The organism is Streptomyces poonensis (assembly GCF_014650915.1).
Lineage (GTDB): Bacteria > Actinomycetota > Actinomycetes > Streptomycetales > Streptomycetaceae > Streptomyces > Streptomyces poonensis.
Genome location: NZ_BMVW01000022.1, coordinates 1 through 57,048, shown reverse-complemented (window position 1 = coordinate 57,048; position 57,048 = coordinate 1). Strand labels below are relative to the sequence as shown.

The 57,048-nt window shown below is 67.7% G+C and carries 55 protein-coding genes; 33 read left to right on the top strand and 22 right to left on the bottom strand.

The features are described from left to right. Positions 1-111: 111 nt before the first annotated feature. Positions 112-399, bottom strand: a complete 288-nt coding sequence (locus IE242_RS34240) for a GntR family transcriptional regulator (protein WP_189866453.1) — start codon at positions 397-399, stop codon at positions 112-114. A gap of 298 nt (positions 400-697) precedes the next feature. Here IE242_RS34240 and IE242_RS38250 point away from each other — a divergent pair, with 298 nt between their 5' ends. From IE242_RS38250 to IE242_RS34225, 3 genes are all read left to right on the top strand, one after another. Next, positions 698-901, top strand: a complete 204-nt coding sequence (locus IE242_RS38250; RefSeq protein ID WP_229859807.1) for a hypothetical protein — start codon at positions 698-700, stop codon at positions 899-901. A 745-nt stretch (positions 902-1,646) separates the two neighbouring features. Then, positions 1,647-1,910 carry a hypothetical protein gene (locus IE242_RS34230; protein WP_189866449.1) on the top strand — a complete coding sequence of 88 codons (264 nt, stop codon included), beginning with the start codon at positions 1,647-1,649 and terminating at the stop codon, positions 1,908-1,910. Beyond that, positions 1,907-2,278, top strand: coding sequence for a PIN domain-containing protein (locus IE242_RS34225; RefSeq protein WP_189866447.1), 372 nt, complete (start codon positions 1,907-1,909; stop codon positions 2,276-2,278). The genes IE242_RS34230 and IE242_RS34225 overlap by 4 nt, the downstream gene beginning before the upstream one ends. A 97-nt stretch (positions 2,279-2,375) precedes the next feature. Here IE242_RS34225 and IE242_RS34220 read toward each other — a convergent pair whose 3' ends face one another. From IE242_RS34220 to IE242_RS34200, 5 genes are all read right to left on the bottom strand, one after another. Further along, positions 2,376-3,524, bottom strand: coding sequence for a hypothetical protein (locus IE242_RS34220; protein ID WP_229859804.1), 1,149 nt, complete (start codon positions 3,522-3,524; stop codon positions 2,376-2,378). Positions 3,525-3,635: 111 nt separating this feature from the next. Next, entirely contained in the window at positions 3,636-4,112 is a 477-nt protein-coding gene (locus IE242_RS34215; protein WP_189866443.1) for a hypothetical protein, read from the bottom strand. Between the two features lie 271 nt (positions 4,113-4,383). Further along, complete coding sequence (locus tag IE242_RS34210) at positions 4,384-4,725, bottom strand: hypothetical protein (RefSeq protein WP_189866441.1); 342 nt, start codon at positions 4,723-4,725, stop codon at positions 4,384-4,386. 339 nt (positions 4,726-5,064) lie between these two features. Then, positions 5,065-7,326, bottom strand: a complete 2,262-nt coding sequence (locus tag IE242_RS34205) for a DUF6571 family protein (RefSeq protein ID WP_189866439.1) — start codon at positions 7,324-7,326, stop codon at positions 5,065-5,067. Between the two features lie 102 nt (positions 7,327-7,428). After that, positions 7,429-7,767 (bottom strand): type VII secretion target, encoded by a 339-nt coding sequence (locus tag IE242_RS34200; RefSeq protein ID WP_189866437.1) that lies wholly within the window; start codon positions 7,765-7,767, stop codon positions 7,429-7,431. A 652-nt stretch (positions 7,768-8,419) separates the two neighbouring features. Here IE242_RS34200 and IE242_RS34195 point away from each other — a divergent pair. The 3 genes from IE242_RS34195 to IE242_RS34185 all read left to right on the top strand — a co-directional run bounded on the left by IE242_RS34195 (position 8,420) and on the right by IE242_RS34185 (position 11,321). Then, entirely contained in the window at positions 8,420-8,743 is a 324-nt protein-coding gene (locus IE242_RS34195; protein ID WP_189866435.1) for a type VII secretion target, read from the top strand. Further along, positions 8,740-9,870, top strand: a complete 1,131-nt coding sequence (locus IE242_RS34190; protein ID WP_189866433.1) for a WXG100 family type VII secretion target — start codon at positions 8,740-8,742, stop codon at positions 9,868-9,870. Before IE242_RS34195 ends, IE242_RS34190 begins: the two co-directional genes overlap by 4 nt. A 317-nt stretch (positions 9,871-10,187) precedes the next feature. After that, positions 10,188-11,321 (top strand): hypothetical protein, encoded by a 1,134-nt coding sequence (locus tag IE242_RS34185; protein ID WP_229859820.1) that lies wholly within the window; start codon positions 10,188-10,190, stop codon positions 11,319-11,321. Positions 11,322-11,456: 135 nt separating this feature from the next. Here the strand turns inward: IE242_RS34185 and IE242_RS34180 are convergent, their stop codons facing one another. The 5 genes from IE242_RS34180 to IE242_RS34160 all read right to left on the bottom strand — a co-directional run bounded on the left by IE242_RS34180 (position 11,457) and on the right by IE242_RS34160 (position 17,199). After that, a complete protein-coding gene (locus IE242_RS34180) occupies positions 11,457-13,292 on the bottom strand; it encodes a hypothetical protein (protein WP_189866432.1) in 1,836 nt (611 codons plus the stop codon). A gap of 48 nt (positions 13,293-13,340) precedes the next feature. Beyond that, complete coding sequence (locus tag IE242_RS34175) at positions 13,341-14,171, bottom strand: nucleic acid/nucleotide deaminase domain-containing protein (protein WP_189866429.1); 831 nt, start codon at positions 14,169-14,171, stop codon at positions 13,341-13,343. A 47-nt stretch (positions 14,172-14,218) separates the two neighbouring features. After that, positions 14,219-14,797: an SUKH-4 family immunity protein gene (locus IE242_RS34170; RefSeq protein WP_189866427.1), complete on the bottom strand. Its 579-nt coding sequence runs from the start codon at positions 14,795-14,797 to the stop codon at positions 14,219-14,221. A 9-nt stretch (positions 14,798-14,806) separates the two neighbouring features. Then, the gene (locus IE242_RS34165; RefSeq protein WP_189866425.1) at positions 14,807-15,439 is read right to left on the bottom strand and encodes an SUKH-4 family immunity protein; all 633 of its coding nucleotides are present in this window, start codon (positions 15,437-15,439) and stop codon (positions 14,807-14,809) included. Positions 15,440-15,537: 98 nt separating this feature from the next. Then, positions 15,538-17,199, bottom strand: coding sequence for a nucleic acid/nucleotide deaminase domain-containing protein (locus IE242_RS34160; protein ID WP_189866423.1), 1,662 nt, complete (start codon positions 17,197-17,199; stop codon positions 15,538-15,540). A 431-nt stretch (positions 17,200-17,630) separates the two neighbouring features. Between IE242_RS34160 and IE242_RS34155 the strand changes: the two genes are divergently transcribed. The 4 genes from IE242_RS34155 to IE242_RS34140 are packed head-to-tail and all read left to right on the top strand — an operon-like array spanning position 17,631 to position 19,950. Continuing rightward, a complete protein-coding gene (locus IE242_RS34155) occupies positions 17,631-17,954 on the top strand; it encodes a type VII secretion target (protein WP_189866421.1) in 324 nt (107 codons plus the stop codon). 2 nt (positions 17,955-17,956) lie between these two features. Continuing rightward, positions 17,957-19,219, top strand: coding sequence for an amidase domain-containing protein (locus IE242_RS34150; RefSeq protein WP_189866419.1), 1,263 nt, complete (start codon positions 17,957-17,959; stop codon positions 19,217-19,219). Continuing rightward, positions 19,219-19,683 carry a hypothetical protein gene (locus IE242_RS34145; protein WP_189866417.1) on the top strand — a complete coding sequence of 155 codons (465 nt, stop codon included), beginning with the start codon at positions 19,219-19,221 and terminating at the stop codon, positions 19,681-19,683. Before IE242_RS34150 ends, IE242_RS34145 begins: the two co-directional genes overlap by 1 nt. A 27-nt stretch (positions 19,684-19,710) precedes the next feature. After that, positions 19,711-19,950, top strand: a complete 240-nt coding sequence (locus IE242_RS34140) for a hypothetical protein (RefSeq protein ID WP_189866415.1) — start codon at positions 19,711-19,713, stop codon at positions 19,948-19,950. A 373-nt stretch (positions 19,951-20,323) separates the two neighbouring features. Here IE242_RS34140 and IE242_RS34135 read toward each other — a convergent pair whose 3' ends face one another. Both IE242_RS34135 and IE242_RS34130 read right to left on the bottom strand, forming a co-directional pair. Further along, on the bottom strand, positions 20,324-22,051 hold the full coding sequence (locus IE242_RS34135) for an outer membrane protein assembly factor BamB family protein (RefSeq protein WP_189866413.1): 1,728 nt from the start codon (positions 22,049-22,051) through the stop codon (positions 20,324-20,326). After that, a complete protein-coding gene (locus tag IE242_RS34130) occupies positions 22,051-23,472 on the bottom strand; it encodes a hypothetical protein (protein WP_189866411.1) in 1,422 nt (473 codons plus the stop codon). Before IE242_RS34130 ends, IE242_RS34135 begins: the two co-directional genes overlap by 1 nt. Positions 23,473-24,219: 747 nt before the next feature. Here IE242_RS34130 and IE242_RS34125 point away from each other — a divergent pair. The 6 genes from IE242_RS34125 (at position 24,220) to IE242_RS34105 (ending at position 28,289) form a co-directional block, all read left to right on the top strand. Then, positions 24,220-24,546 (top strand): DUF6317 family protein, encoded by a 327-nt coding sequence (locus IE242_RS34125; RefSeq protein ID WP_189866409.1) that lies wholly within the window; start codon positions 24,220-24,222, stop codon positions 24,544-24,546. Further along, entirely contained in the window at positions 24,546-25,832 is a 1,287-nt protein-coding gene (locus IE242_RS34120) for a WXG100 family type VII secretion target (protein WP_189866407.1), read from the top strand. The genes IE242_RS34125 and IE242_RS34120 overlap by 1 nt, the downstream gene beginning before the upstream one ends. Beyond that, entirely contained in the window at positions 25,829-26,536 is a 708-nt protein-coding gene (locus IE242_RS34115) for a hypothetical protein (protein ID WP_189866405.1), read from the top strand. The genes IE242_RS34120 and IE242_RS34115 overlap by 4 nt, the downstream gene beginning before the upstream one ends. After that, the gene (locus IE242_RS34110) at positions 26,533-27,159 is read left to right on the top strand and encodes a hypothetical protein (protein WP_189866403.1); all 627 of its coding nucleotides are present in this window, start codon (positions 26,533-26,535) and stop codon (positions 27,157-27,159) included. The genes IE242_RS34115 and IE242_RS34110 overlap by 4 nt, the downstream gene beginning before the upstream one ends. 162 nt (positions 27,160-27,321) lie before the next feature. Continuing rightward, complete coding sequence (locus IE242_RS38735) at positions 27,322-27,450, top strand: hypothetical protein (RefSeq protein ID WP_268249527.1); 129 nt, start codon at positions 27,322-27,324, stop codon at positions 27,448-27,450. A 203-nt stretch (positions 27,451-27,653) separates the two neighbouring features. Next, the gene (locus IE242_RS34105; RefSeq protein ID WP_189866401.1) at positions 27,654-28,289 is read left to right on the top strand and encodes a hypothetical protein; all 636 of its coding nucleotides are present in this window, start codon (positions 27,654-27,656) and stop codon (positions 28,287-28,289) included. 152 nt (positions 28,290-28,441) lie between these two features. Here the strand turns inward: IE242_RS34105 and IE242_RS34100 are convergent, their stop codons facing one another. Beyond that, entirely contained in the window at positions 28,442-29,023 is a 582-nt protein-coding gene (locus tag IE242_RS34100) for a hypothetical protein (protein WP_189866399.1), read from the bottom strand. A gap of 349 nt (positions 29,024-29,372) precedes the next feature. Here IE242_RS34100 and IE242_RS34095 point away from each other — a divergent pair, with 349 nt between their 5' ends. The 8 genes from IE242_RS34095 (at position 29,373) to IE242_RS38245 (ending at position 36,412) form a co-directional block, all read left to right on the top strand. Next, complete coding sequence (locus IE242_RS34095) at positions 29,373-31,085, top strand: nucleic acid/nucleotide deaminase domain-containing protein (protein ID WP_189866397.1); 1,713 nt, start codon at positions 29,373-29,375, stop codon at positions 31,083-31,085. Between the two features lie 159 nt (positions 31,086-31,244). Next, positions 31,245-31,817, top strand: a complete 573-nt coding sequence (locus IE242_RS34090; RefSeq protein WP_189866395.1) for an SUKH-4 family immunity protein — start codon at positions 31,245-31,247, stop codon at positions 31,815-31,817. Between the two features lie 27 nt (positions 31,818-31,844). Then, positions 31,845-32,723 (top strand): hypothetical protein, encoded by an 879-nt coding sequence (locus IE242_RS34085; protein ID WP_229859802.1) that lies wholly within the window; start codon positions 31,845-31,847, stop codon positions 32,721-32,723. A 158-nt stretch (positions 32,724-32,881) separates the two neighbouring features. Beyond that, a complete protein-coding gene (locus tag IE242_RS34080; protein WP_189866393.1) occupies positions 32,882-33,169 on the top strand; it encodes a DUF6317 family protein in 288 nt (95 codons plus the stop codon). Positions 33,170-33,227: 58 nt separating this feature from the next. Beyond that, the gene (locus tag IE242_RS34075) at positions 33,228-34,451 is read left to right on the top strand and encodes a putative T7SS-secreted protein (RefSeq protein WP_189866391.1); all 1,224 of its coding nucleotides are present in this window, start codon (positions 33,228-33,230) and stop codon (positions 34,449-34,451) included. A 4-nt stretch (positions 34,452-34,455) separates the two neighbouring features. After that, positions 34,456-35,247, top strand: a complete 792-nt coding sequence (locus IE242_RS34070; protein ID WP_189866389.1) for a hypothetical protein — start codon at positions 34,456-34,458, stop codon at positions 35,245-35,247. After that, positions 35,244-35,744, top strand: a complete 501-nt coding sequence (locus tag IE242_RS34065) for a hypothetical protein (protein WP_189866387.1) — start codon at positions 35,244-35,246, stop codon at positions 35,742-35,744. Before IE242_RS34070 ends, IE242_RS34065 begins: the two co-directional genes overlap by 4 nt. A gap of 371 nt (positions 35,745-36,115) precedes the next feature. After that, entirely contained in the window at positions 36,116-36,412 is a 297-nt protein-coding gene (locus tag IE242_RS38245) for a hypothetical protein (RefSeq protein WP_229859800.1), read from the top strand. Positions 36,413-36,520: 108 nt separating this feature from the next. On the opposite strand, the gene IE242_RS34055 is transcribed toward IE242_RS38245, so the two are convergent. The 5 genes from IE242_RS34055 to eccCa form a co-directional block, all read right to left on the bottom strand. Beyond that, positions 36,521-37,123 carry a hypothetical protein gene (locus IE242_RS34055; protein WP_189866384.1) on the bottom strand — a complete coding sequence of 201 codons (603 nt, stop codon included), beginning with the start codon at positions 37,121-37,123 and terminating at the stop codon, positions 36,521-36,523. Positions 37,124-37,143: 20 nt separating this feature from the next. Continuing rightward, positions 37,144-37,881, bottom strand: a complete 738-nt coding sequence (locus IE242_RS34050) for a hypothetical protein (protein ID WP_189866382.1) — start codon at positions 37,879-37,881, stop codon at positions 37,144-37,146. Between the two features lie 13 nt (positions 37,882-37,894). Continuing rightward, positions 37,895-39,199, bottom strand: coding sequence for a putative T7SS-secreted protein (locus IE242_RS34045; RefSeq protein WP_189866380.1), 1,305 nt, complete (start codon positions 39,197-39,199; stop codon positions 37,895-37,897). Further along, positions 39,196-39,507: a DUF6317 family protein gene (locus tag IE242_RS34040; RefSeq protein WP_189866378.1), complete on the bottom strand. Its 312-nt coding sequence runs from the start codon at positions 39,505-39,507 to the stop codon at positions 39,196-39,198. The genes IE242_RS34045 and IE242_RS34040 overlap by 4 nt, the downstream gene beginning before the upstream one ends. A 73-nt stretch (positions 39,508-39,580) precedes the next feature. Next, positions 39,581-43,519 carry a type VII secretion protein EccCa gene (gene eccCa, locus IE242_RS34035; protein ID WP_189866376.1) on the bottom strand — a complete coding sequence of 1,313 codons (3,939 nt, stop codon included), beginning with the start codon at positions 43,517-43,519 and terminating at the stop codon, positions 39,581-39,583. A 284-nt stretch (positions 43,520-43,803) separates the two neighbouring features. Between eccCa and eccD the strand changes: the two genes are divergently transcribed. Continuing rightward, positions 43,804-45,270: a type VII secretion integral membrane protein EccD gene (gene eccD / locus IE242_RS34030; protein WP_268249525.1), complete on the top strand. Its 1,467-nt coding sequence runs from the start codon at positions 43,804-43,806 to the stop codon at positions 45,268-45,270. 90 nt (positions 45,271-45,360) lie between these two features. Here the strand turns inward: eccD and IE242_RS34025 are convergent, their stop codons facing one another. Continuing rightward, positions 45,361-45,954: a hypothetical protein gene (locus IE242_RS34025; protein ID WP_189866372.1), complete on the bottom strand. Its 594-nt coding sequence runs from the start codon at positions 45,952-45,954 to the stop codon at positions 45,361-45,363. Positions 45,955-46,189: 235 nt separating this feature from the next. Here IE242_RS34025 and rpsO point away from each other — a divergent pair, with 235 nt between their 5' ends. The 5 genes from rpsO to IE242_RS34000 all read left to right on the top strand — a co-directional run bounded on the left by rpsO (position 46,190) and on the right by IE242_RS34000 (position 51,771). Further along, a complete protein-coding gene (gene rpsO, locus IE242_RS34020) occupies positions 46,190-46,477 on the top strand; it encodes a 30S ribosomal protein S15 (RefSeq protein ID WP_059415298.1) in 288 nt (95 codons plus the stop codon). Positions 46,478-46,909: 432 nt separating this feature from the next. Continuing rightward, positions 46,910-49,132 (top strand): polyribonucleotide nucleotidyltransferase, encoded by a 2,223-nt coding sequence (locus tag IE242_RS34015; protein WP_189866370.1) that lies wholly within the window; start codon positions 46,910-46,912, stop codon positions 49,130-49,132. Continuing rightward, positions 49,129-50,508, top strand: coding sequence for a M16 family metallopeptidase (locus tag IE242_RS34010; protein WP_189866369.1), 1,380 nt, complete (start codon positions 49,129-49,131; stop codon positions 50,506-50,508). The genes IE242_RS34015 and IE242_RS34010 overlap by 4 nt, the downstream gene beginning before the upstream one ends. Positions 50,509-50,541: 33 nt before the next feature. Continuing rightward, on the top strand, positions 50,542-51,294 hold the full coding sequence (gene dapB / locus IE242_RS34005; RefSeq protein WP_189866367.1) for a 4-hydroxy-tetrahydrodipicolinate reductase: 753 nt from the start codon (positions 50,542-50,544) through the stop codon (positions 51,292-51,294). A 21-nt stretch (positions 51,295-51,315) separates the two neighbouring features. Continuing rightward, complete coding sequence (locus IE242_RS34000) at positions 51,316-51,771, top strand: tetratricopeptide repeat protein (RefSeq protein WP_189866365.1); 456 nt, start codon at positions 51,316-51,318, stop codon at positions 51,769-51,771. A gap of 70 nt (positions 51,772-51,841) precedes the next feature. On the opposite strand, the gene IE242_RS33995 is transcribed toward IE242_RS34000, so the two are convergent. Together IE242_RS33995 and IE242_RS33990 are read right to left on the bottom strand one after the other, a co-directional pair. Next, positions 51,842-52,399, bottom strand: a complete 558-nt coding sequence (locus IE242_RS33995; RefSeq protein ID WP_189866363.1) for an SCO5741 family PH domain-containing membrane protein — start codon at positions 52,397-52,399, stop codon at positions 51,842-51,844. Positions 52,400-52,546: 147 nt separating this feature from the next. Beyond that, positions 52,547-52,789, bottom strand: a complete 243-nt coding sequence (locus tag IE242_RS33990; protein ID WP_189866361.1) for a hypothetical protein — start codon at positions 52,787-52,789, stop codon at positions 52,547-52,549. A 279-nt stretch (positions 52,790-53,068) separates the two neighbouring features. Between IE242_RS33990 and thyX the strand changes: the two genes are divergently transcribed. From thyX to IE242_RS33975, 3 genes are all read left to right on the top strand, one after another. Continuing rightward, on the top strand, positions 53,069-53,809 hold the full coding sequence (gene thyX / locus IE242_RS33985) for an FAD-dependent thymidylate synthase (protein WP_189866359.1): 741 nt from the start codon (positions 53,069-53,071) through the stop codon (positions 53,807-53,809). Positions 53,810-54,083: 274 nt separating this feature from the next. After that, a complete protein-coding gene (dapA, locus tag IE242_RS33980; protein WP_189866356.1) occupies positions 54,084-54,983 on the top strand; it encodes a 4-hydroxy-tetrahydrodipicolinate synthase in 900 nt (299 codons plus the stop codon). Between the two features lie 126 nt (positions 54,984-55,109). Further along, positions 55,110-56,795 (top strand): ribonuclease J, encoded by a 1,686-nt coding sequence (locus tag IE242_RS33975; protein WP_189866354.1) that lies wholly within the window; start codon positions 55,110-55,112, stop codon positions 56,793-56,795. Positions 56,796-57,048 lie beyond the last annotated feature (253 nt).

Sequence of the window (57,048 nt, the reverse complement as noted above, 5' to 3'; positions counted from 1 at the left end):
CATCGAACCTCGCGAAACTGTCGGGTCGTCACCCGTGTTGAAGGGGCACGAGTGACGGCGCCTATCCGTTACACGTCAGGCATGCGTGGTCGTCACCATACGGCGGACCGATCATGTGTGGTCCGGCCCGCCCTCACCGATCTGGTCCCTGCTGGAGCCCGTTGACTGCTGCTCCTTAACGAATGTGCCCTTGCCGCGGACGGTGACGACGAGTCCGCGCTCGTTCAGCAGCCGGATAGCGGATCGAGCCGTCGGCCGTGAAACGTTGAATTCCGTGCATATCGCCGCTTCTGATGGGACGCGGCGCCGCGGCGGGTACGTGCCATCGGCGATCCGAGCGGCGAGCACGGTGGCGATCTGCTCGTACAGCGGCTCGGGCCCCTCGAGATCAACAGTCATATATCGACCCTAGTTGACCTGCGATAATGCATTCCGTCATGTGACGTCACATGACAGGACCTTACAAGTGGCGGTACGGTGTGAGGACAGAAGACCCCGGCGACGGCTGGCACCGTCCCGGGGCGCGGCCACCGCTTACAGGAGCGATGACATGACTGACCTTATCCGTGCTCTCGCTGAGCTATGGAAAGAGATGCTCGGCCTACGTCCGCGTGGTCGTCACCGCGCGGTCCGGACGGCCGTCGCACCCCCGTTGCTTGCTCCGTCAGTCCCTCGAATGCCTTGGGGCTGGTCTGAGGTGCCGAGTCCGCAGAGCCCCTACGGGCTCGATGAGTCGCTGAACGGCGACGAGACAGTCATGGTCCGCCCCTATCTCGCCGCCCACGAGGAGCGGGAACGGCAGTGGGAGCGGCGGGTGGCTCTGCTGCTGGCACTCGACGGCGTCGACGTCAAACCGGACGTGATCCACGGCCTGCGCATCGGTGCGGGAGCCGCCTGGTGAACGCCGCCGACACACCCGCCGCCCCGCTGTGCGGCGCCCGGCAGCCTGGAAGGCATGGGCGCGGTCCGGGAGCAGACGGGGAGCGGCTCGGCGCGCCATGCTGTTACGGCCCGCCCTGTGTCCTCGCCGAAGCCCACGAGGGCGACCATCGCGACGCCTCCGGCCACACTTGGGCCCAACCACCCAGCACAGCGCCCCACGCGGGGGAGTGCGGGACCTTGCCGCCGGGGCCGTCAAGGCTGGGCTGCCTGCGACTCGCCGGGCACGATGGTCCGCACCGCAATGTCTCCGGCCGCGCATGGGTAAGCCTGGACGGCACAGGCGATACGGGCGACCCGGGCGGCGCGTACGGCAGACGCGGGCGCGGCTCGTGCGAGATGTGCGGTTCGCCTTGCCGTCCTCACGCCACCGTCACCGACGCCGCCACTGGCCGGCGTCGACTGCTCTGCCGGCAGTGCACCCTCATCGGTCGACCGGCCCCACGTCGGCCCATGCGGATGTGCGTGCGCTGTGGCGTGCTCGCGGACGCTCCGGTGCTCGTCTCCGAAGTGCATCAGGCGAGCGGTCCGGGATGGAGCGTGTACGCCTGCCCGGACTGTGCTCCTCACTTCCCACCCCTGCCGGATGTGCTCGATCTCTTCCCGCGGCGCGGAGAGGAGGGTGGGTCGTGAAGGGCACACGCGACAGTGCGCCGCGCCTCTCGGGAGTGGAGCCGAAGCTCGGTATTCACTTGTATTCTGCCGCTATGGCTGACACCACCATCAAGATCAGTGAGTCGACAAGGGACCGGCTGCGCACCCTCGCGGAGGAGCGCGGCCTGAGTACGCGTGCCTATGTCGAACGCGTCGTCGCCGCAGCCCCTACGGAGGCGGAGCGCGCGGAACGTACAGCGCGAGGAATTGCCTACGTCCAGGCCAACCTGCGCGCGGACTTCACCGAGGCTGATGTGCGAGAGGCGCAGGAGTGGCGTGCCGCGATCGCCTCCAGGCAGCTGGGGGAGCGCCGTTGATCATCCTGGACCATACGGCGGTGCTCGCCCTGTGTCGTGGCCACCGGTTGCTGTCCGGACTGGCCGTCGCCGAGGTCGACGATCCGGCCCAGCGCGCGCACATCCCGGCGCTGTGTCTGGTGGCTGCGAGTCTTCAACTCCCCGGGGCCGCAGCACATGTCGGAGCGCTGCCCGGCCTTGAGTTCCTGACGCTCGACTTCGCCGGCAGCGCGACCGTCGAGCAGACGGTGGCGGCAGGCCTGGAGTGGCCCCAGGGCCATGCTGTCCACGCCGCGGTGACCGGTGCCGTCGAGGGGCAGGTACTGACCGCCACGCCCGAGGCCTACGACGGTACGGGCGTGTGGGTCGTCGACATCGGCAAACCCTGACTCGGCTGGGGGCTCGCCCGCGACGACGCCGTACGCAGTTGGGTCAGCGCCTTCGGAGTGCTGCATGAAGGTCTTCTCGACCTTCCGCGCGAACTGTTCAGTCGGTGCGGAAGGTCGAGGAGGCGGGCAGCTCGATGTCCGTGCAGCCGCGGCGGGCGACGACGTCACTGACGTACGTGTGGAACACCTCCTCAAGGGCGGGGACAGTCAGCTTGTTGTAGTCGTAGGCGGTGGTCATCGTGTGGATCTGCGGTTTCCCGTCGCAGACGGAGGAGGCCCACCAGATCGAGCGGTCGCTGCGGCCTGCCTGGTTCGGTCTCGCAGCGACCGGGAAGTCGTCGTCGTCCGACTTGAGGTAGACGTTCTTCGCCGCCTCTCCGGAGTAGGTGTGGAGCGAGACGAACCAATCGCCCGGGCGTGACGGGCGGTCGATGTTGTCGTGTTCCGCCGCGTCGGACTGCCAGAGGGCGTTCGCGCGTGGCTCGCTGAGCACCAGGCCGCAACGTTCGTCCCACAGCGTGTCGTCCGTGCGGCTTTCGAGGACCTGGTCCGGCAGCTGCTCGTCGTGTTCGAAGTCGGCCTTGCGGTACCAGGCGCAGGTGCCGTCCGCACGAGCGGCGGGAACGGGGCCTTCGGCCAGGGCGGGGATGTCCTCCGGAGGATCGGGCAGCCGGTCGGCGCAGCCCAGGCGCTCGGCGAAGTTGTTGGCTGTGCCGACGGCGGTTTGGGCCAGAGCGTTCCGGTCGTGTGAGGTGAGCTGTCCGTTCTCGGAGAACGCCGGACCGGGGTCCATCAGGGAGGCACGCGCCCACAGCTCTGTGATCGACTTCCCCTGCCACGTGCCGTCCGCGCACGGGAGCCTGACGGTGACGCCCGTAGCCGTGACCGTGCCGGCGATACCACCACCGAGCGGTTCGGTGGGGTAGGTGGGGTCTTCGCTGTACGGGGCGATGAGGTTGTTCAGCGAGTCCTCGGGCATCCAGGGTTCGTCATCGGGCAGGACTCCGACCGTGCCGGTGAAGAACCACCGTTCGCCACTGGAGGTGCCGTGCTTCTCCCCTGCCTCGGCGCTGAAGATCTCGCAGTCCTGCGGCAGGCCGACGTCGAGTTCGATAGTGCCCTCGTCGGCCACCCGATGCGAGATGGCGCCGCCCGCCGGGCAGAGCGTGAGCACCCGCCCGGCTGGGACGAGGCCCGCGCATGCCTCGTTGATCTGCTGTCTAGCGTGCCAGGTCTGCCACAGCACCGTGCCGCTCCATCCGATCCCCGCTACGGCGACCACACACAACAGAACGTTGACAGAGTTGCGTATACGACTCGGGACGACCATCACTATCCTGACCAACTTGATGCCGTGTCAGTCCGAGCACCTGTCTGCCTGCGCGGCTGCGGGCAAGAACTCTTCCATGAACTGGGTGAGCTTGGTCTGTGCTTCTTGCCAATTCTCGGAGTCGCCGATGCCCACCATGACCGCATAAACCCGCGACTCCTCACCGTCGACCTCTGACGGGAAACCAGAACAAGCAGTCACGCCTACGGCATGCCCCCGGTACAGAGCTATGTCACCTGAAGCGACAACAGATACCTCCTCGGCGTGGCCCTGAGGAGTGGTCTTCATGATGACATCTCGCGCTGTCAGCTTCTCCTGGTAACGCTGATCTGAAAGGCTGACGGCGGTATTCCCGTCCACCAAGTACGAACAGTACGATCGATCTTGGCCATCTGGCAGGGCGCCCCCCTCCTGAGTCAGTTCCTTTCCAGGAGGGAAGATGGGTTCGATCACGCTTCGGTCGACCGGAACGCCGCAGAGGCTATTCGGCAAGTCGTATTCCACCTGCTCCTCGGCTGAGCACCCGGACAACAGTGGTAGCACTGCCACGAGTGCCCATAGTGGTCGCTTCAGGATGCTCCCAGAGTTACCCATGGCACGCTTCCTCCCGCTTGCCTCCGCTGTCGGAACTACGCGGATTCCCTGGTAGCGGTGTACCGCTGAGATCGTTCACCGTGCAGAGGTTATGGTTGCCGCGCTGTGCTATTCGCTCGATGAGTGATAGTGCTGTGCAGCCGATACGGCGGCCAGGACGGTGGTCAGCCATGGTAAGGAATCAGTTCTTTCGGTTCTCGCCGAGTTCCTTGGATCCCTCACACTTCAGAACATCCTGGGCAACATGGCGAGCTGCCGAGATGATCAGATCTCGGAAGTCTTCCTTCCATGAGTTCTGCACATCGTCCGGGTGGCGATAGTATGCTGCCTCGATCCTGACGAGTGAGCCAGGATCATCTTTGGTGGGACAGGGAACAAATAGCGTGCCACCTGTATTGCTAACGTCTCCCTTGGCCTTTCCAATCGTCAAAGCGGACCGTCCGGGAGCCTTCGCCATTTCCTCAATGTGCGCTTCGGTGAACTCGCTTCCTGCATGCACGGTGTAGTTGATGCCGATATTCATGCCGGCGCCACGGAGGAAGCAGTGCCCAGTATTGGATCCGCCACCATGGAAGCTCTGGAACTTCTCTGTGAACTTTGTCCCATGCTTGGGTAGCAAGGAAGATACCGGATTTCCCGGTATTGATTCTCCACAAACACTCGCGGGAACTGCGACAGCTGACTCACTCGACGACTGGACAATCCACCACCCGAGGCCGGTTGCCGAAGCCAAGCCAACCGCACCGACTGCCGCCCAGATACCGAGGCGATGAGAGCGCGACCGAATCGGACTGCCGCTTGCACTGTTCATTGTGGACACCTCGAGATTGGGTGAAGTTAGCGTGAAGGGCGGAAGAGGTAATCAGTTGTCGACGCCGTCGACACGACTTCGTCCGTCGGAGTAACTGATGTTGGCCTGATTATAGGTAGCATCCGCTAGACGACTTGTCTCATCCGGTGTCAGGCTGGCATCGCGAGCGGCAGTCAGAGTCGCCGACTTGACTGCCTGAGCGCCGGTCTCCCTTTGTTCTTCGAGGTTGCGGGCTTCCTCGGCGCTCTTCTCATCCTTCGTGTCGCGTGTGAAGTGCTCGACAGTCGCCCCACGGATGTCTTCGACCACCCAGCCGACGGCATCTCCGGCGATGGGGATTCTGCTTGTGCCCGTCTCGATGATTCGCCCAATCCACTTATCGCCGGTAGCGAGACTCTTGTTGAACTCCTCATCCTTGGCGACCCCTTCGTCGTACACGGCCTGAGACCGGGACTCCTCCATGATTCCGCTGATCAAGGCTCCCGGGGCCACCATCGACTGGGCGGCTGTGGTTCGGGCATCGCCGCTGGACTGGTCACTCAAGGTGCCCCTGATGAGTTCGGTGGTCACTGCCTGCTGGGCGTTACTGATCGCACCGTAAGCGTCGGGGTCCTTGCCAACCGCTCCAAGGAACGCGGACAGAGAGCCATAGTTGAGTTGTCTCAATCCGGCATCCACGCCGTTCGTCGGAACATGAACACTGTCACCGGCCAGCGCCTTTTGTACGTCATACATGTACTCGGCCGTCATGTTCCCGAGGCTGTCGCTCATTGCGGTCAGCGGACCGTTGTCCTTCTCGCTGATCAACCCGGGGTTGTCGCCGATCTTTTCGACCACCTGGTGCATGAGTGCGGCCTGTTCCGCGGAGTGTTTCACGACGGGTGCGTCGGCATCGTCGTACGGACGGCCGGAGACCGCGGCCTCCAAGGCGTGCCCCAGAGCGTCAGGGAAGTAGTTCGCCGACTTCTGTGCGGCGTCGGGATCGTGGCCCGTGATGTCGGGGAAGTACTCGTAGTCCTTGTCGACGAGGTAGTCCAGGTAGCTGGAGGAACCGTCGATGTCGGAGAGGGTGCCCTTGTGGGTGCCGTCCTCGGCGTACTTCTCCATGGGTGGGGTGAAGTAGTCGGTGGCGGCTTCGGGGCTGTGGCCGAGCGCCTCGAGGACGCTGTTCATGGGGTCGTAGCCGGAGCCGTTCTTGCCGGACGGGTTGAAGCCGTACTCGGGGTCGCCCATGGTCATCTTCGTGTTGGCGAAGAAGTACGGGTCGTCGGCGTGGAGCTGGGTGATGTGCTCCGCGACAGGGGTCAGGAAGTCGGAGTCGTAGTTGCCGTAACGGAGGATGCCGCCGAGGAGCTGGTAGCCGTAAGGGCCCTCGTTCATGGCGTTGTCGTGCAGCTTGATGTGCTGGGTGCCGAGACTGCGCAGCTCCGCGGTCCACTCCTTGGACAGGTGCGGCTTGTTGTCCGGGTCGGTGGCGGTGGCCAGGGTGTTGCCCATGTTGCGCTGCATCTGCTGGAGCAGGGCCTTGCGCTCGTCGCTCGCGTCGGCCGTCTGCAGGGCCAGCTGGCCGTACAGCTGGAGGGAGCCCTCCTGGCCGAGCTGCTGGTAGTAGCGGGTGGCGAAGACCGGGTCGTTCTGGTTGGCCTTCATCAGCTGGTTGAGCTGGGTGAGCTCCGCGTCGGTGAGCTTGTCACCCTTCTTTATCAGCTCGGCGGCGCGGGTGGCGTCGGCGTCGTCGAGGGAGGTGACGACCTTGGAGTTGAAGTCGCTCTTGCTGGTGCCGAGGTCGCGGCGCAGGGCCCAGCAGGCGGACTCGTCGGCTTCGGCGGCGCGCTGCAGGACGCGTTCGATACGGCGGACGAAGGCGTCGCAGGCCTGCTGCTGCTCGCGGATGGCGGCCTGGCCGTCGGGGTCGTGACGGGCGCCGACGTCCTGGGAGAGGTCGTTGCGCGGGGTGACGGTGCCGGTGGCGCTGACGTGGAGGCCCTGTTCCTTGGCCTCGACGTCGGCGAGGCGGTGCAGGTCGTCCTTGGCCTTCTTCAGCTCGGTGTGCAGTGAGGTGAGAACGCCAGCGATGCCTTGAGCCTGCTTGTGGGCGCTCTCGAACTGCTGCTGGGCGGCGCGTACGTCGTTGTCGGCCTTACCGGCGGTCAGGGCCGGCTGGGTCCAGCCCGCCTGCTTGAAGGGGCCGGTGACCTGGTCCCCGTACGCGGTGTGCAGGCCCTTGAACTTGGTGGAGGTCTCTTCCCAGCGGTCGGCGGCTGCTGCGAGGTTGCTGAGGTTGAGGTGATAGAGCTGCTCGTACGTCGGCATGGGCTCGGTGGATTCCCCGTTGTGTTGTGCGTGCGTCTCGTCGGGCTGAAGCTACGGCGGTGGTGGTGGCGGTGCCGGTGGTCGCGTGGGGGGAGCGCCTGTTCAGCCGAAGGGCGAGGGCTCGCTCGACAAGGACCGCATGGTCTGCGTGTTCGCGGCTTCGGTGCGCTGATACAGCAGTCCCGAGCCGCCGCACTGGCGGGAGAGGTTGTCGCAGTCCGACGCGAGCGCGGAGACCTGACTCGACCAGGTCTCCGCCAGATTGGTCAGCGCACTGCCCAGTCCGCCGTCCCAATTGCCGCTGCTGAAATCCCGAGAGGCCGAGCGGGACTCGTCCACCGGATGAGCGCCGGCGGTTCGCGTCTGCCCCGCCACTTCCTGCGCTCCGCTGCCCGCCCGGTTGAGCGCTGCTGGATCCTCGATTTCCGTTCCGGCCGACACGCCTTTTCCCCCATGTCTGTTTTGGGTGTCTTGAAGCGGAAGCTATCGCTTTGTGACACGGACACGCCAACTATGAGTGAGTATAGGTATTGCTCCCGTGACGCGCTCGCTTTTCGGGTTGCGTTCGCCTGCGTTCGGCGCGCGGTGTATGTGCTGTGTGTGGATGTGTGATGTGTGGATTCGCGACGTTTTCGCGCTTCATACCAAGACCACGAGCTGGGACGGACGCCACTCATGCTCGCCTCGGAAAGCGAGCAGGCCGACCCCGGCCGTATCGCCAGGGCTCAGCGCGCCTGCCTCGGGCGGATCCACTGACGGTCGACATGCCATCCGCCGTGACCCCGCAAATGCGGGTCAACGGTGCGCATGTGGTCGCCCCATCGAGCGAGACGCCTCCCGCCTCGCCGGATGTGCTCGTCCCCTTCCCTGTCGCGAGGTGCCACGAGGAGAGCGAGAGGTGGAACCCGGCGGATGCTGCGGTCGGCGCTCTTCGGGCCGGGCGCGAGAGTGATTGCGGATGCGGATGGGATGCGGTTACGGGCAGGTACACCGGGTCCGCTACGGCGGCCGAGGCGCCTCGCGCATCACCTCGCGTGGCTACCGTCTCAGCCCCGGACTGTGAGGCACGAGCGAACGGTGTGCGGAGCGGCGCATGTCCCATGACTTCTACGTAGACGCGCAAGAACTGACGAGGCTGGCGAGGGCTTTTGATACGCGGGCGTACGACCTGTCCAGTGCGGTCAGGAGCTTCCAGGGCAAGACGGGTGCGGAGCAGATCAGTGACGGTTTCGGGTTCTTGACGGAGTCCGAGGAGGTCACGTCGGCCTATATCGAATTGTCCGCTGAGATGGCCGACTCGCTGGGGAAGCTGGCCCGGCACCTCGACGAGGTCGGGCAGGCCCTCAGAGACAACGCGAGGAACTCGGAGGCGTCGGACGACGCTCTCGCCGACATGTTCAGGGGCGGGAAGAGTTGAGCGAAGAGGGTGTCGCGGAGAAGGTCTACGAGGCCGGCATCGAGATCGTGAATCCGGGCGGGCGTCCGGATGTGCTGCGTGCGGCGGCCAAGGGCTGGCGCACTGTGGGGGAGGAGCTGGAGGAGGCGTATTCCGCGCTCGACAAGAGGGTGCGGGGGACCCTGGACGAGCACTGGCGGGGTGAGGGCGCCGAAGCCTTCCGTGCGCACTGGAAGAAGGTCGGCGAAGCGGTCGAGGAGACCGTGCCGCTCTTCGGGGAGGCGGCGAAAGGGCTGGAGGAGGCGGCCGACAACATCGAGGAGATCAACGACGAGATCCACGTGATCTACGTCGAGATCGGGGTCTCGATCGGGGCGTCCGTCGCGCTCTCCTTCGTCACGCTCGGGTTCTCGGCGGCGGCCGGCGCCGCCAATGCGGTGCGGCTGGGGGCGCAGGCCGTCAGTGCTGCGTCGAGGCTGGGTCGGCTGCTCAGCATGGCTGCGCGTTTCTTCGGCAGCGTTCGTCTGTTCGTGAGGGACAGCAAGGCGCTGAGTCTGGGCGTGGAGCTGGGCGTTCAGTGGGCTGCTGGGACAGGCACCGGAGTCGCAACGAGCCTGGCCACGGATAAGAAACCCGATCTGCTCAACAACGTCATCAACGGTGCGACAGGCGCCTTCGGAGGGAAGTACGTGGCTGGACCACTGGCTCAGAGACTCGGTGGAGGCATGTCGGCGAACGTAGCGGGGGGCGCAACGGCGGGCGTTGCCTCATCGGTCGTCGGTGACACCATCAGCAATCTCCCGAAAGGGCGCCACTTCGATGCCTCGCAGATGGCGCTCGGAGCGATGGCGGGCGGCCTCACCGGCGGTTCCGGGAGTGCGGCCGTCCACCGGGCCACGGACGGACAGGCATTCTCCGCGGCTCACACGCTCGCAGGTGATATGGCCACCAATGCTCCTGTCAGCTTCGGGCTCGGCGCCGGTGGCAACGTCTCCAAGAACCTGGACGGGGCGGTCAACGGCGATCCCAACGCGGACAAGGAGGAGGACAGGCCCGGTGCGGCCGCTGAAGCTCGGAAGGATGCGAGTGAGGATGCCAAGGCCCTACGGGAACGACCCGACACCCACCGGTATGGAGCATTCGGGTGAGCAGTGAGCGGACGGTCGGCAAGGGAGGGGATGCCGTCGGCGATGTGATCGCAATCCGTTGCTTCCCGCACTGCGCGAGGTTCGTCACCGTGGCCGCCCCGCTCGCCCTCGTGGCACTGACTGCCTCGTGGCTCTTCTTGGGAGCGACACAAGTGCGTGCGGCTGTCCTGTGGTGCTCTTTGGCACTGCTTACTGGGTGCATGGTGGTCCTCGGGGGCGCGGTCCTCCTCGGGGGCGGCCGGTCCCGTCGCGAGACCTACCGCCAGTCGGTAAGGGCCGCCTCGGGTACCGCGGGGCGTGGTCAAGGCACGGTGCCGATGCGGCTGGGCGGTACGCGCTGGTTGTCGGCCCGCTATGCGGGCGTGCTGGTCGTGGTTCCGACGTTGTTGGCGCTCTGGGCGACGCTGGCCGCCGCCGACGCGCGGGGCACGGGCAGGAGCGCCGTACTGGCCGAGGCGGGGGCGGTGATCGAAGAGCGCTCCATCGTGAAGATCGACAATGAGGTGGTGCAGGGCAGCAGCCGCAAAGCCAGCGCCACGGCTGACTACACCGTCATGCTGCGCTCGCCAACCGGGAGGCACGAGGTGCCCGCGACGTTCGAGGCGTCGACTGATCGGCGCCAAGAGGCTGGCGGCGAGCTGTATGTGGCCTACGTTCCGGGCCAGCCGGAGTTGGGTGCCATCGGTGACGACCAGCGCGAGGACGTGGAGCGCCAACTCGCTGGACGCGCTGTGCAGTGGGGCGACGCGTGGGTGATCGGCGGATTCTGGCTCTTGGTGACTTCCTTCCTGACCGTCGGCATGTGGGGAGCCGAAAGCATCCGGCGCCCCGCGCGCACTGTCGGCCCCGACTGGAAGGCGGTACGTGTCACCGCCACCGGAGTTGGGACGCATACCGACGCGCCGCCGCCCGGCAGTCCTGAAGCGGCCGATGAGAAGAAGCGCCGGGAGAACACCCGAAAGTTGCAGTGCCTCATGCTGGACGGCCGCGGTCGAGAGATCCCCTTCCACTCCCAGATGGCCGCGGCACCGGCCGGGCACGCGCTGTCAGGCGCGCAGGGCTGGCTGCTCTGGCACCCTCAGCAGCGTCGCGGCCGTGACGTACTGGCCGAGCTGGTGGGTGACGACGGCTGGCAGCTGCCGGGTGCGGTCCCGGTGCAGGTGGCCGAGCAGGTCGCGGAGGCCGGGCTCACCGTTCCCGCGCATCCGGATGCGGAGCGGAAGGTACGGATGCTGGACCTGGGGGCGGGCTGGCTGGTGACGGCGTCCGTGCCGGTGGTCGTGGGGTGGCTGGTGGCGCTCGGCTGCCTGGCCGCTCTGTTGCTCGTGCCGGGTGAGGGTGGGTGGCGGCTGTGGACGGTCGCGGCCGGTCTGCTGACCCCCTTCATCGGCCACTTCATGCGGGCGATGGCGAGCATGGATGACGGCGACGACGGAGACCGGACGAGTTGAGGGGAGTCCGTGAGCGGGTCGCTCACCGGACCATCGGTCAGGGGGAGGGCCCGCTCGCTTGCTCCTGTGACAGAGCATCCCCCGGTCGGGAATCCAGGCACCTGTCCCCGCATCTCACAGGGGAGCTGCTTCGTCTCACCGATCCCAGAGCGCATCCAGCCGAAGCCGTACGGCATACGACCCCTCGGCACCTCCGATGACGAGCAGACCCTCGGGAGTGAGGGCCAGAGCGCGGCAGGCGTGCAGCAGGGGCAGGACCTGCATCCTGCCGGAGAACACATCCCACAGGTGGAGTTCGTTGTCGCTCCAGGCGACGGCGAGCACCGGACCGACGGGAGTGTCGGCGGCGGCGAGTGCGGTGACCAGGGAACGGCGCTGCTCGACGGGGACCGGCATCGGCTCTGCCGAGGTCTCCCACAGGCGTACCGAGCCGTCCAGCGCGGCACTGAAGGCGAGGGTCAGTTCGGCTGTGGGGACGTGGAGGCAGGCGGTGGCGATGACGGGCTGCTCGTGCACGCGGCAGGAGCGGGGGGTGTCCTGGTAGTCGCTCAGCGACCATACATGGAGGGTGCCTCCTTGGTCGCCGACGACCGCGTACGGGCTGTACGGGCCGCTGCCGAGCGCGGTGACCCGGGACTGGGAGTCCGCCTCGGTGAGGGCGTTCGAACCGTGGTGTTCCGCGATGTGCCCCAGCACGGTCGCGGACATGCCGTCCTCGTCCTCCGCCGTGAGCGGAAGCAGCGTCCCGGCCTCGTCCAGCAGCAGCATCGAGCGGGCGTCGCGCGGGGCGACGGAGACGGGCCGTACGAACGGTGAGGAGCTGATCGGTGCGGCCTGGGCGTTTGTCCCTGTCTCTGTGCGTGTGCCCGTGCCCGTGGCCGTGTCCACGTCGTACGTCCGGAGCCGCCCCGTCGTGTCGGCCACCAGCAGGTGGCGCTCATCGCCCGGTACGAGTGCCAGTGCGGCCACCGAGAGGTCCGGGCGAGCCCACGCCGCGGACCAGTGATGACGCTGGGCGAGGGGGCGCAGGTACTCGGTCAGGGTCGCGTCCGTGCCCACGGCGGCCGCGTGGAGTAGAGCGGCACGCTCGGCGGCGTCGGTGCGGAGCGCCGTCAGTTCGGGTGCGGCGAGCCGCCACACCCGGCGGAGTTGCCCGGGTACGGGAATGCGCTCGTCGGCCAGTACGGCGGTGACTGCGGTGGCCGGACCGTGCACCAGGAAGCCGGGGTCCGCCAGCAGGCTGCGCACGGCGGCTCCTCCGTCGTCGGCTCGCAGCGCCATGTCGAGGACGTGGCGGCGGACCGCGTCGGGCGCTTCGGACCAGTCCGGCCGGCCGTCGGGTGTGCGCGGTACTGCCGCGATGAGGTCTGTGAAGGCGGTCTTCCCGGAATGCTCTCTGGAATCGTCGCCGTCGGGGGACGACGTGCCCGAGCTGCCCAGGTGAATGCTCTCCGCGTCGCTCGTGAGCAACAGTCCCGATCCGCCGACCTCCACGGCAGCACGCAGGTGGGGGAGTGACAGCAACGGCTCCAGCAGTTCCGCGACCAACGTTGCCGGGGCCGCCGCCGGTAGGTCCGCGGGGCCGGCCCCGGACCGGTGCGCATCGGGTACGAACAGCAACAGCGGCCGCTCGTCCCGGCCGATCCGGTCCAGCAGACGTGCGGGGGACAGTGGACCGTAACCGAGCTGCCGCCCCAGCTCCCAGGCGAAGGTCTCCGCTGTCAGCCCCGCAGCCGGAACGGTGGCGTGGACGGTCGTACGCGGATGCCCGGCCGAACCGGCCAGGAACCAGGCGAGCAGTCGGCTCTTGCCGCTGCCTTCGGCTCCCCGGAGCAGGCACAGCCGGGGCCGGGCCCCGCTGTCATCGGCCACCCAGTCGAGCAACTGCCGTCCGAAGGTGCGCATCTCGGGGTCCAGTGGCGGCCAGGAGGTGATGTCCGGCACGGTGGCGTCGGCGGTTCCGGTCGTCATGGTCTGCTGCCCCCTCTTGGCTGTCCTGTCGCTCGTCGTCGCGGCGCCCTACTGCGGCGGCTGCTCCGCCGCCTCGCGCAGCTGCCGGATGCCCTCGGCGCGGGACTCGGCCGTTTCCCCGTAAGGGAAGTTGTGCGTCAGCTGCGCCTCGGGGAAGACCTGCCCGAGCCACATCGAGCAGTAGTGGCCCGGCATGAAGCAGGCCTCCAACTCGGTGTGGATCCGCAGTACCTGCTCCGGTTCGAGGCCCGCCGCCCGCAGCCGGGCCCAGAGCCGCTCCTCCGGGTGGATGCCGATGCCCCCGGCCTGCGTGACGATCTGCTTCTCGCCCCGGTCGTTCACGATCTCGAAGGCGGTGAACCACTCCGCGCTCGCGGTGTCCCTGATGTCGTCGAGCACCAGCGGCCACCAGTTCTCGCGCCCGTCGAAGGCCTGGGGGTCGATCGCGCGCAGCCGCTGCTCGAGTTCCGCGTACGCGGCGGAGGCCTCCTGCGGCCGGTCGGTGCCCAGGATGACGCCGAGGGCGTGGTCGAGCGCGGTGAGCGACTGGGCGAACGCCTCCGGGGTCGCGTTGACGAAGCGCAACGCCTCGTTCCAGTCGAGCAGTACGGCGCGTACAACGCCCTGGTGGTCGGCGCAGATCTCGAATCCGCGGTCCGAGCCGAGCCGGGCCCAGTCCCGGCAGTCGTCCTGTACGACCGTGCGCCCGACGGCATGCGCGAACTCCTCCAGCCGTACGGAGTCGGCGTCGGCCGTCGCGAAGTACGGTCCGACCTCCAGGGGGACGGCGATGCGCGCGAGGCGTCGCACACTCTCCGGTGTGTCGGACGAGGCGTTGGCCGCGGTCCTCCCGAAATGCCGGATACCGTCGTCGCCCATTGTCGCGCACCCCCGGGGAAAGGACTCCTGCTTGCCGAGACGCGAAACTACCACATGCCGCTGGCGATATCGGTGATCGCACCCTCCCAGGGGCCGGGGGTTGCGAAAGGGATTGGATCGAGCCGGGAGAGTTCCGCCTCGATTTCTTCCGAGATGCGTATCGACTCCTCGACCGGGAGCATGTGGATCGCGTCTTCCGGATCGTAATCCGGCCTGCGCTTCTGTAGCAGCCACATTCCATACACCATGGATGAAAGGTCGGTGTGCAGCGGTGTGACCACCCGTAGTTCGCTGACGTTGTACACCATTCCTGTTTTGCCGTCGAGCGCTATGTCGCTATGGATGGCCGTGCCGAGATGAATCCAGTGACTGAGGTCGGTCGGGGCCCCGTGGTACTGCGGGATATCGGCCGTGGGACCGTGTGAGAGCAGAGGTGTCAAGCCTTCGGTGAGGTCGTCTCTGATGTCGATCAGTATTCCTTCGGACTTCGGAACACCGATGTCCGCGAGAAATGTGCGGGATGCGGAGTGGGTGAGAATCGCACTTTGCCGGTCCAGTGGCGTACGGGAGATGTGCTGCGCGGAGAAGAGGTCCTCCAGGAGCTGGGCGGTCACCGGGGCGATCATGATGCGTTCCTAGCCGATGGATTCGTACACATTCGACAGGACAACATCCCACGTCGGCATACGGGGCGCGTCATCGTCCTCCCAGTCGAACTCGTCCGACCAGGCGGGCTCCACGCCCTCGAAGGGGACCGGGTCGGCCTGGATCATCCGCTCCCGCAGGGAAACCGCCACCCCCTCAGAGTCCGGGATCTCGTCCGACACCGTGAAGTCGTAGTGGGGACGTTCGAGTTCGAGCAGGTAGGTGAAGTAGACGAAGGAGTCGAGGCTCTGGTTCAGCGGGTGCGCCCGGTACTCACCGTCCGGCAGGCAGTACACCGTTCCGTGGACGGCGTCGAGGGCCACGACGTCGTAGAACATCTCCCCGATGATCAGCCAGCTCTCCCAGCCTTCTGGCATGCTCTTGTAGCGGGTGAAGTAATCCAGTTCCGAGCACGTTCGGAACCTGTTGGGGGTGTCGTTCCCCTCGAAAAGCCAGCCGTCGAGTTGCAGGAAAGAACTCCGGTCGTGCGGTAGGCCCACGCCGGTCAGGATCGTGCGGGCCGACTCGTGAAGTCGAGCGGGCAGCTTTCCGTCCTCCCAGGTCTCGAGCTTTTCCGGAGGGAAGACCGACTCCATCATCGCGCGGTCGACGAGCGGGGACACAATCCATCCTATCGTTGTATCGAATCCGTATCGAATTCATGTCTGCTTGCTGTGCGCTTGACCGCCGGCTTCGGGAGCTCACCGCCTGCGGTCGGTCCCTACGGCTTTCTCGGGTTGATTTTGTTGAGGTACCGCTCCATTTCCTCGTTGCCCTTCTGCTTCGACTCCGCGGTGTCGCCGTATTCGACGGTGTGTGACACGCGTACATCATCCGGTAGGTACTCCGATATCCAGGCGCTGCAGTTCTTGGCGCCCGGCCCGGTTGTGCATGGCTCGCGCTCGGTGTAGAGCTCGGTCATTCCATGCACGGTTCCGGCGTTGAGGAACGGTATCCCCAACTGACGTTCCGAGTGAGAAGCGGGCCACTTGCTGCGTCCGACGAGCACGAACTCGTCGTTGGCGCCGGGCTCGCCGTACCGGGCCGCGGCATAGTTACGGCTGGAGAACTTCCCGTTTCTTGTCTGCCCGTAGTCATCGTTGGCCTCGCGCGCCATCCGTGTCGCCAGCGACAGGTCGGTACTGCCGAAAGCGACCTGCTGTGAGGGCTTGCTCTTCCGGTCCGCCGGTTCGGGCAGCGGATACTTGCCTGCTCTCCTCTCACCGACGGTGTCATCCGCCTGTAGCCGGAGAGGGGCGAGGCGGGCCCGGTCCGCCGCGGTCAGGTCTTGATGCCCCGCAGCGGTGAGACGGGTGACCTTTCCGTGGTCATCCACATGGTAGACGTGCTTCTTGGCGATGTTCTGAAGCTCGGTCGTGGTCCTGTCGTCATTGTCCTTGTGATTCGCGGCCATCTTCTTCAGGCCGCTGGACATGTTGTCGTCGAGGTGCTTCGCGGCGGTTCTGGCGGCGTTCTCCATGCCGTTCAGCACGGTGTCGATGCCGGCGTTGGCGGCATCGGCGATCGCGTCCCTGCCCTTGGTCCGGCCGTGCGCCGACTTCGCCCGGGACAGCTTGCCGCCCGCCTTGTCCCGGACCTTGCCGCCGGCGTTCTTCAGTCCGGAGTCGGCCCGGTCGAAGGAATCGGGGTCAAGGCTGAACTGCCCGTTCCCCGCCTGGCCACCTCCACCTCCTCCGCCGCCACCGGCGCTGTTGAGGTTCATGGACGTCTTGGCGGCGTCGACACCCTGTGTGAAGCCGTCCCGACCGGCGTCGGCGGTGCGGCCGAGATCCACCCCGTCCTGGACCCCCAGGGCGTTACCGCCCAGCTGCACCACAAGGTCGCCGGTCATCGAGCCCAGGGCCTGGTAGACCGGCCCCATGGCCACGTTCACGATCTCCTCGGCGACCTGCTCGCAGACTTCCTTGAAAATCCTCTTCACGGCGATGCGGGTGGCCTGAGTGGCCGCCAGGCCGCCGAGGGTCGACAGGCCCAGCGTGACGGGGGACGCGGCGACGGCCGCCGCTATCTCGGCGGCGAGGATGCCCAGTTGCGCGATCGCCGCGAGCTTCGCACCTTCGATCAGCACGGCGACCCCGTCCAGTGCGGTGGCCGCCATCCGCCCCGCCTCGGCGAGGTTCTGCAGATGTGTGTCCTTGACCTTGCCCCAGTGCTTCTCGAGTGCCTGTATCGCCAGGCCTTCGTTCGACCCGATGAGATCGCTTATCGCCTTGTGCGCTTCCCCCGCGCCGTCGTCGACGTCATCGGCGAACTCGCGCATCGCCGTGGCCATCTCGCGGTAGTCGTCCTCGTCGACGTTCGGCCAGCTGACACCGATCAGGTCCAGGGCCTCGTCCAGATAGCCAGGCAGCGTGACACCCACAAGAACCCCCGTTCGAGAGTGACTTGGGGAAGGTAGCTACTGGGGGCACAGGGGAACAAGTGTCCTTCGAAGCGCTGTAGTCGAGCTGTGACGCAAGTGATGCGGTGCGGGTCCACCGGTGCCGTTTGCGGTGAAGCAGGTGAGCCAGGAGCCACCGAGCCGAGCCGAGCAGATTCGAGCCGAGCGGAACCGAGCGGGGCGGTACGGAGCAGGGCTGAGCAGCTGTCCCACATGGCCCCGACTCCTGAGTGTGGAGATGCCGTAGAGACCTGTGAAATGGATGGTCAAGCGCTCGCCAAGGGGTCGGAAGCCGGGACTTCACGGGCGGACCAGGGACGTACGATGGCCGCCGCTCCGCACCAGTTCACGTGCGAGGTCGAGGACGGAGTTCGGCCACGCCGTCGACAGCTCATCGAATCGGGGGAACATCCATGGGAAACATCGACATAGACACCGCGCGCGTGCGCGCCGCGGCCGACGACACCCAGTCCCTGTCCCGGGCAGTCATGAAGCGCCTCAGCCACTCCCTGGACACCAGCGACGACGTGTACGGCTCCCACTACGGCAACGGCTGGGAGAGCCCCGTCCAGCTCAAGGTCTGTGCCGAGAAGTGGGAGGAGCACATGGTCTCCCTCGCCAGGAGCATGGGTGAGCTCAGCGAGCAGCTGCGCAGCTCCGCCGACGGCTACGACAGCGCGGACGCCGAGGCGGAGTCGCGGCTGCGGGCCGGCCTCAACGACCTCGGGAGGGCCTGACCGTGGTCTCGTACGAGGGCATCAACAACGCCCACCCCAGGAAGTGGGCCACCGCCGCCGACGAATGGCACGCGCTGGCCAAGTACTCCCTGGACGCGGCCAAGGACCTGCGCGAGTACGGCGCCAAGCCGCTGAAGGACAACTGGACGGACGAGGTCGGCGCCACGGCGGCCGCCGAGTTCGAGCGGCTGGCCAACCAGATGGAGGCGGCGTACGACATCCTCCTCGCCGTCAACATGGTCGCCGACGGCATGACGACGACCATCGAGACCGCGCACAGCACCATGCGCGCCGCGGTGGACCTCGCCACCCGCTACGGCCTGGAGGTCGGCGTCGACGGCACGATCACCGGCCCGTCCCCGCGCAACCGCATGGAGGCCGAGGAGATGGGCCCGTACCGCGCACAGGTGCAGGACCTCATCGACCAGGCCGTGGAACAGGTCACCACCGCCGACAAGCTGGCCGCGACCGAGTTCGCCAAGCTGGCGAACCAGACGGGTGTCACCGACCCCACCAAGGCACTCAACGATCTCCAGACGCACGCCTCGCACGTCCAGATGCAGATGCTCGCCGGCGACATACCGGTGGGCGAGGACCCGACCACGGTCCGCCAGTGGTGGAACGGCCTGACCGCCGAGCAGCGCAAGGACATGATGCTGGCCCAGCCGGTCGCCCTCGCCGACCTGGACGGCATCCCGGCCGACGTACGGCAGGAACTGCGCGGCAACGGCAAGTACGACCGGGTGAAGCTGGTCGAGTACGCCCTCGCCAACTGGAACAAGGACGACCCGACCGACTTCGGCAACAACTGCACCAACTTCGTCTCCAACGCCCTGCTGCACGCGGGCATGAAGGAGAAGACCAGCTTCTGGGGCGGCACCACGGACGACGACTCCTGGATGATCGGCAACCGCACCGGCGTCGACTCGGTCGACAAGCGGCTCGCCTACTCCGACACATGGGCCGCGGCCGAGAACCACCAGAACTTCATGCTCGAGCACGGCGGCAGCGAGGTCCCCCGCTCCGAGGTGAAGCCGGGCGACATCATCTACTACGAGCAGTCCGGACCCAACGACTCGATCGAGAAGGGCAACACGCACCACGCGGCGATCGTCACCGCGGTGATGCCGGACGGCGAGATCAAGTACACCCAGCACAGCGACTCGTACCAGAACGTCAGCCTGGAGGGCCGGCTCCCCGCGACCGAGAAGCACGAGGGACAGCAGAACGTACGGATCGTGCGCCCGAACCCGGACTGGTACTGATGAGCACGCACCACACGCATTCCGCGCATCCAACGCCCGCCACCCCCGCCCCCGCCCCGACCTCATCCTGGCGCCGCTGGTCCCTGCTGGTGCCGGTCCTCGTGGCCGCCTCGGCGGCGCTGCTTGCGGCCCACTTCTCCTTCGAGGGCGACACCTTCCGGAACTGCCGGTACCTGGGCCCGTCCACCCGCATGTACGTCACCGCCTGGGCCGGCCCGGTGTGCGGCCTGGCGGCGCTGCTGCTCCTGTTCGCCCTGCGCCGCGGGGCGCGGCGGCGGGGGCAGCGGCCGGGGGCAGCGTGGCAGGGGCGCGTGGCCATGGCGGCCGTGTGCCTCGTCCCCGTACTGCTCCTCGCGCAGCTCGCGGCCCTTTACTGGGTGTACGAGCCGGACCCCGCCGGGGGACATGACTGCTCGGGCCTGACGCAGACGCAGCTCCATGACCGAGCTGCCGCACGTCACTGAACCGTCCTCCGGAAAGGAGCCCACCCGATGGGCTTTCTCGTAGTTGCTGTCGGTGTCGTCCTCCTCGGAGCCGTGATCGTCGGTGTCATCGTCTTCGCGGTGACACGCAACCGTCGCACCACCGGTAACGGCAATCCTGCCGTCGGCATGTACGCCCAGAACATGAACCACCCGCCCCAGCAGCCGGTGCTCCCGTACACGCAGCAGCCGTACTCCAACCCCACGCACAACCCGTACATGCAGCAGACGCCGTACCAGGGGCAGTAAGCGATCACGGCGCGTCGGCGCGGCCATGCCCGTGCCCGGTGTCGCCTCTGTCAGGAACTCGGTCGTCGGCTTCGCCGGCGGCGTCGGTGGTCGGCGGGAAGGTGGCGCACACCAGGTAGCCGATGTCGAACTCGTAGACGTGCAGGGAACGTCAGTCCCGTCGGACAGCCTGGGCCGGGAGTAGCGGCTGCGGACGATGGCGAGGGCTTCCTCGGCGGTGCCGGGGGGAGCCGGGGTCTCTGGAGCCCTGGAGTGGGTCTCCTTGGCGGACCGACGGGGTTCGACGGCGAAGGCGCCGCCGAACCCTGTCGGTCCCCGCCACGAGTGGACCTGCGCGAACCCTCCAGCCTGCCGGGCACGCGAACGATCGAGGCTAATCGGTGGTGGGGAGAGCGACCAGGGAGTACGCCTTTTCGCCGTCGAAGGTGATGGGCGCGCCCAGCGCGGACACATAGATCCGGTCGTCGTGCCAGTAAGGCCTGGCATACGTGGTCATGCCCTTGTCGACGTCCTTCGGATACTCGACGATCGTTGTGATCGAGCCGTCCTGGGCTCCCATCTCGACCAGCGCGGGCCCCTTGTCGTTGTCGTTGTTGGTCATGAAGGCCAGGATGCGATCGCCGCCGGCCGCGGGCAGGGGATAGAAGTCCCTGTACTCGACCGCTTCCGTCTTCCACAGCTGCTTGCCGCTGTCGAGGTCGTACGCGGCCATGAGGCTGCCCTCGCTCTTCCCGGACGCATTGATGACGAAGGTGTTCCCGAAAACTCCGGCCTCCGACCAGGGGCCGCCTTCCGAGTCGTCGGTCCGGACGTAGTCGGCCGGTTTGCCGGGATCGAACTCGCTGCGCACCTTCCCCGTCTTCTCGTCGATGACGAAGAGGGCTTCCCCGTCGTCCCCGTCCCGGAGGAGGACGATGGGAGAGGTGGAGACGACGCCGTCGTTGGACAGCTCGCCGAAGCTGTCTTCGGGGAGGTCGTGGTGGTACGTCCAGCGGGGCTTCCCGGTGGCCGGGTCGATCAGGGAGACCTCGTCCCACTCCTTGCCGAAGTCCGGGCCGGAGGCGTCCATGATGGTGCAGCCACGAACCCTGATCAGGTTCTTGCCGCCGGTGAACCGGCCAGGGCCGCAGTCCTCCGTCGCGAACCGCTCCGGGTCCCAGGCCGCGGTGCCGTCCGACGCCTTGAGCGCCAGCGTCGTCTTCCCGGCGCTGACGACGACCACGTCCCCGACGCGGGCGACCGACACGTCGCGGGCCGACGTGGTGTCACCGGGTTTCAGGTCCTTGTGCCACAGTTCCTTGCCGCTGCCGAGGTCGTACGCCGCGATGTGGTCGCAGGCCTCGCCCTCGCCGTACGCGACGACACCGATGTCGCCCGACGAGTCCTCGGGGGCGACACACGCCTGGTTGGCGTCGCCGGGGAGCGCCGTGGCCCACAGCTGCTCACCGGTGTCGAGCGCGTACGCCTTGACCCCGTCATACAGGGTGTGAACAACCGCCTCGTCGGTGAACCAGGTGCCGCGCGTCTCCTCCCGCACATTGATCACGGCTTCCTGCCGGGTGTCGTACTCGGAGAAAGGCACGCTCCACAGCACGTTGTTGCCGACCGAGCCGATGAACATGTACCAAGCCCCGAAGCCGGTGCCACCCAGGACGAGCAGGGCCATGACGAGCAGCACGATCATCCCGGTCCGCTTCTTGCGCGGGGCCCCCTGCTGCGGCGGACCGACGGGATAGCCCGGTCCACCGGGCGCGTAACCCTGCGGAGGCTGCTGGGGGAACCCGTATCCCTGCTGCGGGGCTTGCTGGGGGAACCCGTACCCCTGCGGTGGTGGAGCCTGCTGGGGGTAGCCGTACGTCTGCGGTGGCACTGTCTGCGGGGCTTGTTGCGGCGAGCCGTACCCGTACTGCTGGGGCGGGGGGCCTTGCTGCGGCGCGGGCGGTTGGGGCGGCGCCTGAGGCGTCGGCGGGGTCTGCGGCGGTGCCGGGGGCTGCTGCGGCGGTACCGCAGGCTGCTGCGGGTAGCCGTATCCCGGCGGAGGCCCGGGCGGTGGTTGCTGGCCGGGCACCCTGCCGGCCCCCTGCATGTCGTTCGATGCCATCAGCTGTGACTCCTTACGTACGCGGCCCACGCGGCCTCGAACTCGCTCTCCCCCATGCCGACGGCCTGCTGCAGCTGCTGGTCGAGCTGATCGGGTTTCCGGTAGTGGTCCGTGACGAACTGCAGCGCCGCGTCATCGCCGCTCTTCTCGGCGATGAAACGGAAGGCCATGTAGCCGAGCGTGTAGCCCGAGCTGGCACCGATTCCGTCCGAACCCCAGTTGGGCAGCTTCCCGTCGAACTTGCCGGAGACGTTCCTCTGGATCCGCCACCCGGCGAGCTCCGTGTCGAAGCGCAGCGCGACCCACTCGGCGAAGCCCTCCCCGACCCACGTGCGCACCATCCCCTCGGCGCCGAACCCGCTGGACGCGGCCTCCAGAGGCTGGACGATGGCATGCGCGAACTCGTGGTGGGAGATCTCCTCGACACCCAGCTCCCAGCGCGTCGCGGCCGTGAAGCGCGACTGCGAGCTGTCCATCTTGATACGGGCGCCGCCGTACTCCAGATCGTCCTCGTCACCGCCGAAACCGGCGTCGAAGGTCGGCATCGCCACGCTCTGTCCGGCCTCCCAGTCGACGGAACCGGCGCCGTACAACGAGGTGTAGCGCTCGCGGTCGGGTTCGAGGACGGTCAGGAATCCCGTGGGCGTCTCGGTTGCAGAGGGACCGCTCGACTCCCACAGCTCGATGTCGTCCTTCGCCGCCTTCTCGACGTACGGCGCGAAGCGGTCCGTGTCCGCCGCGTGCTTCTTGTCGGAGATCGTGATCGTGTGGTCCTGGCGTACGACGTGCATGTCGTCGTAGAGGTCCCAGGGGGCCGGGTAGTACACGTACGTCTCGGAGCCGTAGGCGCCGGGGGAGGGGCCCACCTTGGTGATCACGGGCTCGGCGTTCTCCGACTCGCGCTTGACGACCCACCGGTACCACTCGGACACCGGCCGGACGTCCACGTCCTCGATCATGTGGACGAAGGCGACGTCGACGGCGACCGTCGCCCCGTCGCCGTACTCGGCGTCGCCGGAGCCGGTTTGGTTGAGGACGGAGTACTCGGCCTGCGCGAACGGTATCTTGCGCAGGTTGTTGAAGAGCTTCTTCTGCGTCTCCTTGGCCTTGCCGGTGAACGGGGCGAGGTAGGCGTCCTCGTCACCGCTCTGCAGTGCCTCGCTGCGGCCCTTGAGCAGTTCCGCGATGACCTCCGGTCCGATCACTTCCTTGCCCTGGGCGCCACCGCCCGCGGTGGGCAGCGAGCCGCCGCCGACGGCCTTGACCATGGCGAGCCCGCCGACCCCCAGGACGGCCAGCACGGCGAGGACGACGACGCCGATGACGACCTTCTTCAGGCCGTTGCCCTGATCGCCACCGCCACCGCTACCGCCGGCACCGCTGCCGTTTCCACCGGGGTACGGCTGCTGCGGGTACGGCATGCCGGGCGCCCCGGGCCATCCCTGGACCGAGCCGGGCGGAGGCGGCGGGGAACCGAACTGTCCCGGTACGTGCCCTGGTGCGCCTTGCGGCTGGTACGGCGACGGTGCACCGCCCTGCTGCGGCGCCCAGCCACCCTGGCCCTGCGGATACGCGCCGCCCGGCCCCGCCGGCGGCGGAGGGTACGACATGAACTCCCTCTCCCCTGAGTCGCGATGGTGCGCGGGACCGAGCAGTGCCCGCACAGGCAACGGAGAGGTCGTGGCGCCAGAAGCGCACGAGAAGTGGAGCGTTCCGCGACCGCTCGGCCCCTCGGCCGAGACCGGCAGGCCGGCGGGCCGGCAGACCGATCGGCCAGTCGCGGATGGTGCGTGATGCAGTCGACGCAACCCACCGCCTGCGGATGTCCTGGCAGTGCGTGATCGAACTCAGCGTGTTCGCACGGGTGGCGATTCGCCACTCATGCCTCAGCCTCCCCGTTAGTGCTCATGACACCCTACAAGCAGTGCTTCAGGCACCGACCGGCACTGTTTCTTCCGTGACCTCTCGTACATCAGGAGAGGGGCATGGACGGCGGTTCGCGGATGTCTTCCCGCTGTTCGTACAGTGATTCAGTCGTCACACAATCTCCAGAAGCCGCGGATAGTCTGTTGCTTCACCGGCGCCACGGGGGTTGCGGGAGTGCCCGTTGTGTTCCTCCGTGCTCCATTTGATCGCTTCGTCGTACGTATTCACGCAAGGGGGCCCCGATGAGCGGGGAATTCAAAGTCGATCTCGACCACCTGAAGTCGTTCGGTGACACGTTGAAGCGATCGGTCGAGCAACTGGAGGGAGCGCGCAAAGCGCTCGCGCATGTACGTTCCGACCAGATCGGGACGAAGCGGCTGGACGAAGCCTGTGACACGTTCCAGAACAAGTGGGAGCACGGGACCGAGGAGCTGAAGGAACTGATCAAGGCGGTCGGCGAGGGCGTGGAGACCACCATGCTGAGCTACAAGAAGTTCGAGGAGGAGCTTTCGAAAGCCCTCGCGCAGATGGGTGACACCGCGTCCGCGAACGCGGGGGGTGCGCGCTGATGGCTGCCAACCCGTATCCGCACCTGCCATGGAACCCGGTTCCCGGCGTACCGGACGAAGTGTCGTCGCTGCAGCAGAAGGTGAAGTCCGCGGCGAACACGCTGGACGACTGCCATCGCCAGATCGAGCGACTGCTCGCTGCCAGTTCGTCCTGGCAGGGGGACGCGGCGAGTGCTTTCCGGGACTCTCTCGACGGCGACCTCAAGGAGTACATGAGGAACGCCGGGCGGTCCCTGGGGAAGGCCGCGAGCTGGCTGGGTACATGGGAAGGCGACCTCACGTCGCACCGTGAACTGGCGAAGAAGTACGACGACGCGGCACGTGAGGCGAAGGCGGATGTCGGCAAGGCCCAGCAGCGCTACGACGAGGCGGGCAAGCACCCGGACCTCAAGCTCGGCGGGAAGGAATATCCCAGCCAGGCGGAAGCCGACGCCGCGACGGCGCGCCTGCGCTCCGCCGAGAGCGCGCTGAAGGAAGCCACGACGCAGCTCAACAACGCCACCACCGCGTACAACGACGTCATCAAGAAGGCGAAAGCTCTGGAGGAGGAGCACACCCAGCGGGCCGAGTTCATCGCCGGCAAGCTCGACGAGGCCGATGACAAGCTGGCTCCGAAGGAGCCCGGGTGGCTGAGCAAGACCGTCGAGGCCATCGGCGATGTCCTCGCGAAGGCCGGCGAGCTGATCATGGAGCACGCCGGAACCATCGGGGCGATCGCCGGTCTGCTGGCGCTTCTGCCGACGCCGTTCGCGCCGGCCTTTGCGGCGGTTGCTGTGGGCGCGAGCGCGCTCGCCATGACCAAGAACCTCTCGAGCGAGGACTTCAGGGATGCCCTGACGGGTGAGTACGGATGGAAGGAAGGACTGTTCGCAGGGGGAGCCATGCTCGGTGACACTCTGGGCATGGTGCCTGGGGTCGGCGCCCTGGCCAAAGCGGGAGGCGAGCTGGGGCTTGCGGCGGGGCTTGCCCGAGAAGGCGGAGAAGTCATGTCGATGGGGGAGAAGTTCGCCAAGTTCGGCAGCGAGATCGTGCCGGCCTTCCGGTTCAGGGCGGTGGAAGCTGCGACGGATCCCAGGGTCGGAACGCTCCAGTACTCCATCCAAGGAGTCAACGTGATCGGAAACTTGGCATCGTCGGCGGAGAGCGCCGGCATCTTTCCCAAGAATGGCCCCGGGCATGACGCCGCTGAGGTGACGAAGATCGGCGCTGCGTCGACCGGGCTGGTGGACGGGATCAAACTCATCACGGAAGACCTGGGCGACCTGATGGCGGGTATCCGACTGTGAACGGCTTCCTGGACATCGCGGCACCAGAGCCCAAACCGGAGTTCTGGTACGGGCTTCCGCACGGATATCTGAAGGTGGACCTCCAACCGTCGGCTGAGCGACTTCAGGAGATGGCACGGCAGATCAGTGAACTGTCCGAAGCACTCCGCGACCGAGCCGATCAGGTGTTCCGCCTGTACGCCATCGTCGTGACCATGCTGCAGAAGTACCAGGTGCAGGGTTGCGCACTTGGCATGCATCCGAACGACAACGGAAGCTCTTCGCTGTCGGTCCTTACGGTCTCCACACTTGCGATAGCGGAGGGGAATCCCAAGGCCGCTCTCACCCAGCTGCTGGCGGGCGCCGGGACCGGGCCTGACAACGGCATTGTGCCGGTGAGACTCCCCATTGGGACGGGCTTCTTGTTCACGTCGGAACGGCACACGGTGGCGCCGACTGCTCCGCCCGAGGGTCAGGAGGGCCCCTCGGAGGGAACGGTCTGGCAGGGCACAGTGGTCATTCCGGACACGCGCTCCTCATCGGTCATCACTGTGCAGTTGGTGACCCCGTCGGTGGATCTTGCTGACGATTACCGCGCAATTCTGCTGGGCGTCGCCCGCACAGTGACTTTCGAAGATCCTGCGGCGCCCGCCGAACGACACGGCGGAACCGGGCCGTTCGCAGCGCCCGGCTCAGGACCGAAGGAAAGGAGTCCTTTCGGATGAACTCGGGCGAGCACAGGGAAAACGCTATGTCGGGTGGTGCTCCGGCTCCCTATGCGACGGATGGCACAGATTTCAGGGGCGTGCTGAAGTATCACTACGGGATCGCATTGAAGCGATTCGCGAAAATTGGTCTTCCCTGTGCGGTCATGGTCGTGCAGATGTACCTGTGGCCGATGGACTACCGCGGATACCTGCTGCCGGTTGCCGTCGTGGGATTCATCGGATTGGTGTTCAGTTCAGTTCTCTTCTACGCGCGCACATCCATGATCTGGAGGTGCTCGCGGATCTTCCGTACGTACCCGCTCGCATATCGTGGATCGTTGGAGAAGGTGAAACACGAGAGCCGGAGGCTGCACCTGCGCTTCGGGAAGCAGACCGGTCATGCAGTGACGATGCTCGCTAAGGATCCCCTCCAGCGTGCAGGGTGGCTCAATCATGTCGTCGACGGTGTGTGGTTTGCCGGTGATGATCCCTTCGGTGGTGCGGCCATCGTGCCGGGCACGGGTGAGCTGCTCTTCATGCAGCCCAGCGAATGGAATCTGTCAGCTGCGGAGCGAGACAGCGCTGGGGAGGTTCGCATCAAGCAGGCCAAGCGCGCCGGCATCAAGCGACCTGTCGGTTAGTAGCGGTTCGAGGGCACCGGGCCGCCGAGGAGCAGGCTGACCAGTCGCCGACGCTGCTGGCCAAGGAGCTTTTGATGCTCAATCGTTGGTCGGAAGGCATTGCCGACGGTGTGTGGTTTGCCGGTGGTAATCCGTTCGGTGGTGCGGCCATCGTGCCGGGGCATGGGTGAACTGCTTTTCATGCAGCCCAGTCAGTGGGAGCTGTCGGCAAAAGAGCGGGACACCGCGGGCGAGGTTCGCATCAAGCAGGCCGAGCGCGCCGGCATCAAGAAGGCTGTGAGTTACCGGTAGTTCGGAATCCTCTGGCCCGCCGGGAGCACCGGCGCTCGTTGCGGGCCCGGGCCGATCCGCAGCGGTCGGCGGGGATGCCGATACCTGGTGGATGTCGCCTCCCGCATGGAAACCGGTGCGGTGATGGCGGCGGTGGTGTCGGGCTGTTCGCGGCCCTTGGCCCGGGATTAATAGTTCGGGATCGGCAGAAAGAGCCCCTTCGGGTGAATACAAGTCAAATCAGAGACGTCGCTGCGGCAGAGACTGCTCCGGCGCCTTACTCGACGGACGGCACGGACTTCAGGGGTGCGCTGAAGTACTACTACGGTGTTGCGCTGAAGAAGTTCGCCAAGTGGGGCATTCCTTGGGTAATTCTGTGGGCGCAGATGTTCGCGTGGCCGATGGAGTACCGCGGGTACATGCTGCCGTTTTCCATCGTCGGAATGATCGGATTCGTGTTCACGGTGTTCCTTTTCGGTGGACGCATGCGGCTGACCTGGAGGTGCTCCCGTGTCTTCCGCGCATACCCCCTCGTATTCCGCGGACCTGTGGAGAAGGTGAAGCTGGAAAGGCCTCTGAGGTTCCACTTGCGGTTCGGCAAGCAGGCCGAACAGTTGCCGACGCTGCTGGCCAAGGAGCCCTTGGGGCTCAATCGCTGGCCGGAAGGCATCGCCAACGGCGTGTGGTTCGCCGGTGACGATCCGTTCGGTGGTGCGGCCATCGTGCCAGGCACGGGTGAGCTGCTCTTCATGCAGCCCAGTGAGTGGGGGCTGTCGGCAAAGGAACGGGACACCGCCGGCGAGGTTCGTATCAAGCAGGCCAAGCGCGCCGGCATCAAGAAAGCCGTCTCTTACCGTTAGCTCGACAAGCCCCGAACCTGGCGAGTGCCGCGCCGCGGTGGGCCAGGATGCTTCTTTCCGTAGGCATCACTGGCCCAGGGCGCCGCGGCACTCACCGTGTGGCGGCCCGCCTGACCGTGAAGGTGCCGCGTCGGGCCGTTCCGGCAGGAGAATCAGTAGGGGTAGCGAGGGCTGACCTCCATCAGCTCGCTGCCGTCCGGGAGAGCGAGGACGCCGTGCTTCTCGGCGTCCCCGGCGTACCAGGCCCCCTGCTCCATGGCCTCCGGCCAGCGGCGGCGGTGGACGATGCCGCGGGCCGACATGATGTCGCTCGACTTCGACGGCTTGGTCATGGTGCTCAGCTGGAGCTGGATGGGCACACCGCTCGCGTCCTTGACGAGAGGCTGCCTGCGCGCTCCGGGAATCGGTTGCCACGGGTGCGCTTCGAGGATGCGTCGGATGCGCTTGGAGGAGCGCAGGGCGCCGACGTAGAGGTAGAGGAAGGTGAGGTAGACGAAGAGCGCCAGCGTCAGGATCAAGCCGAGTGTGTCTTCTGGCTTCCCGTTGGCGGAGGGAAGAGAAATGACGTCGAATCCGTGGAGCAGGCTGAGCGCGATGAACACCGCCACGAAGAGGAAGGTGGCGGCGCTCAGGCGCATGATGACCGCACGCCGGGCCTTGGCCCAGGCTGTGCGGGTTCCTGGGTGGACGAAGGCGACCTCGTCCAGGTTGGCTTGAGCTTCTCGACCTTCCACTGGCGCTCCGTGCACGCCGATCCTCCCGTTACTCACCACACGTTGTCCCCTCGCTCCTGTCGGCAGGCAGCCCGCGAGGCGGACATGGAGATTGCCGTCCGACTTTACTCGGACTTGGACTCGGACTTGGTCTGCGGAAACCTGGCCTGCCGAGGTCTGAGCAGTCGAGGTCTAACTCACCGCGCCAGGTGGGCAGCCGTCCAAAGTGAGCACCCCCCTCTTACTGACCCATCAGGTGGCATACGTATCGGCCAACTCACGGGAACCTCAGCTCACTTCAGACTCTTGTACGATCATTGCCTGTTCGAACTAACGATGCTTCAGGCGTGGGCGAGGCGCAGGGGTCTGCATGGGTGTCACACTGCCGGGCTATCTGGACGAGGCCCTGGACCTGATCGGTATCAGCTGGCCCAACGTCGACGAGGACGACTACCGCGAAATGGCGACGGCCATGCGGGAGTTCGCCGACGACGTCGATGACGGCGCCGCCGACGCCCACGCGGCGATCATGGACCTGATCGGGAGCAACGAAGGCCTGGCGGTGCAGGCGCTCGAGGCGCACTGGGGCAAGGTCAAGGGCACCCACCTGACCAACCTCGCCGAGGCGGGCCGGATGGCGGCGACCGCGCTGGACGGCGTGGCCGTGCTGATCGAGGGCGCCAAGGTCGCCGCCATCGCCCAACTGGGCATCCTCGCAGCCGAGATCGCCGCGGCGATCGCCGCCGCCCCGGTCACCTTCGGGCTGTCGACGCTGGGCGGCATCGCGGGCACCCAGGCCACCCGGATCGCGGTCAAGCATATCTTCGAGGAGGTGGCCGAGGAGGTCGTCACGCGGGTGGTCGAGGTCGCGATGGGCCCCGTCTACCAGGCCCTCGGGTCCATGGCCGGCGACCTGGTGGTCCAGCTGGGCGGCAACGCCCTCGGAGTGCAGAAGGGCGTCGACCTCGGCCAGACCGCTCAGGCGGGCAAGCAGGGCCTCAGCGACGGCGTCGACAGCGCCAAGGCGGGTCTCAACGGCTCGATGGCCCTGGCCAGCGCGGACGGTGGCGGAGGCTCCGGAGGCGGGGGTGGCGGCGGCGCGGGCGGCGGCAGCGGTCAGTTCAGCCTGGACCCCGACGCCTACGACAGGGCGGGCACCCAGCTCAAGGGTGCGGGCGGCAAGCTCCGTGACGGAGCGGGCGGCAAGATATCCCGTGCCAAGACCACGCACGGCCGCACCAAGGGCAAGGACCCGATCGCGGACGCCGCCAACGCCATGCTGGACACGGTCATCGACGGCATCGAGCGGGGCGTCAAGAGGTCCGCCGATCACCTCGACGAGAACATGACCGGCGGCCTGAAGAAGATGGCCAAGAACCACCAGGACAACGACAACGACACCGCCCTGTCCTTGGCCAAGCTCCGTGAGCGCGCCGGCAGTACGCCCATGTACCTCATGAGTGACGACGGAACTGTCAGGCGCCTGCACTCCGACGGTAGGCGTGCGGATCTGACCGACGAGGACAGACAGCGCATCGGCCTCAAGTTCGGAGGCGACGGCGACAACGTCGGCCGACCAGTGGCAGGCGAACCGAGCCTGAAGCTCCACGGCAAGGAAAAGCCGCGTCCCCTCAGTAATTCGACGCGTGTGGAACTCGGCAGCACACCGCTGTCCCGAGCCGTGCAGCTGGCCCGGCACGCGGACGGGAGTTACGGCAACCACAAGCAGGTCAACGGGCAGGACAAGTTCGAGAGCAACAACTACGCCGCCGCACGCCTCAAGAACGCCAACGACGACGGCGACTTCGTCCTCGTCGCCCGGAGCTCGGGATTCCGTCACTCCGAGCGAATGATCGGCTTCCCGGTCCTCAGGGACGGGGCGGGAGGCCGCATGACCGAGCTGTACACGGAAAGAGCCCCCTGTTCCTCCGCCCCGAACTGCAGCGCGTGGATGAAAGAAACGTTGCCGCACGTCGATGTGAGCCACAGCATCGAATACGGCTCCACGCGCGAATCCAGAGCGCAGGGGAACGCGGAAATGATGAATTACCTGGACCGTCTGAAATCGAACCGGAACAGATGAGATCGAACCGGAACAGATGAACCCGGTGTTCCTGTACTCCTTGCACTCCCCGTATTCCTTGTTTTCCTTGTTTTCCTTGTTTTCCCCGACACGGAGCCGCTTCGGTGCTGCTGCTAGCATCGGACGCTCCCATCGTTCGCGAGTCAGGCAGGTCACGACATGACACCCCCCATCGACCGGGAAACGCTGGAGACCGAGTTCGGTCCGGAAGAGCTCACGACGTTTTCCGAGGAAGCGGTGGCGAACATCCGGCATGAGCCGAGTGTGCACTTCCTGCGGCACGTCGGAATTCCGTCACGCCCCAATCCATGGTTCGATCTCGTGGACGGGACTCCGGAGCAGGCGAGGTCGATGGGCGCCGCTTACGACGACCTCCGCGAACGATGGGACAACCTGCCCGAGGGTGCCGAGAACTGGCTTCTGCTCGGCATGATCCCCTACGACGACATTGCCCTGGACGGGGTCACGGGAATCGTTCACTGCCTTCCGGCCGACGAGTCCGAGGCATATCCGCTGAACAAGGATCTCCCTTCCTTCGCTCACTTTCTCTACCTGCTGGAGAAGGAGCGTCCGAACTACGATTTCGAGTCGGAGCAGGAGGAACTCGACATCGATGGCGCGGTGCGGCGTCTGACGGAACAAATGAGGGAGATCGACCCGGAAGCCCTGGAAGTGAGCCATTCGCGCTGGCACGACATTCTTGAGTATGTGGAATACCCCGAGGCGCGGTAGTTCGACCCCGCGGCTTCCCTGGGTGGAATGGCCTCTGAGGCTCTGTCGATCGTCATCGTCAGCAGCATCGTCAGCAGCATCCGTATCCGTATCCCCAGAGAAACACTCGTGAGCTACAGCAACCAGGGATGGGCCCAGCAGCCGCAGCAGCCGCAGCAGCCAGGGCAGCCGCCGCACCCCACGCCCCCTCCCACAGCGAACACCTCGATCGACCTCGAGATCAAGAACAGAAGGCTGCGCACGTACGACCGGGTCAAGGCGGGGGAGCAGACCACCACCATCCGGCAGGCGGACCCGAACCACCCGGGCGCGAACCGCCCGCAGGGCAACCCGCTCGCATACGTCCACGTGCCCCAGGACGTCCCCAAGGGAGGGCGCACGGCACGGCCGCCGTTCACCGTGACCGGCCTGAACGGCGAGCTGTTGTGCTCGGTCAGGTCCGTCGGCGGGGGCGGGGGCGGGGGCACGTACGACGTGTACGGCGGCGACGGCGCGGTCATCGGCCGGATCACGCGGCACGGCGGACGCCTGCTGCCGGCGCCCCGCCGTGTGCGCTGGACCATGGGGTCGGCCCATGGGGGCGAGCCGCCGGCCGGGAAGGTCGGGACCGTGAAGGGGTGGGTGGCGTGGACGATCCTCGGCCTCCCGCTCTACGGCGTCGCCTGGGCGATCGGTGCGGCCCAGGGACTGCTCCTGCTGCTGATCGGGGACAAGGAAGAGGCGAAGAAGGAATCGGTGTGGGACCTGGAGCCTCCGAACAGCACGGAGTGGCGCGCCTCCGCCGATCCGGCTGTCGTCCTCGAGTACCGGGGCGGCGGCATCTACCGACTCACCCCGTCGCGGCTGGACCACCGGCTGGCCTATGCACAGGCCGTGCTGCACATATGGGACCGCGGCACTCTGTGAACGTCGCTACGCACGTCACTGCGCACGTCTCTGTGAACATCACATGGAGAACACCACAGGTTGGTGACGGCGAACGTCCCCGAGTACCCCGGAACCTGCCCCTTCGATAGCCTGCACGGCGGTGTGACGCGATCACGACTACGGGGAGGCGAACGGGGATGGCGGACTTCCAGATCGATGTCGATGGCATGAAGAGTCTGCTCAACAGGCTGGACCAGGTGGACGACCGGATGCGCGGCGCCCAGCAGCGGCTCAACAAGGTGGGCCCGAAGGGACTGGGCACGGACGGCCTCGACAACGCCTGCGACAGCTTCCAGGACGACTGGGGCGACGGCATCAAGCGGATCGCGGACGCCTCCAAGCAGCTGCACGAGGGGCTCAAGAAGACCCTCGAGTCGTACCAGTCGACCGAGCAGGACCTGCAGAAGGGCTTCAGCCAGAAGTAGCCCTGGCAGTGCACCACCACCGACGCTCCGACAACTCGCACACAACGGGGAGAAGACGATGGGGATGTTCGACGATCCCAACTGGCCCGGTCTGAAGTTCAACCCGGCCAAGGGCGACCTGCACACGATCGAGTCACTGGCGTACGACGTCAAGACGGTCGGCGACGAGCTCGACGAGCTGCGCGAGATGCTGACGAGCATCGGCAAGACGGACGGAGCGTGGGAGGGCGAGGCCGCCTCCAAGTTCCAGGAGAAGGTCGGTGAGCTGCCCAAGTACCTGAAGCAGGGCCACGAGTCGATGACCGCCTGCGCGAAGGCGCTCAGAGGCTGGCACTCGGAGCTCCAGACCATGCAGCGGCAGGCCAAGAGCCTGGAGGCCGAGGCGGTCGAGCAGCGCAAGCGCCTCGAGGAGAAGAACGGCGCCGTCGACCGGGTCAACGACAAGATCGGCCAGGCGGCGTTCCGTCAGCTCACCGAGCAGGAGGCCAAGACCCTCGAGCAGGAGGCCAAGGCCGCCGAATCCGCGGCGAAACAGGCCGCGTGGGATCTGGAGAGCACCCTCCAGGACGCCGAGGCGCTGCTCAAGTACTGGCAGGAGCAGGCCAGCAAGGCCGAGAGTGCCATCCGTGAGGCCGCGAAGAACCGTCCGCCGGACTTCAGCATCTGGGACAAGGTCACGGACGGGCTGAAGGGCGCCTGGGACGGCTTCAAGGACTTCCTGGTCGACAACGCGGACCTGTTCTCCAAGATCGGTTCCGTCCTGTCCATCCTGTCCCTGGCGACCATGGCCATCCCGCCCGTGGGGGCCGTGTTCGGGGCGCTGGCCATCGGCGCCAGCGCACTCGCTCTGGCCGGTTACGGGATCAAGACGGCCCGCGGCGGAAAGGTCGGAGTGATGGACTGGGTCGGTGCCGGTCTGGGCGTACTGCCGGGTATCGGAGCGGTGAAGGGACTGACAGCGGCAGGGAAGGCGGCCAAAGCCGCAAGTGTGAACAAACCACTCCAGGGTGTTTTCGCCAATGCCCATAAGCTGCCGACTTCGGTCAACGTGGCCAGGGGCATGGCCGACGGCATCCTGTACAACCAGGTGTTGGTGAGGGCCGGCAAGGGGCTGGGCCTCAGCGACGAGGCTCTGGACGTCGGCAGCTGGACGATGCGCGGTACGCAGATGGGTATCAAGGGCGCCGCCCTGGCATACGGCCTGGTGTCGGGGTCGTCGAGCACCCAGGCGGCCAGTGCACCGTCCAGCAACGCGTTCATGTCGGCGGCGGGAGCGGCGTAAACCGATGGACACGATGCTTCCCGGCAGCGGCTCGGCCGACCCCTCGGCCGCTGCCGCCCCGCGCCTGACGTTCCGCGTGCCGCCCGCCTTTTTCGAGCTCCCTGTCCAAGAGGCTCCGGAGGAGCTCGGCGAGGCGCTGGCCGAGCTGGCCCAGGACGTCTACCCGGAGGGGAACGCCGAACTCTGGTTCCAGTACGTGGCGGCTCAACTGCCCTTGGTCATCGAGATGATGGAGGCCGGAGTCAGCTACGCGGGATTCTGTCTGCTCGACCTCGACGGGCGCCGCAGCACGGCGACGGTGACCGCCACTCTGCTGGAGTCCGTGCCGGGAGGGGAGAAGGCGACCGCCTCGAGCGTCGCCGCCGAACTCGCGGGTTCCGGGGATCAAGTTCATGTGGAGACGGTCTGGCTCGCGGCGGGCGAGGCGGTGGCCCGGTTCACCTCGGAGATCACGACTCTCCCCGCGGAGATCACCGATTCCGGCCGGTCGGAGGAGGTGGAGATCGGGAAGATCGCCGTCTTCGTGCCTCTCCGCCGGGACGCGGAGATGGCTCTCTTCGAGCTCAGCACTCCTTGTATGCAGGACTGGGACCTGTACTCCGAACTCTTCTTCAACATCGTGAACACCCTCGAGGTGAACGACGCCGGGACACCGGTCGAGGACCCGCGTCCGCAGCAGTCGGAGGGCGTACCGCCGAGCCGGCCGGAGAGCGTGCTTCCCGGTCGGCCGACGGACGTGGCGGGCGGCGTCGAGGTGCCCCTGCGGACGAAATCCGTGCGAGACGTGTTCGGATGAGGAGCGACGACGGCACCGTCCCCCAGGAGGCATTCGACCTGTTGCAGGTGACAGCAGCTCATCTGGCGGCGGTGCCGGGACTGACCGAGGCGGTGCGGACGATCGGCGCCGACAGGGGCATCGACTACCTGGCCGATGCGGAGGTCGCGGCGATGCTCCATCGCCATCGGATGCTGCTGGGCAGGATGAACTCATGCGGGATGTGGGGTGGCCTGCTGCTTGCTCCCGGTGCGGTCGGAGCCTGGTTCCTGACCGGCACCACCGACTGGGACGACGTCGGCACGGCGGTCGGCCTGATCCTCTTCACCCCTGTGGTGCTCCTGCTCTCCCTCAGCGGGTACCTGCTGGTCCGGGCGTTCTGGTACCGCCGTATATGGCTACGCGGTGGAACTCGCGATCAGGTCAACGGGTATCTTCAGGTCCTGTCGGCAGCGGGACTCCCGCACCACAGTCTCCCCGTGTGGCTGAGGCCGGTCACCGGAAAGAGATGGCGATGACTTCTATGACCGCTGAACCGCTGAACCGCTGACAACTGGGGCCGGGAATCGTGAGTGTCACTGTCTTTAGCGTGCACGCGCAGACCGCGCGTGAGGAAGCACCATCCAGCTTCCAGTGGGTCATCCGGGTACGAGGCGGTGCCCCTGTCCATGTCGGTGGAATGTTCCCGAGGACGGACACGCCGGATGAGCTCGGCCCGAGGTTCACCCTCTATGAGGATCAAGCAGGGCGCAAGCCTCTGTGCTCCGTGGCCCGGCAGACGACCGGGACGAGTCCGCACGGTGGTTTCGCCGTGACGGGCCCCGACGGAAACGTGCTGGGTGTCCTACGGCCGCCTGCCCGACGGAGCCGCTGGCGGCCCCGGTACGAGATGGAACTGCCCGACGGCACGAGACTGGTCGGCCGTGGGGGAACCATCGGTGCCTGGGCTCTGTACGTCGTGCTTTCGCCACTGACGCTGATCTACAACGTGGCGAGTCTCGTCGGGGGATACGGCCTCGACTGGCATCTGCCCACGCGTACGGCGTGGCGGACAGAGGGCGGTCCCGGAGCGGGACGTGCGCCCTTGAGGTTCTACGGCATCACCGACAAGTACAAGGTCCGCACGGCACGCCTGGACCCGCGCGTGGCCTACGCGCAGGCCGTACTGCACTACTGGTCCAGCTGAGCGGGTCCGCGGACAGGACAACGGCGTGCGGGGGAACGACGGCGGCGGTGGCGGTACCCGATGAGGTACCGCCACCGCCGTTTCGTACAGGCTGCTACCAGGTGCCGCTCAGCCGACTCGCGCACCCGCCGCCCGGGCCCGCTCCCGCGCCTCGGGGCTGACGCCGCGCTTGCGGGCCGACATCCGGTCGTCGACCGCCTCGCGCTGTGCCACGCTGAGCAGCCGCCGGGGTCCCGGCACGGCGACGACGCCCAGGAAGCGTGGGTCACCCGCGAACCAGACCTCATCGACCCCGCCGGACCTGACCTTCCGGACCCAGAAGGTGTATCCGCTGCCCAACCAGTCGCCGTAACGGAGCGAGACCTGTTTGTCCGGTTGCTCGGGATCGGCGAAGGAAAATCGGGTGGTGCCGTTCTTCGCGGTCGAGGCGGCTCCTGGGACCGACTGCCAGGGATAGACCCGCAGAACCCGGCGCAGCGACAGAACGCCCGAGAACCTCACGGTGTTCAGCATGGCCACATAGATCAGTACGAACAGGGCGGGCATGAGGACCCAGAGAGTCCACACCGGCGTCATGACCACCACGTACAGCCAGAGCACGAAAGACCCGTAGGAGAGGAGAAAGGTGCACAGCCGGAACGCAGCCGTGCGCCGCCAGGCCCATCGGGTGGCCGTATCGTCGTAAGCCGTCTTCGTCAGGGGAACGTCCACTGCGTTTCACTCCGTAGGGGTCAGCCGAAGACCGCGCGTGTGGACGCCTCGACCTTGGACTCGGGGATCTGGGCCTTGAATTCCTCGGGGAGCGGGTTGTCGAAGCTCACCATCTCCGCCATGCCGCGGTGGATGTCACGGTAGTGCTCACGGGCGTTCACGGCCGTGGTGGTCAGCGTGAGGATGGCGAGGTTCCGCCCGTCCGGGAAAGGCAGGTACGCAGTTGCCTCGTAGAGGGAACGCCGCTGCGAGTCAGCTTCCGCGGGAAGTTCCAACAGGGCTTCGGTGAACGCGCCGGGACCGCAGGGCAGGTCCGCCACGGCCACCGGAAGCGCGTTCTTGCGCGCCGTCGCTGCCTGCACCGCCGCCAGTTTCGGCGGAGTCCAGGGGATCTCGCGCCGGGCGAGGGTGACGACCGACTCCAGCATGGAGCCGTCGTCCGCTTGGTGCGCGCCGATGGAGAAGTGCACCACGCCCTCCCGCTGCATCTCCAGAGTCAGCCCCCGGGCCTCGGCCAGCTGCGCCAGGAAGTCGTCCCGCTTCTCCTCCGGCACCAACTCCAGCAGGGAGTTGATCGCTTCGACCACCCGAGCGCCCTCGGGAGAATCCGGATCGGAGAAGAGGTCGCGGAAGGGGATCTCCACATAGCCAGGTGGCATCGCGAACCACATGTCGCAGTCACGCTGCATGGCCGACTCGTCGATGGCGTACTCGTCCATGTGCTTGTACTCGTCCACGTCGTCTGTCAACAGTTCCACCCCTTCAGTCCTTTCAGTGCGCCGCGCCGAACAGGATCTTCAGAGTCTTGAGAGCGGTGGCACCGTGCCCGGCTCCGTCGAAACTGCCGGCGCGGGCGCCGTCCGCGCCGGTCGCGGTGTTCTCCGCGCCGGGTTTCTTGATGTCCTCCCAGATGTTCTTGGCCACGCCGTAGGTACCCGTGAGCGCCCCGGCTCCGGCGACCGTACGGTCGATGCCCGTCGCCCAGGCGGACGGGTTGGCCGTGCCCTTCACCAACCAGGTGGTCAGCGGGTTCTCGGCGGCGTGGATCCGCTGCGCGGCCAGCCAGGTCTTGCCGCCCGCGCTGCTGAGCCTCTGCCCGAGGGTGAGAGCTTCCGCGCCGGCACTCGCCGATCGAATGGCGCCGTTCACACCGCGCGCCACGGCGCCGACGCCTGGGACCGCGCCGAGGGAGTCCCCGACCACGCCGACCGCGTTGTTCCAGAAGTCGGCGTCGAACTCCCCCTTGGTGAACCCGTCCTTGAGCGAGGCCCGGACCGTCGGGTTCGACAACCGGGTGGCCAACGTGGCCACGCTCGCCGCCGCCGCGACCAGCAGCAGGATCGGACCCACCGGCACCGCGAAGAACAGGGCCGCCAGACCGGCGATCGCCGCGATCGCACCGAGGACGTCGGTGAGGTTGTCGCCCACCCAGTCCATGGTCTTCTCGAACCAGTTCGGCTCCTCCGGCGCCAGCTTGTCCGTGGAGTCCCGCAGGGTGCGGGCCTTGGCGCGGGCGTCGGTGGAGTGGTCCTCCTCCAGTTCCTTCGCACGCTTGACGATGTCGTTGTACGCGTTCCTGGCCTCGGTCACCGCCTCGCGCGCCTTGGTGAGCTCGGCGGTGGCCTTGTCCAGCCGTGACTGGGCGTTCTTCAGCGCCGCGTCGTCGGTGAACGTCTGGCCCGCGAGCTTGAGGTCGGGGTTGGCGGAGGCCGTCTTCTCGTTGCCCTCCGCCGTCTCGATCTTCGTCTTGGCGTCCTTGGCCTGGCCGTCGAGGGTCCTGGCCCGGTCCTGGTAGCCGTCGAGGGCCTTCTGCCACTCGCCCAGCGCGGTGGCGGCCTTGGTGATGGAGGCGTGGGCGTTCTTCAGGTTCGTCGGCAGGGCACCGTCGAGCTGCTCACGGAAGGCGACCGCCGCGTCCCCCTCCCAGGAGCTCCCCGATCGCAGGTTCTCGATCATGCGGTGCGCGTCGGAGATGGTCTGTGCGGACTTCTGGAGTTTCGCCGTCAGGGCCGAGACGACCGAGACGCTGCCCGGTACGGGGTTGAAGCCAAGGTTCGGGTACGGGTTCGCCGTCACTTCCCGCCCCCCTGTGCCGCGGCCTTGGCGAAACCTTCCTCGAGCGCCTTGTCGACCTCTTCGTAGTTGGCCCGGCTCTGGTTCACGCCCTCGGCGAACTTGCCGGTCATCTCCGCGATCTGCTCGGAGCCGTACTTCCAGTGCTCGTGGAACTCGGCGCAGGCCGCGTCCAGCTCCTTGGTGCCGATGCCCTCCGCGGACACGTCCTGCATCAGCTTGCGGACGTTGTCGAGCTCCGCCTTCGCGTTCTCCAGGGTCTTTCTGAACCGGCCCAGTTCTTCGGTGTCGGTCTTGAAGTAGTCGGTCATACGTTCTCCCCGTTCGGTGCGAAAACACAGGGGGTGGGCCGTGAGTTCTGCCCACCCCCAGACCGGAGCCGCCTCAGCTCTCCGGCAGGAATCCCGTCTGCACCAGCTGACCGCTGGTCCGGCGCGAGATGAACTGGCCACGGCCCTGCGGCTGCGGAGTGGCCTTGAGGTTGTTGAACACCGGCCCCTCCGACGGGTCACCGGAGAGCACGATGCCCTGCGCGCCCAGCTCCTTGATCCGGGTGAGCACCGGCTCGAAGGACGACCGCGACGCACCCGAGGTGGTGCGGGCCAGGATGATGCGCAGGCCCAGGTCGCGCGCGAACGGCAGGTACTCCATCAGCACCGACATCGGGTTGCCCATCGACGTGGCGACCAGGTCGTAGTCGTCGATGAAGATGAACGCGTCGGGCTCGCTGTACCAGCTGCGGTTGCGCAGCTGCTCCGGGGTGACGTCCGGGCCGGGCATACGGCGGCTCATCGAGCCGGCCAGCGACTCCAGGACCTCCTGGAGCTGCGGACCCGAGGCGCAGTACTTGTACATGTGGCTCTCGGGGACCTGGCCGAGCAGCGCACGCCGGAAGTCCGACACCACGAACAGCGCCTTGTCGGGCGCGTACCGCTCCGAGACCTGCTTGGCGATGAACCGCAGCAGCGAGGACTTGCCGGACTCGCTCTCGCCGTAGATGACGAACAGCGGGTCGGTCTCGAAGTCCACGAAGACCGGCGAGAGGGTGAGCTCGTCGACGCCGATCGCGATACCGCGGCTCGCGAAGTCGCCGCCCGAGGGCAGCTCGGACGCGGGCAGCATCGTCGGCAGCATCCGCACCTGGGGGGCCTGCGGGCCCTGCCAGGCGTTGTTGATGTTGGCGACGAGGTTCGCCATGCCGTCGGCGAGGTCGTCCACCGTGGTCGACCCGTCGAGGCGGGGCGTCGCGGCGAGGTAGTCCAGCTTGTCCGGGGAGAGGCCGCGGCCGGGCTTGCCCACCGGCACGTTCTCGGCCCGCTTGCGGTCGAACTCCGACTCCATCGCGTCACCGAGGCGCAGCTCGAGACGGCTGAGGATCTGGTCGCGCAGCGCCGGCCGCATCTCGGTGTACCGGGTCGCGGTGACGATCAGGTGGATGCCGAAACCGAGACCGCGGGTCGCGATGTCCGCGATGACCGCGTCGAGCATCTCGTAGTCGTTCTTGAACGTCGCCCAGCCGTCGATGATCAGGAAGACGTCGCCCCAGTGCTGGTCGGGGTAGTGCCCCTGCGCCCGGCGGTTGCGGAACGTGGCCATCGAGTCGACGCCCTTGGCGCGGAAGAACTCCTCACGGGCGTTGAGGATGCCGTGCACCTCCGCCACCGTACGCCGGACCTTCTCCTGGTCCAGCCGGGAGGCCACACCGCCGACATGAGCGAGGTTCTCCAGGGCGAGCATGCCGCCGCCGCCGAAGTCGAGGGCGTAGAACTGCACCTCGGCGGGCGTGTGCGTGAGTGCGAACGACGCGATCATCGTACGGACGAGGGTGGACTTGCCGGACTGCGGGCCGCCCACGATCAGCGTGTGACCGGAGGAACCGGACACGTCCACGTACATCACGTCGCGGCGCTGCTCGAAGGGCTTGTCGACCAGGCCGACCGGGACGACGAGCTTGCCCTGGGCCTGGTAGCCCTCGGCGTGCAGACCGCGCTCCGCGCTGATGGCGAGCGCGGGCAGCACCTGGTCGAGGCTGAACGGCTCGTCCAGCGGCGGCAGCCACACCTGGTGGGCGGAGGGCCCCTGGCCCTCCAGGCGGCCGACGATGACGTCCAGCACGGTGTCGGCGAGCGCGTCGTCGACCTGGTCCGGACGGGTCTCCGGCTCCGGCTCGGCCAGTATCCGCACGGGCACCGGCGCGGCGGTGAAGAGCACCGGCGAGCGGTCGATCCGTCCGCCGCCCTGCACCACCGGCCCGTTCGGCCGGTAGGTGCCCGACACGTACGCGGCCTTGAACTGCACCATCGACTCGGTGCCGTACTTCAGGATGCCCGCGCCGGGGACGTTCGGCAGGTGGTAGGCGTCGGGCACACCGATCGCCGTACGGGACTCCGCCGCCGAGAAGGTCCGCAGACCGATCCGGTAGGAGAGGAAGGTGTCGAGGCCGCGCAGCTTGCCCTCCTCCAGGCGCTGCGAGGCGAGCAGCATGTGCACACCCAGCGAACGGCCGATGCGGCCGATCTGGATGAACATCTCGATGAAGTCGGGCTTCGCGGCGAGGAGTTCGCTGAACTCGTCGATGATCAGGACGAGCGACGGCAGCGGGTCCAGCGGGGCGCCCGCGGCACGTGCCTTCTCGTAGTCGGTGATGTTGGCGTAGTTGCCGGCCTGCCGCAGCAGTTCCTGACGACGCGTCAGCTCACCGGTGATGGAGTCGCGCATCCGGTCCACGAGCGTGAGCTCGTCGGCCAGGTTGGTGATCACCGCGGAGACGTGCGGCATGCTGCCCATGCCGGTGAACGTCGCACCGCCCTTGAAGTCCGCGAGGACGAAGTTGAGCGTCTCGGACGAGTGGGTGACCGCCAGGCCCAGCACCAGGGTGCGCAGCAGCTCCGACTTACCGGAACCGGTGGCGCCGACGCACAGGCCGTGCGGGCCCATGCCCTCCTGCGAGGCCTCCTTGATGTCCAGCATGACCGGCTCGCCGTTCTCGCCGAGACCGATCGGGACGCGCAGCCGCTCGTGCAGCGTACGGGGCCGCCAGGTGCGCGAGACGTCCACGCCCGCCGCGTCACCGATCTGCATCAGGTCGGTGAAATCCAGGTTGGCCAGCAGCGGTTCGTCCGCGTCCGCCGCGCCCAGCCGGAGCGGCGCCAGCTGACGGGCCAGCGACTCCGCCTGCGCCTGCGACAGCACGTCGGGGGTGCCGGTGAACACACCCGTACCGGCCTCCAGCTCCAGGGCGTCCGGGTACACCCGCACCGACAGGGAGCCGCGCGCCTCGTCGAGCTCACCGGGCACCACCTCGAGGATGGTCACGCCCTGGAGGCCCTCCGCGGAGGCGAGGACCGAGTCCGCCGGCACCCCGCCGCCGTCCAGGACGACGACCACGTGCGGCTGGTCCAGCACCGGCTGGCCGTCCCGGCTCCACCGGGGGCGGCCCTCCAGCTGCTGGGCGATCATCTCCTCCAGCTCGCCCAGGTCGAAGCAGATCAGCCGGCGCGTACCGGCGCCGTCGGACTCCTTGTGCTGCATGTGCGGCAGCCACTTGGTCCACTCCCAGTCCACCGCCGCACCCGGCGCGGCCACGACCGCGATCACCAGGTCCTCGGGGGAGTGCAGCGAGGCCAGCTGACCGAGCATCGACCGGGTCTGGCCGTACACGGTCTCCGAGTCGCCGGAGACCGTCACGTGGTAGAAGGAGCGCAGCCCGATGGCCAGCGGGAGTTCGTTGACCGTGCCGTAGCCGGCGATGAACTGCTGCATCGCGTGGGCGGTCAGCGGCTCCAGTTCGTCCACCGGCGCGGTCTCGGGCGCGATCAGCGCCGTCGACAGCTGCTGCGGTCCCAGACCGATCCGCACCTGGACGAAGTCCGGGTCCGTGGACCGCCGTTCCCACAGCCGGGAGCCCTCCGCGACCAGCGCCCACAGCTGCTCGGGCGCCGGGTGGAGGTAGTGCTGCGCGTCGCGCTGCTTGTGCGCGGTGCGCCGCACCTCACGCCGCTTCTGCGCCAGGTACTTGAGGTAGTCGCGGCGTGCCTCGGCCATCTGGCCGGACGGCCCCTTACGGGCCCGCACGATCTGGGCGACCAGCATGGCGACCGTGGACGCCATCATGAGCATGCCCATGATCTTCATAAAGCCCTGAGCGCCCGGCATGAAGAAGAAAGCCGCCGACGAACCCATGCCGAGCATGGGCAGCAGGTTCATCAGCAGGCTGTCGTCCTCGTTGCGAGGCAGTTCGGGAGGTGACTCGAGCTTGACCTCCTCACTCGGCACCTCCGGCGGGAACACCCGCGGCGGGCGCTTGACGATGACGACGCTCACCGATGCACCAGTCCTTCACGCAATCGCAATCCTGAACCGCCCCCGTGGCGCGGCCCCCGTACGCACGTCAACTCGCCGGGCTTTCGCCGGGTCTGCGGGCCGGTCTCGGCCGGGCCCATGAGTCGGGCGTTGATCCTACTGTTCTACGGGGTCATTGAGCCGGGAGGGGATGAGGAGATGAAGAGAGGGGACGGTAGGGTGACGGCCCTGAAGAAGCGCGGGACGGGGATCACCCCGGCAGACCGCGTCCGATCACCAAGCACTGGACGAGGGGGAACCGTCAGGTGAGCACGGTTTCAGCAACCGGATTCTGCAGAGTCACGGTGGCGGCGCCGAACAGCCGGATCGATGTGGCACTCCCGGAGGACGTGCCTCTCTCTGACGTGTACCCGGAGATCCTGCGGCTGTCGGGCCAGACGCCCGAGGAGGCCGCGCCCGTCGGGTACAACCTGGTCCGCGGCGACGGCTCCGTACTCGACGACGGCCGATCGCTCGCAGAACAGCAGATCCGCGACGGTGAGTTGCTGCTCCTGCGGCCGTTCGCGGAGTCGCTGCCGCCCGCCGTCTTCGACGACGTCGTGGACGCCGTGGCCGCCGCCGTCGAGACCGACCGCCGCAGCTGGAACGACGGCATGATGCGCGGCGTCGGCCTGGCCGCCGGCGCGCTGCTGCTGACCATGATGGCGCTGGTGCTGTGGTTCTCCGAGCCCCTCGCCCACGACATGCACGGCCTGCCGGGCGTCATCGCCGGTGTCACCGGCGTCGTCCTCGTCGCGCTGGCGTCCGTACGGGCCCGGGTCTACGACGACCACCTCGCGGCGGTGGCCCTCGGCCTGGCCGCGCTGCCGCACCTGATGGTGGGCGGCTCGGGTGTCGTGGGAGTCGCCTCGGGAGAGGGACCCGGACGGCTGCACCTGCTCATCGGCCTGGCCGTCGTCCTTGTTGCCGCGGTCCTGCTCGTCCTGATGCTGCCGCAGAACGACGCGCCCTTCGTCGCCGCATCGTTCGCCGCCGGTGTCGGTGTCCTCGCCACCTTCGCCACGATCGTCTTCGAGGCGGAGCCCCGCGAGAGCGCCTCCGTCACCGCCGTCGTCATGGTCGCCGCCGTCGGCTTCCTCCCCGGCTGGTCCTCCCGCTTCGCCAAGCTCCCCATAGGGTTCCGTTCGCCCGACCAGATCGCCAAGCGGGGGCGCGCCGAGGACCAGCAGGAGCAGGAGCCGGTCGACTACCAGCTCATCACCGCCCAGGCACGCCGCGGGCACGAACTGCTCCTCGGTCTCGTCGGCGGCTGCGCGGTCGGCGCCGTGGCCTCCGCCGGTGTGGTGCTCGGCTTCTCCACCAGCGGCTGGGCCCAGCTGCTGTCGCTGGCGGTCGGCCTCGCGATGCTGATGCGGGCCCGCCTCTTCCTGTACACGTCACAGGTCGTGACGCTGATGGCCTCGGGCATCATCACGGTCTGCCTGCTGGTGCTCGGCCTGGCCCTGAACCCGCCGGTCGACATCATCGAGGAGCTCACCTACAACCACAACAGTGCTCCGCTGGACATCCGCACCATCTGGCTGTCCGCCGCCGTCGCCCTGGGCGCGGTGCTCCTCCTGGCGATCGCCCTGGTCGTCCCGCGCAAGGGCGTCACCCCCTTCTGGGGCCGCATGCTGGACCTGTCCGAGGGCGCGGTCCTGCTCTCGCTGATCCCGCTCTGCCTGGCGGTGCTCGACCTGTACTCGGCCGCCCGGGGCATGACCAGCGGCTGACCGATCGGTCACCAGCGGCGCACAGCGTCGGCAACGCACAGCGGCTGTCACCTCACCGGGTGACAGCCGCTGTGCGTTGCGGAGCTTCGGTCAGAGGCTCCGTACCTTGCGCCCCCGGGTCAGCCCCACCTGCTCCGCCAGGGCGTCCGCGGCGGGCGAGGCGCCCTTGCGCGAGCGGGCGGCCTTGGCCCGGTTGGTCCGCGCGACACGGACCACCCGGTGGCCGCCGGGCGGCGAGGCCACGCCGCCGAAGCGCAGATCACCCGCGAACCACATGCTCTCCAGTGCGCTCCCGCGGTCCCTGCTCAGGTCGGTGTCGAAGACGGTGGGCTGCAGCGGCACCTCGTGTCCCGGCTCCGGCCTGAGCACCACGACGGTCACCTGCGACCCGCGCCTGAACGTGCACGGGTGCTTCTGCCAGGGATAGGCGCGCAGTATGCGGCCCATACGATAGGCCGAGACCAGGGCCGTGACGGTGAGCGGGACGGCGAACAACGCGACGATCGTGACCATGACGACGACACCCGGGTCGGCCCCCTCCTGCCCGGGCAGAGCGCTGTAGGCCACGGCTCCCGCCCAGCAGAGGATCACGGCGGCCAGCCAGGCCCACCGCGCGCGGACGCGACGCCGCCAGGACGCCGCCGTCTCCGGGTGGCTCATCGCGGTCTCGGAGGTCGCATGCATGGCCGGGATGCTATCGGCGGCCCGAGGCCCGCCCCCGCGCAGCGAGGCGGGGCGCGCCGCTTCCGGCTGGTACCCTGTGTGACGGCCGTTCGTGTACGCACCTCCGGAACGCCTGGCGAGAGCCGGATCTGGAGGCCGCGCCCAGCGGATCCCCGCCTCCCGAGTCGTGGAAGCTCCCCTGAGAAGCAGACCAGGGGCACTCGGTGGCAACAAAGAAGACTCACGAGGAGTACGCGTGTCGCTCGACGCCGCTACGAAGAAGCAGATCATGTCCGAGTTCGGTACCAAGGAGGGTGACACCGGCTCCCCCGAGGTCCAGGTCGCCCTGCTGTCGCGCCGGATCTCCGACCTGACCGAGCACCTCAAGACCCACAAGCACGACCACCACTCCCGTCGTGGTCTGCTGATCCTGGTCGGTCAGCGTCGCCGCCTGCTGCAGTACCTGGCCAAGAAGGACATCCAGCGCTTCCGTACGCTGGTCGACCGCCTCGGCATCCGCCGTGGTGCGGCGGGCGCCAAGTAAGACGCCGTGAAGGGAGCGGTTCCCACAACGAGGGAACCGCTCCCTTTGCCGTATGTGCGGACACCGCCGTCTGCGCGGACATCGCCGTACGTGCGAAACGTGCGCGTTGTCACCACCGCTTTGTAGGGTGGTAGCACAACGCAATACGTACGACACAACGTGACGGTACCCGGTCCGCACCGGGTACACGGATGAACGTCACGCACACCGGAGAAGCGACACCGGAAGCAAAGCCGGACGCGACACCGAAAAAGCAACACCGAAGAGGAGAAGCGCACCTCGCCGCCGCCGGTCCTCGGTAGTGGCCCCCGGGGGACAGCGGTCCCCGGGTGCTTCGATCGAAGACCGGCCCGCACCAGACGGAGCGCTTCTCCGCCACCGTCCCCCTGCCACACGGGCGGGACCAGGGACGAAGACGAGGAGAAAACGCTGGTGGAGAACGAGACCCACTACGCCGAGGCCGTCATCGACAACGGTTCCTTCGGCACCCGTACCATCCGCTTCGAGACGGGCCGCCTGGCCAAGCAGGCCGCCGGCTCCGCCGTGGCGTACCTGGACGACGACACCATGGTGCTGTCGGCCACCACCGCTTCCAAGAACCCCAAGGACCAGCTCGACTTCTTCCCCCTGACGGTGGACGTCGAGGAGCGGATGTACGCGGCCGGGAAGATCCCCGGTTCCTTCTTCCGCCGTGAGGGCCGGCCGTCCGAGGATGCGATCCTCACCTGCCGCCTCATCGACCGTCCGCTGCGCCCGTCCTTCAAGAAGGGCCTGCGCAACGAGATCCAGGTCGTCTGCACCGTCATGGCGCTCAACCCCGACCACCTGTACGACGTCGTCGCGATCAACGCCGCGTCCGCGTCCACGCAGCTGGCCGGCCTGCCCTTCTCCGGCCCGATCGGCGGCGTCCGCGTCGCGCTGATCCGCGGCCAGTGGGTGGCCTTCCCGACGCACACCGAGCTCGAGGACGCCGTCTTCGACATGGTCGTCGCGGGCCGCGTCCTGGAGGACGGCGACGTCGCGATCATGATGGTCGAGGCCGAGGCCACCGAGAAGACCATCAAGCTGGTCGAGGGCGGCGCCGAGGCCCCCACCGAGGAGATCGTCGCCGCCGGTCTGGAAGCCGCCAAGCCCTTCATCAAGGTGCTGTGCCGCGCCCAGTCCGACCTCGCCGCCAAGGCCGCCAAGCCGACCGGCGAGTTCCCGATCTTCCTGGACTACCAGGACGACGTGCTGGAGGCGCTCACCGCCGCCGTCCGCCCCGAGCTGGCCCAGGCGCTGACCATCGCCGGCAAGCAGGAGCGCGAGGCCGAGCTGGACCGCGTCAAGGCGCTCGCCGCCGAGAAGCTCCTGCCGGAGTTCGAGGGCCGCGAGAAGGAGATCTCCGCCGCGTACCGTTCGCTGACCAAGACCCTGGTCCGCGAGCGCGTCATCAAGGAGAAGAAGCGCATCGACGGCCGCGGTGTCACCGACATCCGCACCCTGGCCGCCGAGGTCGAGGCCATCCCGCGGGTCCACGGCTCCGCGCTGTTCGAGCGTGGCGAGACCCAGATCCTGGGCGTCACCACCCTGAACATGCTCCGCATGGAGCAGCAGCTGGACACCCTCTCCCCGGTGACCCGCAAGCGCTACATGCACAACTACAACTTCCCGCCGTACTCCACCGGTGAGACCGGCCGCGTCGGCTCCCCGAAGCGCCGCGAGATCGGCCACGGCGCCCTCGCCGAGCGCGCCCTGGTGCCGGTGCTGCCGACGCGCGAGGAGTTCCCGTACGCGATCCGCCAGGTGTCCGAGGCCCTCGGCTCCAACGGCTCGACGTCCATGGGCTCGGTCTGCGCCTCCACCATGTCGCTGCTGAACGCCGGTGTGCCGCTGAAGGCCCCGGTCGCCGGTATCGCCATGGGCCTGATCTCCCAGGAGATCGAGGGCGAGACGCACTACGTCACCCTCACCGACATCCTCGGTGCGGAGGACGCCTTCGGCGACATGGACTTCAAGGTCGCCGGCACCAAGGAGTTCGTCACCGCCCTCCAGCTCGACACCAAGCTGGACGGCATCCCCGCCTCCGTCCTGGCCGCGGCCCTCAAGCAGGCCCGTGACGCCCGCCTCCACATCCTCGACGTGATGATGGAAGCGATCGACACCCCGGACGAGATGTCCCCGAACGCGCCGCGGATCATCACCGTGAAGATCCCGGTCGACAAGATCGGTGAGGTCATCGGCCCCAAGGGCAAGATGATCAACCAGATCCAGGAGGACACCGGCGCCGAGATCACGATCGAGGACGACGGCACCATCTACATCGGTGCCGCCGACGGCCCGGCCGCCGAGGCCGCCCGCACCACGATCAACGGCATCGCCAACCCGACCATGCCGGAGGTCGGCGAGCGCTACCTGGGCACCGTCGTGAAGACGACGACCTTCGGCGCGTTCGTCTCGCTGCTCCCGGGCAAGGACGGTCTGCTGCACATCTCGCAGATCCGCAAGCTGGCCGGCGGCAAGCGCGTGGAGAACGTCGAGGACGTGGTCGGCGTGGGCCAGAAGGTCCAGGTCGAGATCGCCGAGATCGACTCCCGCGGCAAGCTCTCCCTGATCCCCGTGATCGAGGGCGAGGAAGACAGCTCTGACGACAAGAAGGACGACGCCGACCAGTGACGTCCCGTAGCTCCAAGGCGACGGCCCGCACCTCTTCCGAGGCGCGGGCCGTCGCCCGTACCCAAACCCTCATCAAGGGCGAGAACGGCATCGGTACGGTCCGCAAGACCACCCTCCCGGGCGGCCTGCGCATCGTCACCGAGACCCTGCCGTCCGTGCGCTCCGCGACCTTCGGCATCTGGGCCCACGTCGGCTCCCGCGACGAGACCCCGTCCCTGAACGGCGCCACGCACTACCTCGAACACCTGCTGTTCAAGGGCACCTCGCGGCGCAGCGCGCTCGACATCTCCGCCGCCATCGACGCGGTCGGCGGCGAGATGAACGCGTTCACGGCGAAGGAGTACACGTGCTACTACGCGCGCGTGCTCGACACCGACCTGCCGCTCGCCATCGACGTCGTGTGCGACATGCTCACCGACTCGCAGATCCTGGAGGAGGACGTCGACGTCGAGCGCGGCGCCATCCTCGAAGAGATCGCGATGACCGAGGACGACCCGGGCGACTGCGTGCACGACCTGTTCGCGCACACGATGCTCGGCGACACCCCCCTCGGCCGCCCGGTCCTCGGCACGGTGGACACGGTCAACGCCCTGACCGCCGACCGCATCCGCCGCTTCTACAAGAAGCACTACGACCCGACGCACCTCGTCGTCGCGGCCGCCGGCAACGTCGACCACAACAAGGTCGTACGGCAGGTCCGCGCCGCCTTCGAGCGCGCGGGCGCCCTGACGCGCCTCGACGCGACCCCGATCACCCCGCGCGACGGCCGGCGCGCCATCCGTACGGCCGGACGCGTAGAGGTCCTCTCCCGCAAGACCGAGCAGGCCCATGTCGTCCTCGGCATGCCGGGTATCGCCCGCACCGACGAGCGGCGCTGGGCCCTCGGCGTGCTCAACACCGCGCTCGGCGGCGGCATGTCCTCCCGGCTCTTCCAGGAGGTGCGCGAGAAGCGCGGCCTGGCGTACAGCGTGTACTCGTACACGTCGGGCTTCGCCGACTGCGGGCTCTTCGGTGTCTACGCGGGCTGCCGGCCCAGCCAGGTCCACGACGTGCTGAAGATCTGCCGCGACGAGCTCGACCACGTCGCCGAGCACGGTCTGCCCGACGAGGAGATCGACCGGGCCATCGGCCAGCTCCGCGGCTCCACGGTCCTCGGCCTGGAGGACACCGGTGCGCTGATGAACCGTATCGGCAAGAGTGAGCTGTGCTGGGGCGAGCAGATGTCCGTCGACGACATGCTGGGGCGGATAGCGGCGGTCACCCCGGACGACGTCCGCGAGGTCGCCCGCGACATCCTCGGCCAGCGTCCCTCGCTGTCGGTCATCGGTCCGCTCAAGGACAAGCAGGCCGCCCGGCTGCACGACGCCGTCGCCTGACGGCCGGTCATCGACTCAGAAGGAAGCGACAACATGAGCAAGCTGCGCGTGGCGGTCCTCGGCGCCCAGGGCCGTATCGGATCCGAGGCGGTACGGGCCGTAGAGGCGGCCGAGGACATGGAGCTGGTGGCCGCCCTCGGCCGCGGCGACAAACTGGAGACGCTGGCCGAGCAGGGCGCCCAGGTCGCCGTCGAGCTGACCACCCCGGCCTCCGTCATGGGCAACCTCGACTTCTGCGTACGGCACGGCATCCACGCGGTCGTCGGTACGACCGGCTGGACCGACGACCGTCTCGCGCGGCTGAAGGGGTGGCTCGACGGGTCCCCGGAGACGGGCGTCCTCATCGCGCCCAACTTCTCCATCGGCGCCGTCCTCACCATGAAGTTCGCGCAGATCGCCGCGCCGTACTTCGAGTCGGTGGAGGTCGTCGAGCTGCACCACCCGAACAAGGTGGACGCCCCGAGCGGCACCGCCACGCGCACGGCCCAGCTCATCGCCGAGGCACGCCGGCAGGCGGGCAGCGCCCCCCAGCCGGACGCCACGGTGACGGCCCTCGACGGTGCCCGCGGCGCGGACGTCGACGGGGTGCCCGTCCACGCCGTACGCCTGCGGGGTCTGCTCGCCCACCAGGAGGTGCTGCTCGGCGGCGAGGGCGAGACCCTCACGGTGCGCCACGACTCCCTCCACCACAGCAGCTTCATGCCGGGCATCCTGCTGGGCGCCCGCCGTGTGGTGAGCACCCCGGGTCTCACCTTCGGCCTCGAGCACTTCCTCGACCTGGGCTGAACCGAGAGCCGACACGACACGATGCGCGCGAAGATCACGTATGCCGTCACGGCCGCCGTCCTGGTCGTCTACTTCGTCCTGGTCGGCAGCCGTGGCGTGCTGCTCATCGAGACCGGTACGCCCGTGACGATCGCCTTCGGGGTCGCGGTGCTCGTCCTGCCGGTGATCGGGCTCTGGTTCCTGTGGAAGAACACCCAGTTCGTCCGCAGGGCCAACGCCCTCGCCGCCGAGCTCGACGCCGAGGGCGGCCTGCCCGTCGACGAGCTGAAGCGCACGCCGGGGGGCCGGATCGACCGCGACTCGGCCGACGAGGTCTTCGCCCGCCGCAAGGCCGAGACCGAGGACGCCCCCGACGACTGGCGCAGCTGGTTCCGCCTCGCCGTCGCCTACCACGACGCCCGGGACACACCGCGGGCCCGCAAGGCGATGCAGCGGGCCATCGCACTGCACGACGGCAAGCCGGTCCAGCCCGTCTGAGGGAGACCCGCTCATGCGTGAGGGCCGGCCCGCGACATGTCGCGGACCGGCCCTCACGGCATTTCGCCTCTCAGGCCCGCCCGTACTCCGCGACCCATGCCTCCACCATGTCCGCCGCCCGGTCGAACGCCTCCGGGCGTCCCAGGAAGTCGGCGTTGTGGGTCGTGATGAGCGGCGCGACGCCCTCGGACGCCCGGCCCTCGCGCTCGAGGACCAGCGCCTGCCCCTGCACCGTGCGCGGCGCGCCGAACCAGCGCACCGGCTGCTGGAGCGTACGCGCCGAGAGGACCTGCTCCCACGGCACCGTGCGCGTGGTGAAGAAGCCCACCTGGCGCAGTCCCCGCGCGCTCACCCAGACGCCCATGCGCAGCATCCGCAGGGCGCCGGCGATGACGAGGAGCGCCACCCCGAAGCAGACCGCACCGGCCGACAGCGTCCCGGCGAACGCGATGATGACAGCCGCGGCGAGCACGTACGAGGCGAGCAGCAGCAACAACGCCGCCGCGCCCACCCGCCACGGACCGGGACGGTAGGGCCGCCGCCAGCGATCACGGTCGTCGAAGGGCAGCGCCAGATCGTCCGCTGCCTCGTCGAAGGCGGGGTCGGCGGTCAGGAAGGGCAGGGGCACGGCTGATCCTCACTCCATCCACCAGGGGCTGTGCCCGGTGAGGCTATCGAGACGTGTCCCCGCTCACCACTCTGGGGCGGCCAGGAGGAGTGCACGACCCGGGCCATTCGGACGGCATACGGGCCGGCAAGCGGCAGAGCGGCCCTGTCAGCGACCGGTGGAGGCCTCGGACTGGCTCTGTGACTGGGTGGGGGACTGGTCGACCGACAAGGCGGGCATCCCGACCAGCAGGGAGCCCACGAGGCCCGCGACCACGGTGAGCCCCACCAGCCACCGCCCGGCTATCTCACTCACGGTGGCGCGCTCCCGGGGCGGGGGAGCGACATTGCTGCGGAATCTGTCGGCCTCGGCGACGAAGGCGAACGGAATGGGCTCGCGCCGACGGAACATGGGCCTTGCTTCTCCTCGGGAAGTCGGGGACGCGGACGGATCACGCCGCACGGATCACTGTCACTGGCGTCGCACGGATCACTGTCACTAACACAGACGAGCGAGTGCCCGGAATGGTGCCGCCTTTCACCTACTTCACAGAAGTCACCGGCCCGCGACGGCCGGGAGCCGGGGCACGCGACGGGAGGGACCGCGGCACGCCGGGAGGCCGCCCCTGTCAGTGCCGGGCCGTAGAGTGGTCGCCGCCCCAGAGAAGTGAAGAAAGGGACCCTCCGAGCCGTGACCGACACCCCCGCCGACGACCTCAAGCCCAGCTTCCGCAGCGACGTCACCGTCGAGCTGGTCAAGCACACCGCGTCCGACGCCGACGTGCTCTTCGCCGCCCGCGTCTCGACCATCGGCGAGCAGTCCCTGGACGAGCTCGGCAAGGACCCGGAGCGCTCCAAGGGCCTGATCAACTACCTGATGAGGGACCGGCACGGCAGCCCCTTCGAGCACAACTCGATGACGTTCTTCATCAGCGCCCCGATCTTCGTCTTCCGCGAGTTCATGAGGCACCGGGTGGGCTGGTCGTACAACGAGGAGTCGGGCCGCTACCGGGAGCTCCAGCCGGTCTTCTACGTCCCCGACGCCTCCCGCAAGCTGGTCCAGGAGGGCCGCCCCGGCAAGTACCGTTTCGTGGAGGGCACCCAGGCGCAGCAGGAGCTCACCGGCCGCGTCATGGAGGACTCGTACGTCCACGCGTACGAGGCGTACCGGGAGATGCTCGCGGCGGGCGTCGCGCGCGAGGTCGCCCGCTCGGTGCTTCCCGTCGGCCTGTACTCCTCGATGTACGCCACGTGCAACGCGCGCTCGCTGATGCACTTCCTCGGCCTGCGCACCCAGCACGAGCTGGCGAAGGTGCCGTCCTTCCCGCAGCGGGAGATCGAGATGGTCGGCGAGAAGATGGAGGCGGAGTGGGCGAAGCTCATGCCGCTGACGTACGCGGCCTTCAACGCGAACGGACGCGTCGCCCCGTAGCGACCGGCGGGCGCCTCTGATGCACCTGCGGGAGCCTCTGGTCACCTGCGGGAGGGCGTGATCACCCCGGGGCGCGGCGCACGATGCACATATGTGCGGGTCAGTCGAGCGAAGTGTCCGGATTGCAGCTTTTCGCGAAGTTCATCTAGCCTGATCAAACGGGCCCGGCACTGCTTGAACCCCCGAGCAGGCAGTGCCGGGCTCCGCCTTTGTCCTGACTTTTCCCGCACCCCACGGGCAGACCGCGCCTTGAGCAACGAGTAGCGTGTTACCCATGGCTCCGACCTCCACTCCGCAGACCCCCTTCGGGCGGGTCCTCACCGCCATGGTCACGCCCTTCACGGCGGACGGCGCACTCGACCTCGACGGCGCGCAGCGGCTCGCCGCCCACCTGGTGGACGCAGGCAACGACGGCCTGATCATCAATGGCACCACCGGCGAGTCCCCCACCACCAGCGACGCGGAGAAAGCGGATCTCGTACGGGCCGTCCTGGAGGCCGTCGGCGACCGCGCCCATGTGGTGGCCGGTGTCGGCACGAACGACACCCACCACAGCATCGAGCTGGCCCGCACCGCCGAGCAGACCGGCGCGCACGGCCTGCTGGTCGTCACGCCGTACTACAACAAGCCCCCGCAGGAGGGCCTCTACCGGCACTTTACGGCCGTCGCCGACGCCACGGAGCTGCCGGTGATGCTGTACGACATCCCCGGCCGCAGCGGTGTCCCGATCAACACGGAGACCCTCGTCCGGCTCGCGGAGCACCCGCGGATCGTCGCCAACAAGGACGCCAAGGGCGACCTCGGCCGCGCAGGCTGGGCCATAGCCCGCTCCGGCCTCGCCTGGTACTCCGGCGACGACATGCTGAACCTGCCCCTGCTCTCCGTGGGCGCGGTCGGCTTCGTCTCGGTCGTCGGCCATGTCGTCACCCCCGAGCTGCGCGCCCTGGTCGAGGCGTACGTCTCCGGTGACGTCCAGAAGGCGACCGAGATACACCAGAAGCTGCTCCCGGTCTTCACCGGCATGTTCCGCACCCAGGGTGTGATGACCACCAAGGCGGCGCTCGCCCTCCAGGGCCTGCCCGCCGGGCCGCTGCGGGCGCCCATGGTCGAGCTGACGCCCGAGGAGACCACCCAGCTCAAGATCGATCTTGCTGCCGGCGGGGTACAGCTCTGATACCGGACTTCACAACTGAATAGGCAGGACACAGGTGCCTGCATCCCATCAACAACTGCTTTCGCACGAACGTCACACGCGCCACGTGCCCTACAGGCACGTGGCGCGTGTGGTGAGGAGAGTCTTTTGAGTCATCCGCATCCTGAACTCGGGCCGCCGCCGAAGCTTCCCCAGGGCGGCCTCCGGGTCACCCCGCTCGGCGGTCTCGGCGAGATCGGCCGCAACATGACCGTCTTCGAGTACGGCGGCCGCCTCCTGATCGTCGACTGCGGGGTGCTCTTCCCCGAGGAGGAGCAGCCCGGAATCGACCTGATCCTGCCGGACTTCTCGTCCATCCGTGACCGTCTCGACGACATCGAGGGCATCGTCCTCACACACGGCCACGAGGATCACATCGGCGGCGTTCCGTTCCTCCTCCGCGAGAAGCCGGACATCCCCCTGATCGGCTCCAAGCTCACCCTCGCCCTCATCGAGGCCAAGCTCCAGGAGCACCGCATCCGCCCGTACACGCTCGAGGTCGCCGAGGGCAACCGCGAGCGCATCGGCCCCTTCGACTGCGAGTTCGTCGCTGTCAACCACTCCATCCCGGACGCCCTCGCGGTCGCCATCCGCACCCCCGCCGGCATGGTGGTGCACACGGGCGACTTCAAGATGGACCAGCTGCCGCTGGACAACCGGCTCACGGATCTCCACGCGTTCGCGAGACTGAGCGAAGAGGGCATCGACCTTCTGCTCAGTGACTCCACCAACGCCGAGGTCCCCGGGTTCACTCCGCACGAGCGCGACATCTCCAACGTCCTGCGCCAGGTCTTCGCGTCCGCCCGCAAGCGGATCATCGTGGCCAGCTTCGCCAGCCACGTCCACCGCATCCAGCAGATCCTGGACGCCGCCCACGAGTACGGCCGCCGGGTCGCCTTCGTCGGCCGCTCCATGGTCAGGAACATGGGCATCGCACGCGACCTCGGCTACCTCAAGGTCCCGCCGGGCCTGGTCGTGGACGTCAAGACGCTGGACGACCTGCCCGACCACGAGGTCGTGCTGGTCTGCACGGGCTCGCAGGGCGAACCGATGGCCGCGCTGTCGAGGATGGCCAACCGCGACCACCAGATCCGCATCGTCCAGGGCGACACGGTGATCCTGGCGTCGTCGCTGATCCCCGGCAACGAGAACGCGGTCTACCGGGTCATCAACGGCCTCACCCGCTGGGGCGCCAACGTCGTGCACAAGGGCAACGCCAAGGTGCACGTCTCGGGCCACGCCTCCGCCGGCGAGCTGCTGTACTTCTACAACATCTGCCGCCCGAAGAACCTGATGCCCGTCCACGGCGAATGGCGCCACCTGCGCGCCAACGCGGAGCTGGGTGCCCTGACCGGCATCCCGCACGACCGGATCGTCATCGCCGAGGACGGCGTGGCCGTCGACCTCGTCGAGGGCAAGGCGAAGATCTCCGGCAAGGTCCAGGCCGGATACGTCTACGTGGACGGCCTCTCGGTCGGCGGCGTCGGCGAGCCCGCGCTCAAGGACCGCAAGATCCTCGGCGACGAAGGCATCATCTCGGTCTTCGTGGTCGTCGACTCGTCCACCGGCAAGATCACCGGCGGCCCCCACATCCAGGCCCGCGGCTCCGGCATCGAGGACTCCGCCTTCGGGGACGTCATCCCGAAGATCACGGAAACCCTGGAACGCTCGGCTCAGGACGGCGTCGTAGAGCCCCACCAGCTGCAGCAACTCATCCGCCGCACGCTGGGCAAGTGGGTGTCGGACAGATACCGGCGCCGGCCGATGATCCTCCCGGTCGTCGTGGAGGTCTGACCTCCGCCGTACGGCCTGCCGTACGGGCTCCACTCGCGTGGCAACAGGCAGCGGGGCGCCTCGATTTGCATCGAGGCGCCCCGCTCCAGTACGTTTACGGCTCCGCCCAACCGGGAACCCGGGTGCTTCAAGCACCAGGGAGCGACTCCCGGAGCGGGGCGGAAAATCCGACTCAGAACTTCTGATAAAGTCGGAACCGCCGGAAAGGGAAACGCGAGAGCGGGAACCTGGAAAGCACCGAGGAAATCGGATC

Bases quoted from the DNA above. Each gene is read 5' to 3' on its own strand.
- IE242_RS34180 (WP_189866432.1), bottom strand. From the start codon at position 13,292: ATGACGACCGGAACCGCCGACGCCACCGTGCCGGACATCACCTCCTGG.
- IE242_RS34195 (WP_189866435.1), top strand. From the start codon at position 8,420: ATGTCCCATGACTTCTACGTAGACGCGCAAGAACTGACGAGGCTGGCG.
- IE242_RS34205 (WP_189866439.1), bottom strand. From the start codon at position 7,326: ATGCCGACGTACGAGCAGCTCTATCACCTCAACCTCAGCAACCTCGCA.
- IE242_RS34120 (WP_189866407.1), top strand. From the start codon at position 24,546: ATGGCTGCCAACCCGTATCCGCACCTGCCATGGAACCCGGTTCCCGGC.
- IE242_RS34065 (WP_189866387.1), top strand. From the start codon at position 35,244: ATGAGGAGCGACGACGGCACCGTCCCCCAGGAGGCATTCGACCTGTTG.
- IE242_RS34145 (WP_189866417.1), top strand. From the start codon at position 19,219: ATGAGCACGCACCACACGCATTCCGCGCATCCAACGCCCGCCACCCCC.
- IE242_RS34125 (WP_189866409.1), top strand. From the start codon at position 24,220: ATGAGCGGGGAATTCAAAGTCGATCTCGACCACCTGAAGTCGTTCGGT.
- IE242_RS34080 (WP_189866393.1), top strand. From the start codon at position 32,882: ATGGCGGACTTCCAGATCGATGTCGATGGCATGAAGAGTCTGCTCAAC.
- IE242_RS34095 (WP_189866397.1), top strand. From the start codon at position 29,373: ATGGGTGTCACACTGCCGGGCTATCTGGACGAGGCCCTGGACCTGATC.
- IE242_RS34000 (WP_189866365.1), top strand. From the start codon at position 51,316: ATGCGCGCGAAGATCACGTATGCCGTCACGGCCGCCGTCCTGGTCGTC.
- IE242_RS34040 (WP_189866378.1), bottom strand. From the start codon at position 39,507: ATGACCGACTACTTCAAGACCGACACCGAAGAACTGGGCCGGTTCAGA.
- IE242_RS34210 (WP_189866441.1), bottom strand. From the start codon at position 4,725: ATGAATATCGGCATCAACTACACCGTGCATGCAGGAAGCGAGTTCACC.
- IE242_RS34130 (WP_189866411.1), bottom strand. From the start codon at position 23,472: ATGCCGTACCCGCAGCAGCCGTACCCCGGTGGAAACGGCAGCGGTGCC.
- IE242_RS34185 (WP_229859820.1), top strand. From the start codon at position 10,188: ATGCGGCTGGGCGGTACGCGCTGGTTGTCGGCCCGCTATGCGGGCGTG.
- IE242_RS38735 (WP_268249527.1), top strand. From the start codon at position 27,322: ATGGGTGAACTGCTTTTCATGCAGCCCAGTCAGTGGGAGCTGTCGGCA.
- IE242_RS34140 (WP_189866415.1), top strand. From the start codon at position 19,711: ATGGGCTTTCTCGTAGTTGCTGTCGGTGTCGTCCTCCTCGGAGCCGTG.
- IE242_RS34175 (WP_189866429.1), bottom strand. From the start codon at position 14,171: ATGGGCGACGACGGTATCCGGCATTTCGGGAGGACCGCGGCCAACGCC.
- dapB (WP_189866367.1), top strand. From the start codon at position 50,542: ATGAGCAAGCTGCGCGTGGCGGTCCTCGGCGCCCAGGGCCGTATCGGA.
- IE242_RS34135 (WP_189866413.1), bottom strand. From the start codon at position 22,051: ATGGCATCGAACGACATGCAGGGGGCCGGCAGGGTGCCCGGCCAGCAA.
- IE242_RS34075 (WP_189866391.1), top strand. From the start codon at position 33,228: ATGGGGATGTTCGACGATCCCAACTGGCCCGGTCTGAAGTTCAACCCG.
- IE242_RS38245 (WP_229859800.1), top strand. From the start codon at position 36,116: ATGGAACTGCCCGACGGCACGAGACTGGTCGGCCGTGGGGGAACCATC.
- IE242_RS34085 (WP_229859802.1), top strand. From the start codon at position 31,845: ATGGCCTCTGAGGCTCTGTCGATCGTCATCGTCAGCAGCATCGTCAGC.
- IE242_RS34090 (WP_189866395.1), top strand. From the start codon at position 31,245: ATGACACCCCCCATCGACCGGGAAACGCTGGAGACCGAGTTCGGTCCG.
- IE242_RS34025 (WP_189866372.1), bottom strand. From the start codon at position 45,954: ATGCATGCGACCTCCGAGACCGCGATGAGCCACCCGGAGACGGCGGCG.
- IE242_RS34230 (WP_189866449.1), top strand. From the start codon at position 1,647: ATGGCTGACACCACCATCAAGATCAGTGAGTCGACAAGGGACCGGCTG.
- IE242_RS34110 (WP_189866403.1), top strand. From the start codon at position 26,533: ATGAACTCGGGCGAGCACAGGGAAAACGCTATGTCGGGTGGTGCTCCG.
- IE242_RS34070 (WP_189866389.1), top strand. From the start codon at position 34,456: ATGGACACGATGCTTCCCGGCAGCGGCTCGGCCGACCCCTCGGCCGCT.
- IE242_RS34170 (WP_189866427.1), bottom strand. From the start codon at position 14,797: ATGATCGCCCCGGTGACCGCCCAGCTCCTGGAGGACCTCTTCTCCGCG.
- dapA (WP_189866356.1), top strand. From the start codon at position 54,084: ATGGCTCCGACCTCCACTCCGCAGACCCCCTTCGGGCGGGTCCTCACC.
- IE242_RS33990 (WP_189866361.1), bottom strand. From the start codon at position 52,789: ATGTTCCGTCGGCGCGAGCCCATTCCGTTCGCCTTCGTCGCCGAGGCC.
- IE242_RS34155 (WP_189866421.1), top strand. From the start codon at position 17,631: ATGGGAAACATCGACATAGACACCGCGCGCGTGCGCGCCGCGGCCGAC.
- IE242_RS34240 (WP_189866453.1), bottom strand. From the start codon at position 399: ATGACTGTTGATCTCGAGGGGCCCGAGCCGCTGTACGAGCAGATCGCC.